Annotated in this window: 60 protein-coding genes (1 of these 60 running past the window's edge); 37 read left to right on the top strand and 23 right to left on the bottom strand. The window is 67.2% G+C overall.

Annotation, left to right across the window (positions count from 1 at the left end; translation table 11 throughout):
- Positions 1–2,788: the 3' portion of an RND family transporter gene (locus tag ACQI5H_RS18190; RefSeq protein WP_427080718.1), read on the top strand. The gene continues 137 nt to the left of window position 1, outside the view; only the last 2,788 of its 2,925 coding nucleotides appear in the window; its start codon lies beyond the left edge, outside the window; it ends in the stop codon at positions 2,786–2,788.
- Positions 2,789–2,790: 2 nt separating this feature from the next.
- Here the strand turns inward: ACQI5H_RS18190 and ACQI5H_RS18185 are convergent, their stop codons facing one another.
- Positions 2,791–3,630 carry a PaaX family transcriptional regulator C-terminal domain-containing protein gene (locus tag ACQI5H_RS18185; protein ID WP_427080717.1) on the bottom strand — a complete coding sequence of 280 codons (840 nt, stop codon included), beginning with the start codon at positions 3,628–3,630 and terminating at the stop codon, positions 2,791–2,793.
- Between the two features lie 19 nt (positions 3,631–3,649).
- Here ACQI5H_RS18185 and ACQI5H_RS18180 point away from each other — a divergent pair, with 19 nt between their 5' ends.
- Positions 3,650–4,828, top strand: a complete 1,179-nt coding sequence (locus tag ACQI5H_RS18180; RefSeq protein ID WP_427080716.1) for an aromatic ring-hydroxylating oxygenase subunit alpha — start codon at positions 3,650–3,652, stop codon at positions 4,826–4,828.
- A 9-nt stretch (positions 4,829–4,837) separates the two neighbouring features.
- On the opposite strand, the gene ACQI5H_RS18175 is transcribed toward ACQI5H_RS18180, so the two are convergent.
- From ACQI5H_RS18175 to ACQI5H_RS18160, 4 genes are all read right to left on the bottom strand, one after another.
- Positions 4,838–5,290, bottom strand: a complete 453-nt coding sequence (locus ACQI5H_RS18175) for a DUF5078 domain-containing protein (RefSeq protein WP_427080715.1) — start codon at positions 5,288–5,290, stop codon at positions 4,838–4,840.
- Between the two features lie 65 nt (positions 5,291–5,355).
- Positions 5,356–6,264, bottom strand: a complete 909-nt coding sequence (locus ACQI5H_RS18170) for a crotonase/enoyl-CoA hydratase family protein (RefSeq protein ID WP_427080714.1) — start codon at positions 6,262–6,264, stop codon at positions 5,356–5,358.
- Positions 6,265–6,267: 3 nt separating this feature from the next.
- A complete protein-coding gene (locus ACQI5H_RS18165; protein ID WP_427080713.1) occupies positions 6,268–6,594 on the bottom strand; it encodes a hypothetical protein in 327 nt (108 codons plus the stop codon).
- A complete protein-coding gene (locus ACQI5H_RS18160) occupies positions 6,591–8,702 on the bottom strand; it encodes a prolyl oligopeptidase family serine peptidase (RefSeq protein ID WP_427080712.1) in 2,112 nt (703 codons plus the stop codon). Before ACQI5H_RS18160 ends, ACQI5H_RS18165 begins: the two co-directional genes overlap by 4 nt.
- A 68-nt stretch (positions 8,703–8,770) precedes the next feature.
- Here ACQI5H_RS18160 and exaC point away from each other — a divergent pair, with 68 nt between their 5' ends.
- From exaC to ACQI5H_RS18140, 4 genes are read left to right on the top strand one after another with little or no spacing between them, the layout of a single operon-like run.
- A complete protein-coding gene (exaC, locus tag ACQI5H_RS18155; RefSeq protein WP_427080711.1) occupies positions 8,771–10,294 on the top strand; it encodes an acetaldehyde dehydrogenase ExaC in 1,524 nt (507 codons plus the stop codon).
- Positions 10,294–10,773: a DUF779 domain-containing protein gene (locus tag ACQI5H_RS18150; RefSeq protein WP_427080710.1), complete on the top strand. Its 480-nt coding sequence runs from the start codon at positions 10,294–10,296 to the stop codon at positions 10,771–10,773. The genes exaC and ACQI5H_RS18150 overlap by 1 nt, the downstream gene beginning before the upstream one ends.
- Positions 10,770–11,048 carry a putative holin gene (locus ACQI5H_RS18145; protein ID WP_427080709.1) on the top strand — a complete coding sequence of 93 codons (279 nt, stop codon included), beginning with the start codon at positions 10,770–10,772 and terminating at the stop codon, positions 11,046–11,048. Before ACQI5H_RS18150 ends, ACQI5H_RS18145 begins: the two co-directional genes overlap by 4 nt.
- A complete protein-coding gene (locus ACQI5H_RS18140) occupies positions 11,041–11,574 on the top strand; it encodes a hypothetical protein (protein ID WP_427080708.1) in 534 nt (177 codons plus the stop codon). Before ACQI5H_RS18145 ends, ACQI5H_RS18140 begins: the two co-directional genes overlap by 8 nt.
- Before the next feature lie 10 nt (positions 11,575–11,584).
- On the opposite strand, the gene ACQI5H_RS18135 is transcribed toward ACQI5H_RS18140, so the two are convergent.
- Complete coding sequence (locus tag ACQI5H_RS18135) at positions 11,585–12,010, bottom strand: nuclear transport factor 2 family protein (protein WP_427080707.1); 426 nt, start codon at positions 12,008–12,010, stop codon at positions 11,585–11,587.
- Positions 12,011–12,105: 95 nt separating this feature from the next.
- On the opposite strand from ACQI5H_RS18135, the gene ACQI5H_RS18130 reads away from it, so the two are divergent.
- Genes ACQI5H_RS18130 through ACQI5H_RS18120 form a run of 3 tightly spaced genes read left to right on the top strand, consistent with a single transcriptional unit; the run spans position 12,106 to position 14,521 of the window.
- Entirely contained in the window at positions 12,106–12,804 is a 699-nt protein-coding gene (locus ACQI5H_RS18130; RefSeq protein ID WP_427080706.1) for an ArsR/SmtB family transcription factor, read from the top strand.
- A gap of 30 nt (positions 12,805–12,834) precedes the next feature.
- Positions 12,835–14,232, top strand: coding sequence for a dihydrolipoyl dehydrogenase (lpdA, locus tag ACQI5H_RS18125; protein ID WP_427080705.1), 1,398 nt, complete (start codon positions 12,835–12,837; stop codon positions 14,230–14,232).
- Between the two features lie 7 nt (positions 14,233–14,239).
- A complete protein-coding gene (locus tag ACQI5H_RS18120; RefSeq protein ID WP_427080704.1) occupies positions 14,240–14,521 on the top strand; it encodes a hypothetical protein in 282 nt (93 codons plus the stop codon).
- Here ACQI5H_RS18120 and ACQI5H_RS18115 read toward each other — a convergent pair whose 3' ends face one another.
- A complete protein-coding gene (locus ACQI5H_RS18115; protein ID WP_427080703.1) occupies positions 14,522–15,085 on the bottom strand; it encodes a carboxymuconolactone decarboxylase family protein in 564 nt (187 codons plus the stop codon).
- Positions 15,082–16,497: an acetate metabolism transcriptional regulator RamB gene (ramB, locus tag ACQI5H_RS18110; RefSeq protein ID WP_427080702.1), complete on the bottom strand. Its 1,416-nt coding sequence runs from the start codon at positions 16,495–16,497 to the stop codon at positions 15,082–15,084. Before ramB ends, ACQI5H_RS18115 begins: the two co-directional genes overlap by 4 nt.
- 151 nt (positions 16,498–16,648) lie before the next feature.
- Here ramB and ACQI5H_RS18105 point away from each other — a divergent pair, with 151 nt between their 5' ends.
- The 4 genes from ACQI5H_RS18105 to ACQI5H_RS18090 all read left to right on the top strand — a co-directional run bounded on the left by ACQI5H_RS18105 (position 16,649) and on the right by ACQI5H_RS18090 (position 20,900).
- On the top strand, positions 16,649–17,443 hold the full coding sequence (locus tag ACQI5H_RS18105) for an acyl-[acyl-carrier-protein] thioesterase (protein WP_076062570.1): 795 nt from the start codon (positions 16,649–16,651) through the stop codon (positions 17,441–17,443).
- 275 nt (positions 17,444–17,718) lie between these two features.
- Positions 17,719–19,005: an isocitrate lyase gene (gene aceA / locus ACQI5H_RS18100; protein ID WP_427080701.1), complete on the top strand. Its 1,287-nt coding sequence runs from the start codon at positions 17,719–17,721 to the stop codon at positions 19,003–19,005.
- Positions 19,006–19,091: 86 nt separating this feature from the next.
- Positions 19,092–19,955: a 3-hydroxybutyryl-CoA dehydrogenase gene (locus ACQI5H_RS18095; RefSeq protein ID WP_427080700.1), complete on the top strand. Its 864-nt coding sequence runs from the start codon at positions 19,092–19,094 to the stop codon at positions 19,953–19,955.
- Positions 19,956–20,039: 84 nt separating this feature from the next.
- Complete coding sequence (locus ACQI5H_RS18090) at positions 20,040–20,900, top strand: cyclopropane mycolic acid synthase family methyltransferase (protein WP_427080699.1); 861 nt, start codon at positions 20,040–20,042, stop codon at positions 20,898–20,900.
- On the opposite strand, the gene ACQI5H_RS18085 is transcribed toward ACQI5H_RS18090, so the two are convergent.
- On the bottom strand, positions 20,893–21,906 hold the full coding sequence (locus ACQI5H_RS18085) for a prenyltransferase (RefSeq protein ID WP_427080698.1): 1,014 nt from the start codon (positions 21,904–21,906) through the stop codon (positions 20,893–20,895). The two genes, ACQI5H_RS18090 and ACQI5H_RS18085, sit on opposite strands and share 8 nt — an antisense overlap.
- A gap of 20 nt (positions 21,907–21,926) precedes the next feature.
- Positions 21,927–22,628, bottom strand: coding sequence for a TetR/AcrR family transcriptional regulator (locus ACQI5H_RS18080; protein ID WP_427080697.1), 702 nt, complete (start codon positions 22,626–22,628; stop codon positions 21,927–21,929).
- A gap of 133 nt (positions 22,629–22,761) precedes the next feature.
- Between ACQI5H_RS18080 and ACQI5H_RS18075 the strand changes: the two genes are divergently transcribed.
- The 6 genes from ACQI5H_RS18075 (at position 22,762) to deoC (ending at position 26,950) form a co-directional block, all read left to right on the top strand.
- Positions 22,762–24,132 carry a DUF445 domain-containing protein gene (locus ACQI5H_RS18075; protein ID WP_427080696.1) on the top strand — a complete coding sequence of 457 codons (1,371 nt, stop codon included), beginning with the start codon at positions 22,762–22,764 and terminating at the stop codon, positions 24,130–24,132.
- A gap of 85 nt (positions 24,133–24,217) precedes the next feature.
- A complete protein-coding gene (locus ACQI5H_RS18070) occupies positions 24,218–24,634 on the top strand; it encodes a helix-turn-helix domain-containing protein (RefSeq protein ID WP_427080695.1) in 417 nt (138 codons plus the stop codon).
- 215 nt (positions 24,635–24,849) lie between these two features.
- Complete coding sequence (hbhA, locus tag ACQI5H_RS18065) at positions 24,850–25,440, top strand: heparin-binding hemagglutinin HbhA (RefSeq protein WP_427080694.1); 591 nt, start codon at positions 24,850–24,852, stop codon at positions 25,438–25,440.
- Positions 25,441–25,558: 118 nt separating this feature from the next.
- Complete coding sequence (locus tag ACQI5H_RS18060) at positions 25,559–25,846, top strand: DUF2516 family protein (protein WP_040621261.1); 288 nt, start codon at positions 25,559–25,561, stop codon at positions 25,844–25,846.
- 4 nt (positions 25,847–25,850) lie between these two features.
- Positions 25,851–26,279 carry a DUF2599 domain-containing protein gene (locus ACQI5H_RS18055; RefSeq protein ID WP_427080693.1) on the top strand — a complete coding sequence of 143 codons (429 nt, stop codon included), beginning with the start codon at positions 25,851–25,853 and terminating at the stop codon, positions 26,277–26,279.
- Positions 26,279–26,950 (top strand): deoxyribose-phosphate aldolase, encoded by a 672-nt coding sequence (gene deoC, locus ACQI5H_RS18050; RefSeq protein WP_427080692.1) that lies wholly within the window; start codon positions 26,279–26,281, stop codon positions 26,948–26,950. The genes ACQI5H_RS18055 and deoC overlap by 1 nt, the downstream gene beginning before the upstream one ends.
- A 1-nt stretch (position 26,951) precedes the next feature.
- Here the strand turns inward: deoC and ACQI5H_RS18045 are convergent, their stop codons facing one another.
- Genes ACQI5H_RS18045 through ACQI5H_RS18035 form a run of 3 tightly spaced genes read right to left on the bottom strand, consistent with a single transcriptional unit; the run spans position 26,952 to position 29,425 of the window.
- Entirely contained in the window at positions 26,952–28,037 is a 1,086-nt protein-coding gene (locus ACQI5H_RS18045) for an LmeA family phospholipid-binding protein (RefSeq protein WP_427080691.1), read from the bottom strand.
- Entirely contained in the window at positions 28,034–28,876 is an 843-nt protein-coding gene (locus tag ACQI5H_RS18040; RefSeq protein ID WP_427080690.1) for a carbon-nitrogen hydrolase family protein, read from the bottom strand. Before ACQI5H_RS18040 ends, ACQI5H_RS18045 begins: the two co-directional genes overlap by 4 nt.
- Positions 28,877–28,900: 24 nt before the next feature.
- The gene (locus ACQI5H_RS18035) at positions 28,901–29,425 is read right to left on the bottom strand and encodes a DUF2505 domain-containing protein (RefSeq protein ID WP_427080689.1); all 525 of its coding nucleotides are present in this window, start codon (positions 29,423–29,425) and stop codon (positions 28,901–28,903) included.
- Between the two features lie 2 nt (positions 29,426–29,427).
- Here ACQI5H_RS18035 and ACQI5H_RS18030 point away from each other — a divergent pair, with 2 nt between their 5' ends.
- Positions 29,428–30,531, top strand: coding sequence for a UDP-N-acetylmuramate dehydrogenase (locus ACQI5H_RS18030; RefSeq protein WP_427080788.1), 1,104 nt, complete (start codon positions 29,428–29,430; stop codon positions 30,529–30,531).
- Positions 30,532–30,613: 82 nt separating this feature from the next.
- Positions 30,614–31,945 (top strand): L,D-transpeptidase, encoded by a 1,332-nt coding sequence (locus ACQI5H_RS18025; protein ID WP_427080688.1) that lies wholly within the window; start codon positions 30,614–30,616, stop codon positions 31,943–31,945.
- Here the strand turns inward: ACQI5H_RS18025 and ACQI5H_RS18020 are convergent.
- Entirely contained in the window at positions 31,929–32,672 is a 744-nt protein-coding gene (locus ACQI5H_RS18020) for an SDR family NAD(P)-dependent oxidoreductase (RefSeq protein ID WP_427080687.1), read from the bottom strand. The genes ACQI5H_RS18025 and ACQI5H_RS18020 overlap by 17 nt on opposite strands.
- A gap of 173 nt (positions 32,673–32,845) precedes the next feature.
- Between ACQI5H_RS18020 and ACQI5H_RS18015 the strand changes: the two genes are divergently transcribed.
- From ACQI5H_RS18015 to regX, 6 genes are all read left to right on the top strand, one after another.
- Complete coding sequence (locus tag ACQI5H_RS18015) at positions 32,846–34,153, top strand: ROK family protein (protein WP_427080686.1); 1,308 nt, start codon at positions 32,846–32,848, stop codon at positions 34,151–34,153.
- A 52-nt stretch (positions 34,154–34,205) separates the two neighbouring features.
- Positions 34,206–35,540 (top strand): D-inositol-3-phosphate glycosyltransferase, encoded by a 1,335-nt coding sequence (gene mshA, locus ACQI5H_RS18010; RefSeq protein WP_427080685.1) that lies wholly within the window; start codon positions 34,206–34,208, stop codon positions 35,538–35,540.
- Positions 35,537–36,052, top strand: coding sequence for a YbjN domain-containing protein (locus ACQI5H_RS18005; protein ID WP_427080684.1), 516 nt, complete (start codon positions 35,537–35,539; stop codon positions 36,050–36,052). The genes mshA and ACQI5H_RS18005 overlap by 4 nt, the downstream gene beginning before the upstream one ends.
- Positions 36,053–36,076: 24 nt before the next feature.
- On the top strand, positions 36,077–36,826 hold the full coding sequence (locus tag ACQI5H_RS18000) for a phosphoglyceromutase (protein WP_427080683.1): 750 nt from the start codon (positions 36,077–36,079) through the stop codon (positions 36,824–36,826).
- Positions 36,827–37,001: 175 nt separating this feature from the next.
- Positions 37,002–38,225 (top strand): sensor histidine kinase, encoded by a 1,224-nt coding sequence (locus ACQI5H_RS17995; RefSeq protein ID WP_427080682.1) that lies wholly within the window; start codon positions 37,002–37,004, stop codon positions 38,223–38,225.
- A gap of 49 nt (positions 38,226–38,274) precedes the next feature.
- Positions 38,275–38,958, top strand: coding sequence for a two-component sensory transduction protein RegX (gene regX, locus ACQI5H_RS17990; RefSeq protein WP_076123491.1), 684 nt, complete (start codon positions 38,275–38,277; stop codon positions 38,956–38,958).
- A 51-nt stretch (positions 38,959–39,009) separates the two neighbouring features.
- Here regX and ACQI5H_RS17985 read toward each other — a convergent pair whose 3' ends face one another.
- Genes ACQI5H_RS17985 through ACQI5H_RS17975 form a run of 3 tightly spaced genes read right to left on the bottom strand, consistent with a single transcriptional unit; the run spans position 39,010 to position 42,151 of the window.
- A complete protein-coding gene (locus ACQI5H_RS17985) occupies positions 39,010–40,872 on the bottom strand; it encodes a GMC family oxidoreductase N-terminal domain-containing protein (protein ID WP_427080681.1) in 1,863 nt (620 codons plus the stop codon).
- On the bottom strand, positions 40,869–41,198 hold the full coding sequence (locus ACQI5H_RS17980; protein ID WP_427080680.1) for a hypothetical protein: 330 nt from the start codon (positions 41,196–41,198) through the stop codon (positions 40,869–40,871). Before ACQI5H_RS17980 ends, ACQI5H_RS17985 begins: the two co-directional genes overlap by 4 nt.
- On the bottom strand, positions 41,195–42,151 hold the full coding sequence (locus ACQI5H_RS17975) for a hypothetical protein (RefSeq protein WP_427080679.1): 957 nt from the start codon (positions 42,149–42,151) through the stop codon (positions 41,195–41,197). The genes ACQI5H_RS17980 and ACQI5H_RS17975 overlap by 4 nt, the downstream gene beginning before the upstream one ends.
- Positions 42,152–42,189: 38 nt before the next feature.
- Here ACQI5H_RS17975 and ACQI5H_RS17970 point away from each other — a divergent pair, with 38 nt between their 5' ends.
- On the top strand, positions 42,190–42,912 hold the full coding sequence (locus ACQI5H_RS17970; RefSeq protein WP_427080678.1) for a FadR/GntR family transcriptional regulator: 723 nt from the start codon (positions 42,190–42,192) through the stop codon (positions 42,910–42,912).
- A gap of 3 nt (positions 42,913–42,915) precedes the next feature.
- On the opposite strand, the gene ACQI5H_RS17965 is transcribed toward ACQI5H_RS17970, so the two are convergent.
- Positions 42,916–43,701 carry a hypothetical protein gene (locus ACQI5H_RS17965; protein ID WP_076062527.1) on the bottom strand — a complete coding sequence of 262 codons (786 nt, stop codon included), beginning with the start codon at positions 43,699–43,701 and terminating at the stop codon, positions 42,916–42,918.
- Between the two features lie 119 nt (positions 43,702–43,820).
- On the opposite strand from ACQI5H_RS17965, the gene ACQI5H_RS17960 reads away from it, so the two are divergent.
- From ACQI5H_RS17960 to ACQI5H_RS17920, 9 genes are all read left to right on the top strand, one after another.
- On the top strand, positions 43,821–44,837 hold the full coding sequence (locus ACQI5H_RS17960) for a hypothetical protein (protein ID WP_427080677.1): 1,017 nt from the start codon (positions 43,821–43,823) through the stop codon (positions 44,835–44,837).
- Positions 44,834–45,802 carry a hypothetical protein gene (locus tag ACQI5H_RS17955; protein ID WP_427080676.1) on the top strand — a complete coding sequence of 323 codons (969 nt, stop codon included), beginning with the start codon at positions 44,834–44,836 and terminating at the stop codon, positions 45,800–45,802. The genes ACQI5H_RS17960 and ACQI5H_RS17955 overlap by 4 nt, the downstream gene beginning before the upstream one ends.
- 16 nt (positions 45,803–45,818) lie before the next feature.
- Positions 45,819–46,661 (top strand): sugar phosphate isomerase/epimerase family protein, encoded by an 843-nt coding sequence (locus tag ACQI5H_RS17950; RefSeq protein ID WP_427080675.1) that lies wholly within the window; start codon positions 45,819–45,821, stop codon positions 46,659–46,661.
- A gap of 23 nt (positions 46,662–46,684) precedes the next feature.
- Positions 46,685–47,521: a thioesterase family protein gene (locus ACQI5H_RS17945; RefSeq protein ID WP_427080787.1), complete on the top strand. Its 837-nt coding sequence runs from the start codon at positions 46,685–46,687 to the stop codon at positions 47,519–47,521.
- A gap of 24 nt (positions 47,522–47,545) precedes the next feature.
- Positions 47,546–48,421: a pyrroline-5-carboxylate reductase gene (gene proC, locus ACQI5H_RS17940; RefSeq protein ID WP_427080674.1), complete on the top strand. Its 876-nt coding sequence runs from the start codon at positions 47,546–47,548 to the stop codon at positions 48,419–48,421.
- Positions 48,422–48,561: 140 nt separating this feature from the next.
- On the top strand, positions 48,562–48,816 hold the full coding sequence (locus tag ACQI5H_RS17935; protein WP_427080673.1) for a cell division/environmental response transcriptional regulator: 255 nt from the start codon (positions 48,562–48,564) through the stop codon (positions 48,814–48,816).
- 172 nt (positions 48,817–48,988) lie between these two features.
- Positions 48,989–49,090 (top strand): 30S ribosomal protein bS22, encoded by a 102-nt coding sequence (locus ACQI5H_RS17930; RefSeq protein ID WP_003402602.1) that lies wholly within the window; start codon positions 48,989–48,991, stop codon positions 49,088–49,090.
- Between the two features lie 149 nt (positions 49,091–49,239).
- A complete protein-coding gene (locus ACQI5H_RS17925; RefSeq protein WP_427080786.1) occupies positions 49,240–50,313 on the top strand; it encodes an SDR family oxidoreductase in 1,074 nt (357 codons plus the stop codon).
- Positions 50,295–51,386: a lysophospholipid acyltransferase family protein gene (locus ACQI5H_RS17920; RefSeq protein WP_139333222.1), complete on the top strand. Its 1,092-nt coding sequence runs from the start codon at positions 50,295–50,297 to the stop codon at positions 51,384–51,386. Before ACQI5H_RS17925 ends, ACQI5H_RS17920 begins: the two co-directional genes overlap by 19 nt.
- 65 nt (positions 51,387–51,451) lie before the next feature.
- On the opposite strand, the gene cmaA2 is transcribed toward ACQI5H_RS17920, so the two are convergent.
- From cmaA2 to ACQI5H_RS17895, 5 genes are all read right to left on the bottom strand, one after another.
- Positions 51,452–52,360, bottom strand: a complete 909-nt coding sequence (gene cmaA2 / locus ACQI5H_RS17915) for a cyclopropane mycolic acid synthase CmaA2 (RefSeq protein WP_076123500.1) — start codon at positions 52,358–52,360, stop codon at positions 51,452–51,454.
- A gap of 10 nt (positions 52,361–52,370) precedes the next feature.
- Positions 52,371–52,883: an FAS1-like dehydratase domain-containing protein gene (locus ACQI5H_RS17910; RefSeq protein ID WP_427080672.1), complete on the bottom strand. Its 513-nt coding sequence runs from the start codon at positions 52,881–52,883 to the stop codon at positions 52,371–52,373.
- Between the two features lie 44 nt (positions 52,884–52,927).
- Positions 52,928–53,836 (bottom strand): HAD family hydrolase, encoded by a 909-nt coding sequence (locus tag ACQI5H_RS17905; protein WP_427080671.1) that lies wholly within the window; start codon positions 53,834–53,836, stop codon positions 52,928–52,930.
- Positions 53,837–54,230: 394 nt separating this feature from the next.
- Positions 54,231–54,698, bottom strand: coding sequence for a hypothetical protein (locus tag ACQI5H_RS17900; RefSeq protein ID WP_427080670.1), 468 nt, complete (start codon positions 54,696–54,698; stop codon positions 54,231–54,233).
- 328 nt (positions 54,699–55,026) lie between these two features.
- Positions 55,027–55,308 carry a hypothetical protein gene (locus ACQI5H_RS17895; protein ID WP_427080669.1) on the bottom strand — a complete coding sequence of 94 codons (282 nt, stop codon included), beginning with the start codon at positions 55,306–55,308 and terminating at the stop codon, positions 55,027–55,029.
- Positions 55,309–55,499: the final 191 nt, after the last annotated feature.

The raw sequence follows: 55,499 nt of genomic DNA, 5'->3' as shown, positions 1-55,499 counted from the left end.
CCCGCAGCTGGAGGTCGTCGCCAAAACCCACTCGGTGTCGATGAGTCCGACGGACGCGGCGTCCTTTCAGTCGATGATGAAGGTCGGATCGACGTTCAAGGAGTTCAACTCCGACAACTCGGCCATGATCTTGCTGGAGGGCGACAAGCCGCTCGGGGCCGAAGCGCACCGCTACTACGACGAGATCGTCAGGCGCGTCGCGCAAGACAAGAAGCACGTTCAGCACGTCCAGGATTTCTGGAGCGATCCGCTGACGGCGGCGGGTTCCCAGAGCCACGATCAAAAGGCCGCGTACGTCCAGGTCTACCTGGCCGGCAACATGGGAGGCGGGGAGGCGACCGAGTCTGCCTTGGCCGTCCGCAAGATCGTGGACTCGGTGCCCGCGCCGCCGGGCATCAAGGCCTACGTCACCGGGGCGGGTCCGCTGTTCGCCGATCAGTCCCACGCGGGTGAGAAGGGCGTCGCGAAGGTCACGCTCGTCACCTTCGCAGTGATTGTGGTGATGCTGCTGTTCGTCTACCGCTCGGTCGTCACCATGATGATCATGCTGGCGATGGTGTTCATCGAGCTGGCGGCGGCCCGCGGTGTCGTCGCGACGCTCGGTAACTACGGCGTCATGGGGCTGTCCACCTTCGCCAACAACATGCTGGTGCTGATGGCGATCGCCGCCGGGACGGATTACGCGATCTTCGTGGTCGGGCGCTATCACGAAGCGCGCGGTTTGGGCGAGTCGCGCGAAAAAGCGTTCTACACCATGTTCCACAGCACCGCGCACGTCGTGCTCGGGTCGGGATTGACCATCGCCGGCGCGATGTACTGCCTGAGCTTCTGCCGGCTGCCGTACTTCCAGTCGCTGGGGGTGCCGTGTGCGGTCGGCATGCTGGTCGCGGTGCTCGCGGCTTTGACGCTGGCTCCGGCGATACTGACGGTGGCGTCATTCTTCAAGCTCCTGGATCCGAAGCGAAAGCTGCAGACTCGGGGCTGGCGTCGTATCGGCACGGCGGTCGTCCGCTGGCCCGCACCGGTTCTCGCGGTGACCATCGGGATCGCATTGGTTGGTCTGCTCGCCCTGCCCGGCTACAAGACGGACTACGACAACCGCCACTTCCTGCCGGCGGACACCCCGGCCAATGTCGGTTATGCCGCCGCGGATCGGCACTTCGACCAGGCTCGGCTCAATCCTGAGCTGTTGATGATCGAGACCGATCACGACTTGCGTAACCCGGCCGACTTCATCGTCCTGGACAAGGTCGCCAAGGCGGTCTTCCACATCCCCGGTATCGGCCGGGTGCAGACCATCACCCGGCCGTTGGGCACGCCGCTCGACCACAGCACCCTCGGTTTTCAGATGGGCGCACAAGCCGCAGGGCGGCTCCAGACCCAGCACTATCAGGAACAGCAGGCGGCAAACCTGCTCAAGCAGGCGGACGAGCTGCGCAGGACGATGGCAACGCTGCGTGAGCAGATGCAGGTCACCCAGGATCTGAGCAACACCACACACGAAACCACCAGGCTCACCAAAGAAACGGTGAAGATCACCGAGGCGTTGCGCGACGACATCGCCAACTTCGACGACTTCTTCCGGCCGATCCGTAGCTTCTTCTACTGGGAGAAGCATTGCTACGACATCCCGGCCTGCTGGGCACTCCGGTCGGTCTTCAACGCGCTCGACGGCATCGACCAGGTGGCTGAGAACATCGTGGAGCTCAGCGCGAATCTGGACAAGCTGGATCAGATTCAGCCGAAGCTGGTGGCGCTGATCCCGCCGCAGATCGAGAGTCAGCAGCGCAACCTTGACACCGTCATGTCGAACTACGCGATCACAAACGGTCTCAACGACCAGGCGAAGGCGCAGGCCGACAACGCCACCGCGCAGGGCGATGCCTTCGACAAAGCGAAGAACGACGACACGTTCTACCTTCCGCCGGAGGCGTTCAACAGCCCGGATTTCGCGCGAGGTCTCAAACAGTTCATCTCGCCGGATGGGCGCGCCGTCCGGTTGATCATCTCCCATGAGGGCGACCCGGCGAGTCCCGAAGGCATCCGTCACATCGAACCGATCAAGCAGGCCGTGCACGAGGCGATCAAGGGCACGCCCTGGGAGGGCGCCAAGGTCTACCTCGGCGGTACCGCCGCGACGTACAAGGACATGCACGACGGCTCCAACATCGACCTGCTGATCGCCGGAATTGCCGCAGCCACACTGATTTTCATCATCATGCTGGTGATCACCCGAAGCGTCGTGGCGGCCTTTGTGATCGTCGGTACGGTGTTGCTGTCACTAGGCGCCTCATTCGGACTCTCCGTGCTGCTGTGGCAGTACATCCTGGGCATGAAGTTGCACTGGATGGTCCTGGCGATGGCGATCATCCTGCTGCTGGCGGTCGGCTCGGACTACAACCTGCTGCTGATATCGCGGTTCAAGGAGGAAATTCACGCCGGGCTGAAGACAGGGACGATCCGCGCGATGGCCGGTTCGGGCTCGGTGGTGACCTCCGCCGGTCTGGTGTTCGCCGCGACCATGGCCACGTTCATGTTCAGCCCGCTGCTGGTGATGGCCCAGGTGGGTACGACGATCGCGCTGGGTCTGTTGTTCGACACCTTGATCGTGCGGTCGTTCATGACACCGTCGCTGGCCACCCTGCTCGGGCGCTGGTTCTGGTGGCCGCAGCACGTGCGACCCCGGCCGGCCAGCACCATGCTGCGGCCATTCGGACCGCGTCCCGCCGTGCGCGAGCTGATCGACGTCCAGGAGCCCCCGGCGGGCGGGTTGGTACAAGCGCGCTGATCTTACGGTGTGCGCCGAAAGGCGTTGAGCATACGGTGTTTGAACGCCTCGTCGAAAACCCGGTAGGTATCGCGCAGCCGATTTCCCGGCCAGTCTTCCGGGATGAAGTGCGTCGGCAGTAGCGGGTCGAGTTGCAGGTGCCGGACGACGGCGATCGACAACGCGAACTGGAAGCGGAAGCTGGCGCTGGTGTCGTCATGGTGTAGCGCTGGGCCGTCGAGTTCGGCCCGCATGGCGCCGGCCAACCGTTTTGCCTCGCTGGCCCAATCATCAAGGGAAAACAGCGATCTCACGGTGTCGTCGGCGATCGTCGAGGCGGCCTTGTGGAAGTGGACGCATTGGCGGTCCAGGACGCTGCGCATCGACGGGAGTCGTTGCGGGTCAAGGTTATCCGGTCGGATCCACACGCCCTCGCGAAGTTCGGCCAGGTGCAGCGCGGTGGCCGCCTTGCGCAGCTCGAGCCGTTCGGACGGCGGCCGGCGCTCGGCCGAGACGACGGCCAGTTCCCACGTTCCATCCCAGCCGCGAGTCGCCACGTCGGGGATGCGCGAGGCGTCGTCCACGCGTTCGCGTCTTTCCAGCAAGTGTCCCGCCAGCGCGTAGGTACCGTCGTCGCTGGTGAGTTCCCCACTGGAGACCATGCGCCAGAGGCACGTGCGTGCGGCGCCCCCGCTGATCCCGAACAGTGAGGCCACCGCGACGAGCTCGGCGGCGCTGAGCCGAGGTTGGTCGGCCCCCAGTAACGCGGTCGCCAGTACCGATCGCGCGCTGAGCGCGCGGTCTCCGACCACCGCGGCGACCTCGGAACGGTTATCACGAAACGATTGACGCGTGACAGGCACAGTGTGATACTTCCAGAGTATGAGCACTCCGACAAGATCTCCGGTAGCCCCGGACGTGGAGATCGTCCGGCGGATCCTTTCCCACATCGACGGGGGAACCACCGACGAGGGCGAGGTGTGGCGCGAGCCGGTCCGCAACTACGTGGATCCGAGCCGTTTCGCCGAGGAGATGCGGGTGCTGCGCGCGTTCCCGAGTGTGTACCTGCCCTCGGTGGCCATCCCCAACGTCGGCGACCACGCCGAACGCACCACCTTTGGGGTGCCGCTGTTCGCCGTGCGCGGTCGCGACGGCCGGTCCCGGGTATTCCGCAACGCATGCCGGCACCGGGGGCTGGCCCTCGTCGAGGGTCCGGGCTGCTCGCACGCGCTGGTGTGTCGCTACCACGGTTGGACGTATCGGCTGGACGGCTCGCTGTCACACGTTCCGCACGACGAGGCGTTCCCCGATCTGGACGTGTCGGCCCGCGGCCTGGTCGAGGTGGAAAGCCGCGAGGTGGACGGCCTGATCGTCATCGACCCGCTCGATCCGCCGGCAACCGAGTCGGGGCGACAGCAGGTCGACGCCGCCATCGCGGGGCTCTCCGACGGCAGCCCCTGGCGCGACAAGCTTTTGCCGGCCGAGCGGCTGGTGTTGGTGAACGCCACTGCGCGGCAGATGAATTGGAAGGTCCTCGTCGAACAGTTCCTGGAGGGTTATCACATCCGCTCGACGCACAGGGACACGTTCTATCCGCTCCAGTACGACGATCTCACCGTCGTGGAATCCTTCGGCCCCAATACGCGAATCACGTTCCCGTACCGCAACATTGAGCGGCTGCGCGATCGTCCCGAATCGGCGTGGAACATCGATGCCCGGGTGACATATGTGTATCACCTGTTCCCCAACGTGATGATCGCGACGTTCCCCGACCAAACGATATTGATCGTGATCGAGCCCGTGGACGTCGCGAACTCCGTCGTCTCCCTCTACGCGATGGTCACGCCCGCGGTTGCACAGAAGCTGTCGAACTCGGGCGACGCCGAGCCGGGGGCGCGCAGCCTGCTCGATGCCGGTGCGTTAGAGGACAACGAGATGTCCGAAGGCGTGCAGCGCGGCCTGCACGCCGGGGCGAACACGTTCCTGGAGTTCGGGCGCCACGAAAGCGCCATCGGCCGCTTTCACGCGACCCTCGATGAGCGGCTAGCGCGCGTCAGCTAGCTCCGAGCGCTACGCCCAGTTCCACACCGACATGTCGCCGGGCGGGTACTGGTTGCAGATGTCGGTGGCCTTGGCGACGACACCCTTGTTGTTGAAGAAGATCTTCATGTGGTTGGGCCAGGCCACCCACAGCGGATCGGAGACTGGCGCGTAGAAGTTCTCGGAGTAATTCCTGCGGTCCTCCGGCGACAGCGAGTAGAACCAATGCGCCTTGTCGATCGTCGCCTGCTGGACGTTCGGGTGGTTGTTGAAGTCGATCATGTACCGCTGGTAGTACACCGGGCTGGTGTCCCTGGACGCCGCCAGGATCTGCTCGGCGTCGCAGGTGGTATTGATCATCCGGCGGGGGATCGGGAAGTCTTCGGTGGAATCGGCCGCGGCGGTCGTCGGGAACGTCGCAGCGGCGATGCCCAGGGCGAGGAACATGGCGCCTGCACGCAGGCTGGAGCTGAGCCGAGACATAGTGGCTACGGTAGCACTTTCCAGGTGGCGAAGGACAGCCGGTAGCGAATTCGTAACCTATCTTACTAAGTACCGCTATCAGGGACGATGACGTGCGAGGGGTCCGGGCGGAGCTCCGGCGGGGCCTGGCTGTAGTCGCCGAAAGGGCCATCGCGGCGCTCGACCGCGGCGCGCACACCCTGGGTTTCCGCGGTCCTGATGAAGTCGAGGGCGTCGGGGGTATTGCGCATCAGACCGTCGAGAATGCCGCCCAGCACCTGGGTCGACGCCAGGCCCATGTTTTCGTAGGCCTGGTTGACGATCAGCTTCTGCGCCCGCAATTGGGACAGCGGGATTCGCGCCAGCTCGGCGGCGATCTCGGCCACGCGAGCCTCGAGGCGCTCGAACGGCACCGCCTCGTTGATCAGCTCGACCTCGGCGGCCTGGACTCCGGTCAGCGGCCGGCCCGTCAACGAGTGCCATTTGACCTTGGCCAGGCTCAGCCGATACAGCCACATGCCGGTCAGGTAGGCCCCCCACATCCGGCTGTACGGGGTGCCGATCACCGCGTCCTCGCTGGCGATCACGATGTCGGCGCACAGCGCATAGTCACTGGCCCCGCCAACGCACCAGCCGTGCACTTGCGCGATGACCGGCTTGGACGCCCGCCAGATGGCCATGAATTTCTGCGTCGGCCCCGTCTCGCGGGCGCTCACCATCGCGAAATCCTTGCCCGGATCCCACTTGCCGTCGGTCGCCATGCCTTCGCCCCAGTGCTTGAATCCGCCACCGAAGTCGTAGCCGCCGGAGAATGCGCGGCCGGCGCCGCGCAGCACGATGACCTTGACGTCCGGGTCGCGCTCGGCCAGGCCCACCGCCGCTTCGATCTCGTCTGGCATGGGCGGCACGATCGTGTTGAGCTGCTCCGGGCGGTTGAGCGTGATGGTGGCGATCGGACCGGCCGCCTTGTAGATCAGCGTCTCGAAGTCGGGCATGGGCTAGCGCTCCTCATCGGGTGGGTCGGGCTGGCGGTTTTCCGGATTCCACGCGTAGATCCGGTCGCCGATCTTCAGATAAGGCGTTGTCAGGTAGGCCGATCCCACGACGATGGCGCTGAAAATCAACGTCGTCATGACGGCGTTCGGCCAGAGTTTGCCCGTCCCGAACGCAAAAAAGATGATGCCGAGAGCCGAGGTTCCCCAATAGAAGTACCGGGCCTTGCGGCGCTCGGCGATGAAGCGAAAACGAACCTGAGCCCAGCCGGCGGCGATCAGGACCAGCCCGGCAGCGACCAACCCGAGCTCGATGATGTCGAGGATCTTCATGCCTTGCCTCCCAGGGTCCGCCAGAGGAACGAGTAGCTCAGCGCCGACTTGAACGCGACCTGCTCGTTGTCGGCCGCGCCGGCGTGCCCGCCCTCGATGTTCTCGTAATACCAGGCCTTGTGTCCCGCGGCCTGCAACGCCGCCGTCATCTTGCGGGCGTGGCCCGGGTGCACCCGGTCGTCGCGGGTGGACGTGGTGAACAGCACCGGCGGATACTGCCGGGTCGAGATGTTCTGGTACGGCGAATATTTGGAGATGAACTCCCAGTCGTCGGGGTTGTCCGGATCGCCGTATTCTGCCACCCAGGACGCGCCCGCGAGCAACAGGTGATAGCGCCGCATGTCCAGCAGCGGCACGTCGCAGACCAGCGCGCCGAATTTTTCCGGGTATTGGGTGAGCATGATGCCCATCAGCAGACCGCCGTTGCTGCCGCCGCGAGCGCCGAGTTGCTCGACGGTGGTGATGCCGCGGCGCACCAGATCGGTTGCCACCGCCGCGAAATCCTCGGCCACCTTGTGCCGGCCCTCGCGCATCGCCTGGGTGTGCCATCCGGGTCCGTACTCGCCGCCGCCGCGGATGTTGGCCATCACGAAGGTCCCGCCGCGGGCCAGCCACAGCCGGCCCAGTACGCCGTCGTATCCGGGGGTCCTGGCGACTTCGAATCCGCCGTAACCGCTCAACAGAGTGGGGCCGGGGCCGTCCGTTGTGCCGGGCCGCACCACGTAGTAGGGGATCGACGTCCCGTCGTCGGACGTCGCGAAATGCTGTGCCACGGACAAGTTTTCGGCGTCGAAGAATACCGGTGCGGATTTGATCGGGTCGGGTTGCCCGTCGCCGGCGCCGCGCAAGAGCCGCGAGGGGGTGACGAATCCGCTGGAGTCGAGGAAGAACTCGTCGCCGGTGTCGTCGGCGGTGACGACGACCGTGTTGGTGGCGGCCGGGATGCCCGCCACCGGCTCGCGCCGCCACGTGCCCCGTGACGATCGCAAGCGCGGCGAAGCCGGGCGCTGGGGGCACCTCCCGCTTGCGGGGGACGGGTCGTCACGCGATGGCGGCGTGGCGATCTCCACGCGGCTGGCCACGTCGGCCAGCGTGACGATCAGCAGGCGGTCTTTCGTCCAGGCGTAGTGGTTGAGCGCGGTGTGCTCGTCGGGCTCGAACACCACCCGCAATTCCGCTGTGCCGGCGAGGAATTCGTCGTAGTTTGCCGCGAGCAGTGAACCCGCGGTGTATACCGCGTCGCGGAAGTACCAATCGGTGCGCAGCTCGATCAATATCCATTCGCGGTGGATCGACACGCTGGCGTCGGTGGGCGCGTCGATGCGAATCAGCTCCGCGCCCCGCAGTTCGTAGACCTCGTCGTTCCAGAAGTCGAGGGCGCGAAGCAACAGGGTGCGCACGAAGCCGGGTGTGCGGTCCGCCGAGGCGAACACGCGGACGTCGGAAGGGGTGCCCTCGAATAGGGTCTCCGCGTCGGCCAAGGGCGTGCCCCGCCGCCACCGCTTGATCACGCGGGGATAGCCCGATTCGGTCAGCGAACCGGCACCGAAATCGGTGCCCACCAGCACGGTGTCCGGGTCGGCCCAGGAGACCTGCGACTTGGCCTCGGGCAGCTCGAAGCCGCTGGCGACGAATTCCCGTGTCGCCATGTCGAATTCGCGCACAATGGACGCGTCCGAGCCGCCCCGTGACAGGGCGATCAGCGCGCGGGTGTGGTCGGGTTCGATGACGCCGGCGCCGGCCCACACCCATTTCTCGCCGTCCGCGCGTCCCAGCTCGTCGACGTCGATCAGCACGTCCCACTCGGGGGAGTCGGTGCGGTAACTGTCCAGGGTGGTGCGCCGCCACAGCCCGCGCGGATTGGCGGCGTCGCGCCAGAAGTTATAGAGGTGCTCGCCGCGGCGGACGACGTAGGGGATTCGGGTGTCGGTGTCGAGCACCTCGAGCGCCTCGATGCGCATCTCCTCGAACCGCGCATCGCGGAATTCGGCGAGCGTCGGCTCGTTGCGCGCCCGGACCCAATCCAGCGCCTCCTCGCCGGTGACGTCCTCCAGCCACAGGTACGGGTCCTCGGCCAAGTGGTGGTCAGCAGCAGCCTCTGAAGTCATGGAAGCCATTGTGGCCCCGGCGGTAGTGTGAGCTGTATCGCAGGAGGACAGAACGAGGAGCCGAGCAGATGACTGTTTTCGCACGTCCAGGTGCCGCCGGGGCATTGATGTCGTATGAATCCCGGTACGAGAACTTCATCGGGGGCCAATGGGTCGCGCCGGCGGGCGGCCGCTATTTCGAGAACCCGACGCCGGTGACAGGTCAGACGTTCTGCGAGGTGGCCAGGTCCGACGAGGCCGACGTGGAAAAGGCGCTCGACGCCGCCCACGCGGCCGCACCCGCCTGGGGCAAGACCGCGCCCGCCGAGCGTGCGGCGATCCTGAACAAGATCGCCGATCGCATCGAGGAAAACAAGGCCGCGCTGGCGGTGGCCGAGGTGTGGGACAACGGGAAACCGATCCGGGAGGCGCTGGCCGCCGACATTCCGCTGGCCGCCGATCACTTCCGGTATTTCGCGGCGGCGATCCGCGCGCAGGAGGGTTCGCTGTCCCAGATCGACGAGGACATCGTCGCCTACCACTTTCACGAGCCGCTGGGCGTGGTGGGCCAGATCATTCCGTGGAACTTCCCGATCCTGATGGCGAGCTGGAAGCTGGCGCCGGCACTGGCGGCCGGCAATGCCGCGGTGCTCAAGCCCGCCGAGCAGACGCCGGCGTCGGTGCTCTATCTCATGTCGCTGATCGGCGACCTGCTGCCGCCCGGGGTGGTCAACGTGGTCAACGGATTCGGCGCGGAGGCGGGCAAGCCGCTGGCGTCGAACAACCGCATCGCCAAGGTCGCCTTCACCGGGGAGACCACCACGGGGCGACTGATCATGCAGTACGCGTCGCAGAACCTGATCCCGGTCACGCTGGAACTCGGCGGCAAGAGCCCCAACATCTTCTTCTCCGACGTGATGGCCGCGCACGACGATTTCCAGGACAAGGCGCTGGAGGGCTTCACGATGTTCGCCCTCAACCAGGGCGAGGTGTGCACCTGCCCGTCGCGCAGCCTGATCCAGGCCGACATCTACGACGAGTTCCTGGAGCTGGCTGCCATCCGCACCAAGGCGGTCCGGCAGGGCGACCCGCTGGACTCCGAGACCATGCTGGGCTCGCAGGCCTCCAACGACCAACTGGAAAAGGTGTTGTCCTACATCGAGATCGGCAAGGACGAGGGCGCCAAGATCATCACCGGCGGAGAGCGCGCCGAGTTGGGTGGCGACCTGTCCGGCGGCTTCTACATGCAGCCGACGATCTTCGGCGGCAACAACAAGATGCGGGTCTTCCAGGAGGAGATCTTCGGGCCAGTGGTGGCGGTGACGTCGTTCAAGGACTACGACGACGCGATGGGTATCGCCAACGACACCCTCTACGGTCTGGGCGCGGGCGTGTGGAGCCGCGACGGCAACACCGCCTACCGGGCCGGTCGCGACATCCAGGCGGGCCGGGTGTGGGTCAACTGCTATCACGTGTACCCGGCGCATGCGGCGTTCGGTGGCTACAAGCAGTCCGGCATCGGCCGGGAGAACCACAAGATGATGCTCGACCACTACCAGCAGACCAAAAACCTGATGGTGTCCTATTCGCAGAAGGCGCAAGGATTCTTCTGATGGTCCCGCCAGCCGGGGTGGTGATCACCGCGGATGCCGCCAAGCTGCTCGGGCAGCTACAGGACCGGCACGGCCCGGTGATGTTCCATCAGTCCGGAGGCTGCTGCGACGGGTCGTCGCCGATGTGCTACCCGCGCGGAGACTTCATCGTCGGCGACCGCGACGTGTTGCTCGGCGTGCTCGATGTCGGGGACGGGGTGCCGGTGTGGATTTCCGGTCCGCAGTACCAGGCGTGGAAGCACACGCAGCTTGTCATCGACGTGGTGCCCGGCCGCGGCGGCGGGTTCAGCCTGGAAGCCCCCGAGGGGGTGCGGTTCTTATCCCGCGGCCGCGTCTTCACCGAGCAAGAGCAGGCGTCGTTGGCAACGGTCATCACCGGCGCCGACTACGAGCGCGGTGAACGCCCCGCGACACGGGGTCAGGTGGTGGCCGACGCGGCATTGGGGACATGCCCAACCGCAGTACAGTCGAGAAAGTGATACCGCTTCCTCGTCCGTGGCTGCTGGCCAGTGCCATGCTGATCGGTTGCGCGGTCGGGTTATTGGCGGGCGTGGCGTTCACCGTCGTGGACCACCCGAGGGTCCGCCCCGACATCGCGATCGCACTCGTGGTGGGGATTCCCAGTGTGATCGGGCTGCTGACGATCGTGCTGTCGGGACGGCGCTGGGTCACGATGGTCGGCGCGTTCATCCTCGCGGTGGCGCCGGGTTGGTTCGGCGCGCTCGTCGCTCTGCGGGTGGTGGCCGGTGCCTGACTTACCTGATGAGGACCGCGAATCCCACCCGCGGACCGAGGCGTTCGTGCCGGACTTCTCCGACGACACCGGCTCACAACCCGTTCCCGTCGTCGCCGAGCCGGAAACGCCCGCGCCGGAGACCGCCCCGGAGGAGGACACCGAGCGCGACGGCGTGACCGAAGCCGGCGGTGCGCCGGTGCAGCCCGTCGCCGTTCCCGGCCGCTACCACTACCTGAAGTGGTGGCAGTTGGTTCTCGTTCTCCTCGGCGTGTGGGCCGTGGCGGCCGTCGTCGGGCTGGGGTTGTTCTATTGGTGGTACCACACCATCGACAAGGCGCCCGCGGTGTTCGCGGTGCTGGTCTACGTCGTCGCCTGCGTGGTGGGTGGCGTGATGCTGGCGATGCACGGCCGGCCGCTGGTCTCGGCGCTGTCGATCGCGGTGATGTCCGGGCCGCTCGCCGCCGTCGCCGCCGCGGCGCCGCTCTACGGCTACTACTACTGCGAGCGGGTGGGCCACTGCCTGATCGGCGTCATCCCGTACTAGGCCGCGCCGGTCAGCTGGGGTGGTCGCCGGTCGTGATCATGCGGACGCTGTACCAGCCCCAGTACACGCGGTGGTGCCGAATCAGTCCGTCGTGGATTTCCATCACCTCGACGATGTCCATCTGATCTCCGTCACTGGCCTGCCGTGGATATTCCCACGTCAGTCTCGTGCCGTCGGAGAGATATCCGGTGCGGTAGCGGCGACGCTGCGGCGGTTGGTGCTCGAATACCCGCGTTACGAAACGGCGCAGCGCGTCACGGCCGCGCACGACGCCTTCCTCGGTGCCAAGCAGGTGGCACACCAGCGGGCTCTCCAGTGTCGCGTCCGGGTGATAAAGCGCCATCGAGGCGTCGATGTCCTTGGCGCCCAAGGCTTCATCCCAGGCGTGGAAGATGCGCTCGAGCGCCTCGGTGGACCCGGTGTGCGGGGTGGTCACACTTCCTCCTTCGGGGCCGACTTCTTCGGACGACTCCACGGTATAGCCGGAAAGCTTTGATGGCCGACAAACCATGCCTGTGACAGGCTGGCGATGTGAACGACATCTCGACCCCACCGGCCGACCGTGATCTTGCCGCGGTGGCGAGCCTGATCGGTGATCCGGCGCGTGCGACCATGCTGGCCGCCCTAGCCGCCGGGCAAGCGCTGCCGGCCGGGGAACTCGCTCGCAGGGCCGGGGTGCATCCGGCCACCGCCTCCGCGCACCTGCGTCGCCTGGCCGACGGCGGGTTGATTCGCGTGCGGCTGCAGGGCCGGCACCGCTACCACGAGCTCTCCGGTCCGGATGTGGCGGCGGCGCTGGAGTCCCTCGCCCGGATCGCCCCCCCGCTTGCGGTGCGTTCACTGCGTCAGCACCGTGCGGCAAGCGGGCTGGCCGAGGCACGAACGTGCTACGACCACCTGGCGGGACGCCGCGGCGTCGAACTGCGCGACCGCCTCCTGGCCGCCGAAGCGATCCGTCTGATCGACGACCGCGATCACGAGCTCACCAACCGCGGGGAGCAGTTGCTCACCAAGCTCGGCGTCGACCCGGCAGCGGTGCGCGCAACGCGGCGCATCTTCGCGCGGTGCTGCATCGACTGGACGGACCGCCGGCCACACCTGGCCGGGGCACTCCCGGCGGCAATCACCGCCGCGTTCCTCGATCGGAAATGGCTCACCCGCGGGCCCGGCCGCAGCTTGCGGGTCGCCGGCGGGTACGAGGACAAGGTCAACAAATGGCTGGCGGCGTGATCGAAGTCGAGCCCCACTAGGGTGGGGCTCGTGACTTCTCACTATGACGTCGTCGTCCTCGGGGCCGGTCCCGGCGGATATGTCGCAGCCATCCGCGCCGCACAGCTGGGCCTCAACACCGCGGTCGTGGAGCCGAAGTACTGGGGTGGCGTCTGCCTGAACGTCGGCTGCATCCCGTCCAAGGCGCTGCTGCGCAATGCCGAGCTCGCCCACATCTTCACGAAAGAGGCCAAGACCTTCGGCATCAGCGGCGAGGCGACCTTCGACTACGGGATCGCCTTCGACCGCAGCCGCAAAGTGGCCGAGGGCCGCGTCGCCGGCGTGCACTTCCTGATGAAGAAGAACAAGATCACCGAGATTCACGGGTACGGCAGATTCACCGACGCCAACACGCTGTCGGTTGAGCTCAATGACGGTGGCACCGAAACCGTCACGTTCGACAACGCCATCATCGCCACCGGCAGCAGCACCCGGTTGGTGCCCGGCACATCGCTGTCGGAAAACGTGGTCACCTACGAGGAACTGATCCTGTCCCGGGAGTTGCCGGAGTCGATCATCATCGCCGGCGCGGGCGCGATCGGCATGGAGTTCGGCTACGTGCTGAAGAACTACGGCGTCGACGTCACGATTGTGGAGTTCCTGCCGCGCGCACTACCCAACGAGGACGCCGAGGTGTCCAAGGAGATTGAGAAGCAGTTCAAGAAGTTAGGCGTCAAGGTGTTGACCGGAACCAAGGTCGAGGCCATCTCCGACGACGGTTCGGTGGTCAGGGTGACCGTCAGCAAGGACGGTCGCAGCGAGGAGCTCAAGGCCGAAAAGGTGTTGCAGGCCATCGGTTTTGCGCCCAATGTCGAGGGCTACGGCCTGGAGGTGGCCGGGGTCGCGCTCACCGACCGCAAGGCCATCGGCATCAGTGACTACATGCGCACCAATCTGCCGCACATCTACGCCATCGGCGACGTCACCGGGCTGCTGCAGCTCGCGCACGTCGCCGAGGCTCAAGGTGTGGTGGCGGCCGAAACCATCGGCGGCGCAGAGACTTTGGCGCTCGGCGACTATCGGATGCTGCCGCGCGCGACGTTCTGCCAACCCAACGTCGCCAGTTTCGGGCTCACCGAGCAGCAGGCCCGTGACGAGGGCTACGACGTCGTGGTCGCCAAGTTCCCGTTCACCGCGAACGCCAAGGCGCATGGCGTGGGCGACCCCAGCGGTTTCGTCAAGCTGGTCGCCGACGCGAAGTACGGCGAGCTGCTCGGCGGGCACCTGGTCGGCCACGACGTGTCCGAGCTGCTGCCCGAGCTCACCCTGGCGCAGAAGTGGGATCTGACGGCGACCGAGCTGGCCCGCAACGTGCACACCCATCCGACCATGTCCGAGGCGCTGCAGGAATGCTTCCACGGCCTGACCGGCCACATGATCAACTTCTGATCCGCGGATGAACACCAGCAAGACCAGCGAGCGGATCGTCGGCGCCATCGGCGGCGTGGCGATCGGCTATGTGCTGTGGCTGGTGGCCATTTCGACCGGGGACAATTCGACGGCGGGCCAGTGGGGTCCGCTGGTGTTGCTGATGTCGGTGGTGCTGGGGATCTGCGCCGGGGTGTGGGGCTGGTGGCTGCGCCGGCGCGGTAATCAGCTGTGGGCGGCGTTCGCCTTCGGCCTGCCGATACTTCCCGTGGTGCTGACGCTGGCCGTATTGGCCGACGTCTACCTCTAGCTACCGGGGATTGTCCAGCGGGATGTCGAGCGCGGACATCGTCGCCGCAAGGCCGTCGTATTGGCTTGCGAGCAAGCAGAATTCGATCAGCTGCCGCCGATCCAGGTGAGTCGCCAGCCGCTGCCAGGTCGCGTCGCTGATCGTCCGGTCTTTGACGAACTCATCCGTCGCCGTCAGCAGCGCCTGTTGCCGTTCGGTGAGCCCGGATCCGTTCCGCGAGTCCGGCCACGCGAAGATCGTGGCCTGCATGTCCGCGTCCAGACCCGCCCTGCGGGCCATCCGGCGATGATGCTGCAGCTCGTATTCGCATGAGCGGACGTGCGCGACCCGCAGGATCACCAGCTCGGTGTCGACCGGCCGCAGCCGCCCCCGCAACAACCGGCCGCCGTAAAAGGCCCACGCCCAGAACAGCAATCGGCGCTGGCCCAACGTGGTGAACAGGTGGAACTCGGGCGCTTTCACCGTGCGCGCACCCAGCTTCGCGATCACCCAGTTGATCGGTCCGAGTTCTCGGAACCCGCCCGACGGGATGCGGCCGACGGGACGTGCCGGGAGCCCGCTCACGCTTGCTTCACCAGATACGGGGACACCGTGCTGCGGTGTTCGTCGAGATCGAGCGCGCGCCCCAGCGCGGGGAACGCCCGCTGCGGACAGTTGTCGCGTTCGCAGACACGGCAACCCGCGCCGATGGGCGTGGCGATCTCCCCCGACAAGTCGAGTCCTTCCGAGTAGACGAGCCGGTGGGCGTGCCGAAGTTCGCAGCCCAGCCCGATCGCGAAGGTTTTACCCGGCTGACCATACCGCGCGGCGCGGCGCTCCACGGTGCGGGCCACCCACATGTAGTTGCGGCCGTCGGGCATCTGTGCGATCTGCACGAGGATCTTGCCCGGGTTGGCGAACGTTTCGTAGACGTTCCACAACGGGCAGGTCCCGCCGCTCGAGGAGAAGTGAAAACCCGTGGCGGACTGACGTTTTGACATGTTGCCGGCTCGGTCGACCCGGATGAACGAGAACGGCACCCCGCGCATCGACGGCCGCTGCAGCGTCGACAGCCGGTGCGCGATCGTCTCATAGCTCACCGAGTAGAACGCCGACAGCCGCTCGACGTCGTAGCGGAAGTTCTCTGCGACATCGTGGAATTGGCGATAGGGCAGCACCGCGGCCGCCGCGAAGTAATTGGCCAACCCCAGCCGCGCCAGCGTGTGCGACTCGTCGCTGGTGAACTTGCCCTCCTCGACCATGCTGTCGATCAGGTCACCGAACTCGAGGTAGGCCAATTCGGCGGCCATCTTGAATACCTGCTGACCCAGCGAGAGGTGATTGCTGATTTCCAGCGTCTTGGTCTCGGAGTCATAGCGGTGCAGCACGGTGTCGCCGAGATCGATGCGCCTGTTGATGTGCACGCCGTGCACCTCGGTGAGCCGCCGGGTCAGCTCGCGGGCCAGGTCGCCGTGATGCAGCCGCATCTGGGTGGTGAGGTCCTCGGCGGCGGTGTCCAGCTCGTGCAGGTAGTTCTGGCGTTGGTAGAAGTAGTCGCGCACCTCCTCGTGGGGCATGGTGATCGACCCGGTGCCACTGCCGTCGAAGAACCGCTCCTCGGTGGCGGCGGCCAGCTGCGCCGTGGTGATCCGGTACCGCCGGTGCAGGTTGACCACCGCGCGGGCCAGGGCGGGATGGGCACTGACCATCTCGGCGACCTCGGGCGGTTCGACGTCGATGCCCAGGTCGCGATCCATCGTCACCTCGCGCAGCTCGGCGACCAGCCGGGTGTCGTCGTGCGGGGCGAAGAAGGTCGCGTCCACACCGAAAACCTCGGTGATCCGCAGCAGCACGGCCACCGTCAGCGGCCGAACATCGTGCTCGATCTGGTTGAGGTAGCTGGGTGAGATCTCCAGCATCTGGGCCAGCGCGGCCTGACTGAATCCGCGCTCGCTGCGCAACTGGCGAACGCGCGAGCCGACGAATGTTTTGGACACCTAACCGAGCCTACCCGCCACTGTGAAGATACGGTTTGCAGAGTTGGCATCGCGCTAGGATTGGTTTTTCGGAGATGCCATTTGGCATGATTCCCGTCTGCCCCCCGGTTACCGTGGGGTCCAGACGAGGAGCGAGCGGGGGAGCGAAGCCGTGAGCCTGGACAAAATAATGATGCCGGTGCCCGACGGCCACCCCGACGTATTCGATCGCGAATGGCCGCTGCGCGTCGGCGACATCGACCGCACCGGCCGGCTCCGGCTGGATGCCGCCTGCCGCCACATCCAGGACATCGGCCAGGACCAGCTGCGCGAGATGGGGTTCGAGGAGACCCACCCGCTGTGGATCGTCCGCCGCACCATGCTCGACCTGATCCGCCCGATCGAGTTCCAGGACATGCTGCGGTGCCGGCGCTGGTGCTCGGGCACCTCGAACCGGTGGTGCGAGATGCGGGTCCGCGTCGACGGCCGCAAGGGCGGCCTGATCGAATCCGAGGCGTTCTGGATCAACATCAACCGGGAAACCCAGATGCCCGCGCGCATCGCCGACGACTTCCTGGCGGGCCTGCACAAGACCACATCCATCGATCGGCTGCGGTGGAAGGGCTACTTGAAGCCGGGCAGCCGCGACGACGCGACCGAGATCCACGAGTTCCCGGTCCGGGTGACCGATATCGACCTGTTCGACCACATGAACAACTCGGTGTACTGGAGCGTGATCGAGGACTACCTGGCCGCGCATCCCGAGCTGCTGCGGGGACCGCTGCGCACCACCATCGAGCACGAGGCGCCGGTCGCCCTGGGCGACAAGCTCGAGATCATTTCGCACGTCCACCCCGCCGGCTCCACCGATCAGTTCGGTCCCGGCTTGGTCGATCGCCCTGTTACAACGCTCACATATACCGTCGGCGACGAGACGAAAGCCGTCGCCGCGCTCTTCTCCCTGTAGCGAATTCGGGCCGCTAAGCGGCCCGCTCAAATTCCGGTGTTGACCTGCGGCTTTTGGGTTACTGGCCGGTAGCTTCTGAAACGGTTCAGTTCTGCGGCGCCTTCGCAAGATTTGCAAAATCGGGGAAACGCGTTGCGGAAATTGGCAAATGAAACGGGTGGACCGGCATAAACAGGCTGTGCCATGGTCGTATTAGCACGCCAGTGAAGTTGAGCCTCCAGCTACCGCCGGACGGCGGCGTCAACCGTCCACCAATTGCAAAGGAGTTAAGCCCAATGTCTGACGTTGGCACCCCGAAGAGCGCCGAACAGATCCAGCACGACTGGGACACCAACCCGCGCTGGAAGGACATCAACCGCACCTACACCGCCCAGGACGTCGTCGCCCTGCAGGGCAGCGTCGTCGAGGAGCACACCCTGGCCCGCCGCGGCGCGGAGGTGCTGTGGGAGCAGCTGCACGACCTGGAGTACATCAACGCCCTGGGCGCCCTGACCGGCAACATGGCCGTGCAGCAGGTTCGCGCCGGCCTGAAGGCCATCTACCTGTCGGGCTGGCAGGTCGCCGGTGACGCCAACCTGTCCGGCCACACCTACCCCGACCAGAGCCTGTACCCGGCCAACTCGGTGCCGCAGGTCATCCGTCGCATCAACAACGCGCTGCTACGCGCCGACGAGATCGCCAAGGTCGAGGGTGACCGGTCGGTGGAGAACTGGCTGGCGCCGATCGTCGCCGACGGCGAGGCCGGCTTCGGCGGCGCGCTCAACGTGTACGAGCTGCAGAAGGCGATGATCGCCGCGGGCGTCGCGGGGTCGCACTGGGAGGACCAACTCGCCTCGGAGAAGAAGTGCGGCCACCTCGGTGGCAAGGTGCTGATCCCGACTCAGCAGCACATCCGCACCCTGACCTCGGCGCGCCTCGCCGCCGACGTCGCCGGCGTGCCGACGGTGGTGATCGCACGCACCGACGCCGAGGCGGCCACCTTGATCACCTCGGACGTCGACGAGCGCGACCAGCCGTTCATCACCGGTGAGCGGACCAAAGAAGGCTTCTACCGCGTGCGCAACGGCCTCGAGCCGTGCATCGCGCGGGCCAAGGCCTATGCGCCGTACTCCGACCTGATCTGGATGGAGACCGGGACCCCGGACCTCGAGCTAGCTGCCAAGTTCGCCGAGGGCGTCAAGTCCGAGTTCCCCGACCAGATGCTGGCCTACAACTGCTCGCCTTCCTTCAACTGGAAGAAGCACCTGGACGACTCCACCATCGCGAAGTTCCAAAAAGAGCTTGGCGCAATGGGATTCAAGTTCCAGTTCATCACGCTGGCCGGCTTCCACGCGCTGAACTACTCGATGTTCGATCTGGCCTACGGCTACGCCCGCAACCAGATGAGCGCGTACGTCGAGCTGCAGGAGCGCGAGTTCGCCGCCGAGGAGCGCGGTTACACCGCGACCAAGCACCAGCGCGAGGTCGGTGCGGGTTACTTCGACCGCATCGCCACCACGGTGGACCCGAGCTCGTCGACCACCGCCCTGGCCGGTTCGACCGAAGAGGGTCAGTTCCACTGAGTTAGTCTGCCGAACAGACGCAGAGTCGCACTTCTGCAGCCCAGTCGATGCGACTCTGCGTCTGCTCGCGCGTTTAGGAGGAAATAGTGAGCGACCCAGCGATCCAGCGGGTGGGGGTTGTCGGTGCGGGGCAGATGGGGTCCGGCATCGCCGAGGTCTCGGTGCGCGCCGGAGTCGACGTGACGGTGTACGAGCCCAGCGAGGAGCTGATCACGGCGGGACGCAACCGCATCGTCCGGTCGCTGGAGCGCGGCGTCAGCGCGGGCAAAGTCACCGAGCGGGAGCGCGACCGCGCGCTCGACAAGCTGACGTTCACCACCGATCTGAAGGACCTGGCCGACCGCCAACTGGTGATCGAGGCCATCGTCGAGGACGAGGCCGTCAAGGCCGGGCTGTTCGCGGAACTGGACCGGGTCATCACCGACCCCGACGCGGTCCTGGCGTCGAACACCTCCAGCATCCCGATCATGAAGGTGGCCGCGGCCACCCGGAACCCTCAGCGCGTGCTGGGCCTGCACTTCTTCAACCCTGTCCCGGTGCTGCCGCTAGTCGAGCTGGTCAGCACGCTGGTCACCGACGAGGCCGCGGCCACCCGCACCGAGGAGTTCGCGAGTGCGGTTCTGGGCAAGCAGGTGGTGCGCTGTTCCGACCGGTCCGGCTTCGTCGTCAACGCGCTGCTGGTTCCGTATCTGCTGTCGGCGGTCCGGATGGTGGAGGCCGGTTTCGCCACCGTCGAAGACGTCGACAAGGCCGTGGTCGCCGGGCTGTCGCACCCGATGGGCCCGCTGCGGCTGTCCGATCTCGTCGGATTGGATACCCTCAAACTCATCGCGGACAAAATGTTCGAGGAATTCAAGGAGCCCCAATACGGCCCGCCGCCGCTGCTGCTGCGCATGGTGGAGGCCGGTCGGCTCGGCAAGAAATCCGGGCAAGGCTTCTATACGTACTGACGGGCACGTGATTGGGTCGGCGCGACGCCATTGTGTCGATCGGGTAGCATTCTCGCGACAACCGACGAGAGGCATCCGAATCGCATGGCTCAGTTGAAGCCGTATTACGAAGAGTCGCAATCCATCTATGACATCTCGGACGAATTCTTCTCGTTATTCCTAGACCCGACCATGGCGTACACCTGCGCCTACTTCGAGCGGGACGACATGACCCTCGAGGAAGCGCAGAACGCGAAGTTCGACCTGGCGCTGGGCAAGCTGAACCTCGAACCGGGGATGACGTTGCTCGACATCGGTTGCGGTTGGGGTGGAGCCCTGCAGCGAGCGATCGAGAAGTTCGATGTCAACGTCATCGGAATCACGCTCAGCCGCAACCAGTTCGAGTACAGCAAGGCCAGGCTTGCCGGGCTGCCGACCCGGCGCAACGTCGAGGTGCGGTTGCAGGGCTGGGAGGAGTTCGACGAGAAGGTCGACCGGATCGTCACCATCGGCGCCTTCGAGGCGTTCAAATCGGAACGGTGGGCCGCCTTTTTCGGCCACGCCCACGACGTCCTTCCGGCCGACGGCAGAATGCTGTTGCACACGATTTTGACGTACACCCAGAAACAGCAACATGAGCGCGGCGTCTCGCTGACGATGAGCGACGTGCGATTCATGCGATTCATCGGCACGGAAATCTTCCCGGGCGGGCAGTTGCCGGCACAGGAGGACATTTTCAAGTTTGCGCAGGCCGCCGGTTTTTCGGTCGAGAAGGTGCAATTGCTGCGGGAGCATTACGCGCGAACGCTCAACATGTGGGCGGCCAATCTTGAGGCCAATAAGGAAAAGGCCGTAGCGATCCAATCCGAAGAGGTCTACGACCGCTATATGCACTATCTGACCGGGTGCGAGAATTTCTTCCGCAAAGGCGTCACCAACGTGGGGCAGTTCACGCTCGTCAAGTAGCGCTGCGCAGCACGGCGCCGATCGCGAGCCCGACCACCAGCAGCGCGCCCGCCTGCCGCACGTGCACCCACGCCAGCGCGGCGTACCACAGCGGCCACACCGGAAACTTCGGTGGCGGTTCGGCGGGCCTTGGGCGGCGGAAGTAGGGCCACACCTTCGCCAGCCGGGGCAGCGCCACGGCGACCACCAGCGCGGCCCAGGGCATCGCGCCGGCCGCGACCGCGATCGCGACCAGCACGTAGAAGCCGACCATCATGCCCAGCGTCACGGCGCGGGCGCGCGCCTCGCCGAGCAGGACCGGCAGCGTCCGGATCCCGAGCGGCTCGTCGTAGGGGATCTTGTCGATGTGCTTGCCCATCAGCACCGTCGTGCACAGCAAGCCGTAGGGCAGCGAGGCCAGCACGACGTCCCAACCGACGGAGCCGACCGCCGAGTAGTACGTCCCGCACACCATCAGCGGACCCCACACGACGAAAACGTCGGGCTCGCCCAGCCCGCGTTTCTTCAGGCGCAGCGGCGGCGCGGTGTACGCGACGCTCAGCGCGAAACCGCTGAGCGCAAAGGCGATTACGGGCCAACCGCGGGCCCACGTCAGCGTCACCAGAATCGCCAGGTCGGCGACGTTCACCAGCAGGATCGCCAGCCCCAGCGTCCGGCGGCTGATCAGCCCGGACAGCACCGGGTGCGGGGCGTACAGCGCACGGGGATACGTGGCGCTGTCGGTGCCCACCTGCGTGTCGTAGAGGTCGTTCATCAGGTTATTGGCGGTGTGCGCCAACGTGATTCCCAACACGGCCAGCACCAGCCACCGCCAATCCAGGCCCGGCTTGCCCACCGCCAGCAGCGCCGCCACCAGACCGGACACCAGGGTCATCGGCAACACCGCCGCGCGGGTGACCACCAGCCACCGCGTGACGGTGTCGATCGGTCCATCGGGTGGCGGGTTGGTGGTGCGAAGTGCGTATGCCCACGACTTCAGCCGTGAGCCCACGCTCGCCTCAGGCATTCCTAAAGCCTAGACCGGCCTCAACGCGACCGCCGGGGAATGATCGGCGTCGGATGCGGTTGCGCGCGGAACTTCTCCAGTGATCCGCCGACCTCGACGATCCCGCATATCGCGTTCCAACTGAGCATGGTCAGGTAGTCGATCAGCTCGTCGCGACTCATCCGGGGTTCCGACATCCACGAGTGGGTGGCCAGCTGCACGCCGCCGACGATCAGGTAGGCCCACGGCTCCACCCCGCCGGTGTCCAACCCGGCCTGGTGCATGCGCCGGCGAATCAGGACCGCGAGCATGCGGGCGATGATTCGCTCGGAGTCGGCGATCACCTTGCTGTGGCTCGCCGAGCTGTTCGCCATCACGAACCGGTACGGTTCGGGCTCGTTTGCCACGGTGTCGACGTAGACCCGAATGACCTCGCGGGTCAGGTCGAAGCCGTCCAAGTTCGACGAGAGGGCCGCGGTCATGTTGGGAATCAGCGTCGTCTGTGTGAACCGCATCATCACCGCGGTCGTCAGGTCGTTCTTGTCGACGAAGTAGCGGTAGAGCACCGTCTTGGAGACCCCGATCTCGGCAGCGATGTCGTCCATGCTCAGAAAGCGGCCGAGCCGCCGAATCGCTTCGATGGTTCCGTCAACCAGCTCGTTGCGGCGGTCGACCTTGTGCTGATGCCAGCGCCGCTTGCGACCATCCATCTTGACGGTCACAGCCGGTATTTGCTCTGCCACAGTCGCCGATTTCCATTCCCTAGACGCCCTCGATAATACGGCCTGGGCCGTCCGGTTGGCGGATGGCGGGCGCGGAGAATAGGCCCCTGGACAGTGCAAGTCACACTAATCGCCCGCGGGGATACATGATGGTGTGGTGGCACACAGAGCCGATTCGCCGGGCTCGCCGGCGCGGGGGCTGGACGTGGTCGCGTCGCCGGGCCCGGCGCGCCGCCCCCACACGTCCCTAGCGGAGTCGTTCGCCGGGGCCGATCCGCAGGCCGACGCCGAACGCCGGGTGGCGCTGCGCCGGATGAAAATCGTGGCACTGGGATTCCTGATCGGTGCCAGTGGCATCTTCCTCGCGTGCCGCTGGGCGCAGGCCCACACCAGCGCGGGCGTCTGGGTCGGCTACGTCGGCGCGGCCGCGGAGGCCGGCATGGTCGGCGCCCTCGCGGACTGGTTCGCCGTCACCGCGTTGTTCAAGCACCCGCTGGGCATACCGATCCCGCACACGGCGATCATCAAGCGCAAGAAGGATCAGCTCGGGGAGGGCCTGGGCACCTTCGTGCGGGAGAACTTCCTGTCGCCGGCGGTGGTCGAGACCAAGCTGCGCGACGCGCAGGTGCCCGGCCGGCTCGGCAAGTGGCTGTCGGAGCCCTCGCACGCCGAGCGGGTGGCCAGCGAGACGGCGACCATCCTCCGGGTGTTGGTGGAGTTGCTGCGCGACGAGGACGTGCAGCAGGTCATCGACCGGATGATCGTGCGCCGCATCGCAGAACCGCAGTGGGGCCCGCCGGTGGGCAGGGTGCTGGCGACGCTGCTGGCCGAGAATCGGCAGGAAGCCCTGATCCAGTTGCTCGCCGACCGGGCTTTTCAGTGGTCACTGAATGCCGGCGAGGTCATCCAGCGGGTGGTCGAGCGCGACTCGCCGAGCTGGTCGCCCCGATTCATCGACCACCTCGTCGGCGACCGCATTCACCGCGAGTTGATGGACTTCACCGACAAGGTGCGGCGCAACCCCGACCACGAACTGCGCCGTTCGGCGACCCGCTTCCTGTTCGAATTCGCCGACGACCTGCAGCACGACCCGGACACCATCGCGCGCGCCGAAACCGTCAAAGAACAGCTGATGGCCCGCGACGAGATCGCCAACGCCGCCGCGAGCGCATGGAAGACGATGAAACGGCTGGTGCTCGAGGGCGTCGACGACCCGTCGAGCGCGCTGCGGACCCGCATCGCCGACACCGTGGTTCGCGTCGGGGAGTCGCTGCGCGACGACGCCGAGCTGCGCGACAAGGTCGACAACTGGATCGTCCGGGCGGCCCAGCACCTGGTGTCGCAGTACGGGGTTGAGATCACGGCGATCATCACCGAGACGATCGAGCGCTGGGACGCCGAAGAGGCCAGCCGGCGGATCGAACTGCACGTCGGTCGTGACCTGCAATTCATCCGGATCAACGGAACCGTGGTCGGCTCGCTCGCGGGGCTGGCGATCTACGCCGTCGCGCAGCTGCTTTTCTAGAGGTGCTAACAAGTGCTTGCAAAAGCAAGCACTTGCCCGTAATCTGAGGGCCGTTCAAGATCGACCATCGACCCAGGAGTACGCAATGGCACCCGAGGAGAAGCTCTCCGCCAAGGTGTCGACCGCGGCCTCCGAAGTGGCCTCCGACATCGGCAGCTTCATTCGTGACCTGCGGGAAAACGCGCAGGTGTCGGTGCGCCAACTCGCCGAGCGGTCCGGGGTCAGCAACCCCTACCTCAGCCAGGTCGAGCGCGGACTGCGCAAGCCGTCCGCCGACGTCCTGAACCAAATCGCGAAAGCGCTGCGGATCTCCGCTGAAGTGCTCTACGTGCGGGCCGGGATCCTCGAGCCCAGCGAGACCAGTCAGGTGCGCGACGCGATCATCACCGACACCGCGATCACCGAGCGGCAGAAGCAAATTCTGCTCGACATCTACGCGTCATTCGCCCAGCAAAATGAATCCACCCAAGAGGAGTGTTCGACCGAATCCAACGGCGACTGACCTCGGCGACGTATAGACGGCGGGCCGCGCGGTTACCCAGAAGGAAGGGACCCAACCGTTCCAGGCCAGTTGCTGGCTCTGCTGGCCCGATCTGGCGGCCTGGGCAGATGCCACTCGATCATCACTCGACCGACCAAGCAGGAGGTTCTCGCGCAACTTCCACCAGACAGCAGTCAGTAACACCGATAACGAAAGAAATGACGAAAGGAAAACCAATGGCTGAAAACCCGAACATCGAAGACCTGCGCGCCCCGTTGCTCGCCGCGCTGGGCGCGGCGGACCTGGCCCTGGCCACCGTCAACGACCTGATCACCAACCTGCGTGAGCGTGCCGAGGAGACCCGCACCGAGACCCGCAGCCGGGTCGAGGAGCGACGTGCCCGCCTAGCCAAGCTGCAGGAGGACCTGCCCGAGCAGTTCACCGAGCTGCGCGAGCGGTTCACCGCCGACGAGCTGCGCAGGGCCGCCGAGGGTTACCTGGAGGCCGCGACGAGCCGCTACAACGAGCTGGTCGAGCGCGGCGAGGTCGCCCTGGAGCGGCTGCGCAGCCAGTCCGGCTTCGACGACGCGTCGGCGCGGGCCCAGGCGTCCGTGGACCAGGCCGTCGAGCTGACCCAGGAGGCGCTGGGCACCGTGGCGTCGCAGACCCGCGCGGTCGGTGAGCGGGCGGCCAAGCTGGTCGGCATCGACCTGCCCAAGAAGGCTCCCGCGAAGAAGGCGCCGGCCAAGAAGGCCCCCGCCAAGAAGGCTCCGGCCAAGAAGGCTGCGGCCAAGAAGTCGGCGGCCAAGAAGGTCACCCAGAAGTAGTCAGATCCGGGGTTGCCCCCGCGGGGGCAACCCGGATCAAGCAGCACACTCGACTCCGAGTTGCCCCCTGGGCAACTCGGAGTCGACGTTTTGGACGCCGCCCGCATACCCTTAAGGCGTGAGCCACCTCGTGGGTACCGTCATGTTGGTCTTGCAGATCGCCGTCCTGGTGACGGCGGTGTACGCGTTCGTGCACGCGGCGCTGCAGCGACCCGACGCCTATACCGCCGCCGACAAGCTGACCAAGCCCGTGTGGCTGGTGATCCTGGGCCTGGCCGTCGCGCTGACATCGATCCTGAGCTTCGTCTTCGGCGTGCTCGGCATGGCGATCGCGGCGTGCGCGGCCGGCGTCTATCTGGTCGATGTTCGGCCCAAACTCCTCGAAATTCAGGGTAAGTCGCGCTGACGGGATGAAAGCCCTGCTGGCCTTGCCGGCGGCGGTGCTGGTCGCCCTCGCGGCGGCCGTCCCTGCCACGGCGGACCCGGGCACGGGCGCGGCTACCCCGTCGTACCCGCCGCCATACATCGATCACACCGAGTGGATGCAGTGGGGAGGCCTGGCCAGCTTGCGGGTTTTCCCGACGCCCGCCGGGCGCGCAGCCTCGAGGCAGCCCGGGACGTCGGCGGCCGCCGACGAGGCGTGGGCCGAGGTGCTCGCGTCGGCACCGGACGCCGGCACCGCCGGCATGCGCGCACAGTTCCTGTGCCACTGGCAGTTCGCCGAAACGGCGCAACCGGGCAAGACCAGCTGGAACCTCGAGCCCTGGCGGCCGGTCGTCGACGACACCGAAATCGTCGCCGCCGGTTGTAATCCCGGCGGCCCGGAAGGACCGTTCTAGTGGCGAACCAACCCACCCGCGCCCAGCTGGCCGCAGTGGTCGACCACACCCTGCTCAAGCCCGAGACCACGAAGGCCGAGGTGGCCGCGCTGGTCGCCGAAGCTGCGGAGTTGGGCGTCTACGCGGTGTGCGTCTCCCCGTCGATGGTGCCCGCCGCGATCCAAGCCGGCGGCGTGCGGGTTGCCACGGTGGCGGGTTTTCCGTCGGGCAAGCATCTCTCGGCGATCAAGGCGCAAGAAGCGGCGCATGCCGCGGCGTCCGGGGCAAGCGAGGTCGACATGGTCATCGACGTCGGTGCCGCGCTGGCCGGTGAGCTCGGCTTCGTGCGGTCCGACATCGAAGCGGTACGTGCCGCCACCGCCGGAGCCGTTCTGAAGGTGATCGTGGAATCCGCTGTGCTGCTTGGCCATAACGAGCGCACGCTCGCGGCGGTGTGCCGCGCCGCCGAAGACGCCGGCGCGGACTTCGTCAAGACGTCGACCGGATTTCATCCCGCGGGCGGGGCGTCGGTGCGTGCCGTCGCATTGATGAGCGAAACCGTCGGCGGGCGGCTGGGGGTCAAGGCCAGCGGCGGCATCCGCACCGCCGCCGACGCCGTCGCGATGCTCGACGCGGGCGCGACCAGGCTGGGCCTGTCAGGTACCCGCGCCGTCCTCGACGGGCTCGGCTGAATCAGAGGTTGGCGAAGCAGGGGTTCGTATTGCCGGTGGGGATCGTGGCGTTCTGCGTCGAAAAGTGGCTCGTCACACCGGAATTGGTGACCTGCACGCTGTCGGCGTGAATGCCCAGCGGGAAGTTCTTGGTTTGGTCGGCGGTGAACTTGTCCAGCGTCGACTGCACGCTTTCCTTCGGCATGGTGAAGCCGAGGGCGTTGAAGCTGACGATCTGCAACTCCAGCCCGGTGCCGGAGACCACCGGCTTGGCGGTGATGTTGTCCAGCATGCCCTTCAGCTCGACGGTGCCGTCGGCGGGATGGGTGGTCACGCTGTTGGTGACGAAGGGACCCAAAACCGGTATGGCGTTCTGCACCGATTCCTTGATGCCCTCGGTCGTCCAGGTGATGGTGGCATCGAGCGACCCGATGGTGCCCTTGGAACTGGCAGTCGACTGGAGCCGCACATCTCGGATGTTGATTTCGATCTTCATGCCCTTGGCGGACCGGATCTGGTTGCCGGCCGTGGACACCGAGATGTTGCTGTAGTGCTTGGTCAGTTGCTGCCACAGCATCAGCGGCGTCACGCTGAACGAAGCGGTGGCCTGATCCTTGGTCTCGCACGCCACCGCTTCGGCGACCTTGTTGTTGGCGACGTGGCGCACGTACAGCTCGGCGCCGATCAGCGCCGCGATGACGAGCGAAACCACGATGATGCAGACCAGCAGGATCGATAGCGGGTCGCGAAGGAAGCGTCGTTTTTTCTTCACCGGTGCCGGCTCTTCGTTCGGGGTTGCCAACCGTTCCGTCGGGCCCGCCGGCGGAACGGGCGGAGGCGGGTAGCCCGGTCCCTGCGTGTCCGGCCGGGTCGCACCCAGCTGCTCGGTCTGCGGCTCCGGGGCCCGCGGCGGCACCGGGCCCGGCGGACGCTGAGGTGGAGGTGGCGGCACCGGGCCGGGCCCGGGCTGCGGCGGCTGGGCGGGTCCGCGGGTCGGGAATCGCTCGGTCGGCCGCTCGGTCGGTGGTGGGCCCGAGGGGCCTTGGTTGCCGGGACGGCCCCAGGGGCCCTCGTTAGGTGGTCCTGGTGGTCCTGGCGGGTTCGTCACCCAACCGATTCTGCCCTATCGATTCGAGCAAAGCTTGACTGGTTTCGCAGGACCGCGATGCTCTCGCGGGCGTTGGCCACCCGGTCGACGTCGATGTCGGCGACCACGAGCTCCGGCCCGGCGCCCGCCGACGTGACCACTTCACCCAGCGGCGAGGCCACCAGGCTGCCGCCCACTCCGGTCGGCGCACCGGAGCCGGACCCCGGGCCGGTCAGGCTGTCGCCGGGGTCGGCCTGACCGGCCGCGACGACGTAGCTCATCGAGTCAAGCGCGCGGGCCCGGGCCAGCAGCGTCCACTGCTCGAGTTTGCCGGGACCCGAACCCCAGGACGCGCAAACCGCGATCAGCTGCGCGCCGCGTCGGGCCAGTTCGGTGTAGAGCTCCGGAAAACGGATGTCGTAGCAAACGGACAACCCCACCCCGACGCCGTCGACGGTGATCACCACCGGCTCCGCCCCGGGCGCGACGGTGCGCGACTCGGTGAAGCCGAATGCGTCGTAGAGGTGGATTTTGTCGTAGTGGGTGTCGGGTTCGTTGGGCGTGCCGGGCCCGGCCGCGATCAGCGTGTTCTTCACTCGCCCGTCGCCGGCCGGGGTGAACATGCCCGCGATCACGGTCAGGCCCGCGTCGGTGGCGATCGCCCGGACACTGTCGGCCCAGGGGCCGTCCACCGGCTCGGCGACCGGTCCCAGCGGGACGCCGAACCGGCACATGGTCGCCTCGGGGAACACCACCAGCCGCGCGCCGGCGTCCGTGGCACGGCCGGCGTACTCGCGGACCAATTGCAGATTCTTTGCCGGATCGGTGCCACTGAGGATCTGCGCCAACGCGATTCGCATGGCGCCAGCCTAAAGCGCGGCGGCTCAGGTGTTGTTTGCGATCCACTCCGTGGTGAACCGCTGTTCCGCGACCACCAGGTCGGCCAGTTGGGTGCCGATGAAATTCTCCAACTTGCCCCCGATGAGTGGGACGCGCACGTGGACGGTGATCCGGCACTCCAATCGCGCGCCGACCGACTTGCCCGTGGGAGACAGCTCGGCGGTACCGGACACGTTCGCCGGAGCATCCACGATCGATCCGGCGACCGTGGCCATCGCGACACCGCCGGCAACCGGACCCCACGTCTCCTCGCGCTTGATGCACAGATCGCCCCGGTGCAGTTGCGTGATCAGAGCCGGCAGCTTGTCACTGCGGATCACCTGCAGCGTGACTACGTCGATAGTGCCGTCGTCCCCGGACTCGCCCCCTAAGCGCAACGACTCCAGCTTCGTCTCGTCGACACCGGACGCCGCAAGCCTGGCCAGCCAGTAGGCCTCCTCGCGGTAAGCCTGGAGAACCGATTCGACGCTGCCTTCGTAGTCGGCGGATATGTCGAATGAACGCGGCATAGCTGGCCAGGCTACCGTTACGGCCCGTGGTCGGTTCGCTGTTTGCCGGTGCGCATGTCGCCGAGGCGGTGCCGCTGGCGCCGTTGACCACAATGCGAATCGGACCCGTGGCGCAGCGCCTGATCACGTGTACCAGCATCGAACAAATCGTCGCCGTGGTGCGGCGGCTGGACTCCGAAAACGCGGGTGGCCCGCCGCTGGTGTTCGCCGGCGGATCCAACCTGGTGATCGCCGATACCCTGACCGACCTGACCGCGGTGCGATTGGCCAACGACGGCATCACCATCGACGGCAACCTGCTGCGCGCGGAGGCGGGCGCGGTGTGGGACGACGTCGTCCTCGCGGCCATCGAGCACGGCCTGGGCGGGCTGGAATGCCTGTCCGGTATCCCCGGCTCGGCCGGCGCGACGCCGGTGCAGAATGTCGGGGCCTACGGCGCCGAAGTGTCCGACACCATCACCCGGGTCCGGCTGCTGGATCGGCGCAGCGGCACGGCGCAGTGGGTACCGGGCAGCGAGCTCGGCTTCGGCTATCGCACCAGCGCGCTCAAGCGGGCCGGCGGCCTCGAAATCCCTTCTGTGGTACTGGAAGTGGAGTTCGCGCTGGATGCGTCGGGCCGCAGCGCGCCGCTGCGCTACGGCGAGTTGGCGGACGCGCTCGACGTGACCAGCGGCGAGCGCGCCGACCCGCAGGCCGTCCGCGACGCGGTGCTGGCGCTGCGCGCCCGCAAGGGCATGGTCCTCGACGCCGCCGACCACGACACCTGGAGCGTGGGTTCGTTCTTCACCAACCCGGTGGTCGCACCCGAGGTGTACGAGCGGCTGGCGGTCGAGATCGACGGTCCGGTGCCGCACTACCCCGCACCGGACGGAGTCAAGCTGGCCGCCGGTTGGCTGGTGGAGCGGTCGGGGTTCGCCAAAGGCTATCCGGACGACGAGCACGCCCCATGCCGGTTGTCCACCAAGCATGCGCTTGCTCTGACGAACCGCGGTGCGGCCACGGCCGAGGACGTCGTCGCGTTGGCCCGCACGATCTGTGACGGAGTCCGCGACGTGTTTGGTATCACACTGGAACCCGAACCCGTCCTGCTCGGGTGCAGGCTGTAGCGGTTAAATTCGTTCAACAGCACCCCGGGCGGCGAGTTGTCGTGACCGGGCGAGAGTCGTTCTCCCGGTATCTTTATTTGTCGTGAGCACATCCAGCGCGCCTCAAAGTGGGGGGCCGATCAACCGGCGGCTGGCTTTGGCGGCCCTCGGGCTAGGTGTGTTCGCGCCCAATTTCTTGGCCGCCTGCGCGGGGACCGTGACCAAGCAAGCCCAGAAGAAAGAAGCCCCGGCGGCGCACCTGAAATTCGAGCCGGCCGACGCCGCCTCCGACGTGATTCCCATTGCGCCGGTAAGCGTTCAGATCGGTGACGGCTGGTTTCAGAAGGTGGCGCTGACGAACTCGTCGGGCAAGGTTGTCGCCGGAGCGTTCAACTCCGATCGCACCGTCTACACGATCACCGAGCCGCTGGGCTACGACGGCACCTACACCTGGAGCGGCTCGGCCGTCGGCCACGACGGCAAGGCGATCCCGGTCAGCGGCAAGTTCAGCACCGTGTCGCCCAGCAAGAAGATTGGCGGGGCATTCCAGCTTGCCGACGGCCAGACCGTCGGGGTGGCGGCGCCGATCATCGTCCAGTTCGACGCGCCGATCAGCGACAAGGCCTCCGTCGAGAAGGCGCTCACGGTCACCACCAACCCGCCCGTCGAGGGCAGCTGGGCCTGGCTGCCCGACGAGGCGCAGGGCGCCCGTGCGCACTGGCGCCCCCGCGAGTACTACCCGGCGGGCGCCACCGTCAACGTCGACGCCAAGCTCTACGGGCGGCCCTTCGGCGAGGGCGCATATGGCGCCGACGACATCTCACTGCGCATCCAGATCGGCCGAAAGCAGGTCGTCAAGGCCGAGGTCTCGTCGCACCGGATCCAGGTGGTCAGGGACGAGGGCGTCGTCATGGACTTCCCGTGCAGCTACGGCGAGGCCGACAAGGCGCGCAACGTCACCCGCAACGGCATCCACGTCGTCACCGAGAAGTACGCCGACTTCTACATGTCCAACCCGGCGGCCGGCTACAACCACATCCACGAACGCTGGGCGGTGCGGATCTCCAACAACGGCGAGTTCATCCACGCCAACCCCGCCAGCTCCGGGGCGCAGGGCAACACCAACGTCACCAACGGCTGCATCAACCTGTCCACCGCGGATGCCGAGCAGTACTACGGCAGCGCGATGTACGGCGATCCGGTCGAGGTGACCGGAAGCTCGATTCAGCTGTCCTACTCCGACGGCGACATTTGGGACTGGGCCGTCGACTGGGACACCTGGGTGGCGATGTCGGCGCTGCCGCCCCCGACGGCGCATCCGCCGTCGACACAGATCCCGGTCACCGCGCCGGTGACGCCGTCCGACGCTCCCACCCTGTCGGGCACCCCGACGACCACCACCACCACGTCGGCGCCGGCTAGGCCCGGCGGTTAAATCGCGAGGCGCTGGCCTGATCGCGGGGCCGGATGATGATCTGGTCCAGGTTGACGTGGGACGGCCGGGAGGCCACGAATCCGATCACCTCGGCCACGTCGGCGGCCGTTAGCGGTGTGATGCCGGAGTAGACGGCGTCCGCGCGCCGCTCGTCGCCGTCGAAGCGCACCAGTGAGAACTCGGTTTCGACCGCTCCCGGCGCGATCTCGGTGAGCCGGACCGGCTTGCCCAGCAACTCGCCGCGCAGCGTGCGGTGCAGCGCGCCCTGGGCGTGCTTGGCCGCGGTGTAGCCGGCGCCGCCGTCGTAGGTTTCCATCGCCGCGATCGAGGTGACGGTGACGATCAGCCCGTCGCCGGACTCGATCAGCTTGGGCAGCAGCGCGCGGGTGACCCGCAAGGTGCCCAACACGTTGGTCTCCCACATCCACCGCCAGTGCTCCAGGTCGGCGTCGGCGACCGGCTCCAGCCCGCGGGCGCCACCGGCGTTGTTGACGAGCACATCGACCCGGCTCAGGCCCTGCGCGAGCGCCGCGACGGCCGCGTCGTCTGTGACATCAGCCACAACGGCCCTACCGCCGATCTCGTCCGCAAGGGCGTTGATCCGGTCGGCCCGACGTGCCACCGCCACGACGTGAAACCCAAGTGCCGCAAGGGTTTTGGCGGTCGCCTCACCGATCCCGGAACTGGCACCGGTGACGACCGCGATCCGATCGCTCGCTGAACTCACCAGGACAACTCTAATAAACGTGCTAAATTTCCCCTGTGCAGTACAGCGTCCTGGTCAACACCACCACCGCGTGTCTTTGCGCGGCAGGTGCGTGTTGTTGCCGCGCACTTTGCCGCGCCTGACTCCCCGGCGTGGCCGAAGACCGGCCCTCAGTACTCAACCAAAGGACGCTCGTGCGCACGACCAGTCTCACTCACACCCATCATTCGCCCGGCCGCAAAGGCCATCTGCGGTTGCACCGCCAGATCTTGCCACCGGCCCTGCACATCTCCGACTCGGCGGCGGCGTCCGTCTTCCGGGCGGTGCGGTTGCGCGGGCCCGTCGGACGCGACGTCATCGCCGCGGTCACATCCCTGAGTATCGCGACGGTTAACCGTCAGGTCATCGCGCTGCTCGGGGCCGGCCTGCTGCGGGAGCGCGCCGACCTCGCGGTCTCGGGCGCGATCGGACGCCCGCGGGTGCCCGTCGAGATCAACCATGAGCCGTTCGTGACGCTGGGCATCCACATCGGCGCGCGAACCACCAGCATCGTCGCCACCGACCTGTTCGGCCGCACGCTGGACACAGTCGAGACCCCGACACCGCTCAGCCCGCCCGGGCCCGCGCTGGCCTCGCTGGCCGAAAGCGCGACCCGCTACATGAGGCGCTGGCACCGGCGCCGCCTGCTGTGGGTAGGCGTGGCGATCGGCGGCACCGTCGACGGCGCCAGCGGCCACGTCGACCACCCGCGGCTGGGCTGGCGGCAAGCGCCGGTCGGATCGGTGCTGGCCGACGCGCTGGGCCTGCCCGTTTCGGTGGCCTCCCACGTCGACGCGATGGCCGGCGCCGAGCTGCTGCTCGGCATGCGGCGGTTCGCGCCGAGCTCGCCGACCAGCCTGTACATCTACGCCCGCGAGACCGTGGGCTATGCGCTGGTGATCGGCGGGCGGGTGCACTGCCCGGCCAGCGGCCCGGGCACCATCGCCGGCCTGCCCGCGCACTCGGAGCTGCTCGGCGGCACCGGGCAGCTGGAATCGACGGTCAGCGACGAGGCCGTGCTGGCGGCCGCCCGCCGGCTTCGGATCCTGCCCGCCGCCCCCGTGAACCGTGCGAACGGCGCCGTCACCGCGATGACCGACCTGGTGCGGGTGGCGCGCGCCGGAAACGAGCACGCCAAAGAGCTGCTCGCGGAACGCGCCCGGGTGCTAGGCGAGGCCGTCGCGTTGCTGCGTGATGTGCTCAATCCCGACGAGCTAGTGGTCGGTGGCCAGGGGTTCACCGAGTATCCCGAGGCCATGGGCCAGGTGGAAGAGGCGTTCGCCGCGCGCTCGGTGCTGCCGCCGCGCGATATCCGGGTCACGGCGTTCGGCAACCGGGTCCAGGAGGCCGGGGCCGGGATCGTGTCGCTGGGCGGGCTGTACGCCGATCCGCTGGGCGCGATGCGCCGCGCCGGCGCGCTGGCCGCCCGGGCGGATGTCGAACCGGACGAGTCTTCCGCTTAGCGCGAACAGCGCCCTCGGGTGGGGCCGATGCCCGTCCTGTAAAGATGACAGTGTGCGGCACGATGACGTCTTCCGGCTGAACGACCCGCGCCGCATTGCGGTGTTGGCGGTCCACACCTCACCACTGGCCCAGCCGGGAACCGGCGACGCGGGCGGCATGAACGTCTACGTGCTGCAAACGGCGCTGCACCTGGCTCGTCGGGGCATCGAGGTGGAGATCTTCACCCGGGCCACCGCGTCCGCCGATCCGCCGGTCGAGCGGGTAGCGCCCGGTGTGCTGGTGCGCAACGTCGTGGCCGGGCCGTTCGAGGGCTTGGACAAATACGATCTGCCCACCCAGCTGTGCGCCTTCGCGGCCGGGGTGCTGCGCGCCGAGGCGTCCCACGACCCGGGCCACTACGACATCGTGCACTCGCACTACTGGCTGTCCGGTCAGGTCGGCTGGCTGGCCCGCGACCGCTGGGCGGTTCCGTTGGTGCATACCGCGCACACGCTGGCCGCGGTGAAGAACGCGGCACTGGCCGACGGTGATGCTCCCGAGCCGCCGCTGCGCACGGTGGGGGAGCAGCAGGTGGTCGACGAGGCGGACCGGCTGATCGTCAACACCGATGACGAAGCGAGACAATTGATTTCGATCCACCGCGCCGATCCCGCGAGCATCGACGTTGTCCATCCCGGTGTGGACCTGGACGTGTTCCATCCGGGTGATCGCAGGGCGGCCCGGGCCGCGCTGGGGCTCCCACTGGACGAGGACATCGTGGCCTTCGTCGGCCGGATCCAGCCGCTGAAGGCGCCCGACATCGTGTTGCGGGCCGCCGCGAAACTGCCCGGCGTGCGCATCGTGGTGGCCGGCGGGCCGTCGGGGACCGGGCTGGCGTCCCCGGACGGCCTGGTCCGCCTCGCAGACGAATTGGGCATCGCGGCGCGGGTGACGTTCTTGCCGCCGCAGTCCCGCGCGAAGCTGGCCACGCTGTTCCAGGCCGCCGATCTCGTTGCGGTGCCGAGCTATTCGGAGTCGTTCGGCTTGGTCGCGGTCGAGGCGCAGGCCTGCGGGACGCCGGTGGTCGCGGCCGCGGTCGGCGGATTGCCGGTGGCTGTGCGCGACGGGATCACCGGCACCCTGGTGTCCGGCCACGACGTCGACCGCTGGGCGGCGGCCATCGACGGCCTGCTGCGCCTGCGCGGCGAGCCGGCCGGGCGCGCGATGAGCCGCGCCGCCGCGGCCCACGCGGCGACATTCTCTTGGGAGAACACCACCGACGCGTTGCTGGACAGCTACCGGCGCGCGATCGGCGACTTCGCCGCGGGGCGCCAGCGCCGGGTGCGGGACCGGGTGGCGGCGCGCAAGCCGCGCCGCTGGACCTCGCGGCGCGGGGTGGGCGCGTGAACTCCACCGTGCAGGCGGTGATCGAGCACGCGCTAAAGGCCAGCGGATTGACGTACTCGGAATTCGCTGGGGCACATGGCGGATTGCCGGGGCTGGTGGTCGAGCTGCCCGGCGAGCGCAAGCTCAAGACCAACACCATCCTGAGCATCGGCGAACACTCGGTGCGCGTCGAGGCGTTCGTGTGCCGTAAGCCCGACGAGAACCACGAGGGCGTCTACCGGTTCTTGCTCAAGCGCAACCGGCGGCTCTACGGCGTCGCCTACACGCTGGACAACGTCGGCGACATCTACCTGGTGGGCCGGATGTCGCTGGCGTCGGTGGACGCCGACGAGATCGACCGGGTGCTCGGACAGGTGCTCGAAGCGGTGGATTCGGACTTTAATACGTTGTTGGAGTTGGGTTTTCGCTCGTCGATCCAAAAGGAGTGGGAGTGGCGAGTGTCGCGCGGTGAGTCGCTGAAGAACCTGCAGGCGTTCGCCCACCTGATCGACGACGAGGATCAAGACGACTGATCCAGGCGTGAGAGACTAACCGGCATGGGTGAAACTGCGACGCTGGTGTTGTTGCGCCACGGCGAGAGCGAATGGAACGCAAGCAACCAGTTCACCGGCTGGGTGGACGTTGACCTGACCGCCAAAGGCCGGGCCGAGGCAGTGCGCAGCGGCGAGCTGCTGACCCAACACAACCTGTTGCCCGACGTTCTCTACACTTCGCTGCTGCGGCGCGCGATCACCACCGCGCACGTCGCGCTGGACACCGCCGACCGGTTGTGGATTCCGGTGCGACGCAGCTGGCGGCTCAACGAGCGCCACTACGGGGCGCTCCAGGGCCTAAACAAGGCCGAGACCCAGGCCCGCTACGGCGAAGAGCAGTTCATGGCCTGGCGGCGGAGCTACGACACGCCGCCGCCGCCGATCGAGCGGGGCAGCGAGTTCAGCCAGGACGCCGACCCCCGCTACGCCGACATCGGCGGCGGCCCGCTGACCGAGTGCCTGGCCGACGTGGTGGCGCGGTTTTTGCCATATTTCACCGACGTGATCGTCCCGGATCTGCGGACCGGCAAGACGGTGTTGATCGTCGCGCATGGCAACTCGCTGCGCGCCCTGGTCAAACACCTCGACGGGATGTCCGACGAGGAGATCGTCGGGCTGAACATCCCGACCGGCATCCCGCTGCGCTACGACCTGGATGACGCGCTGCGCCCGGCGGTGCCCGGCGGTACCTACCTGGACCCCGAGGCGGCCGCCGCCGGCGCCGCCGCGGTAGCCAGCCAAGGCCGTCGCTAGTTTTTGCCCGTTTCTTCGTTGTGCGCGGTTGACGTGCCGATAGTGTGCTTTACGGCCCCGTTTGCCAAACAGGGCGTAAACGGGAGCCGAACACCTGTAGCTCAGGATGTGACTTGTCCGATTTTGGCCTCGCTCCGCTAGGGCGGCGTTAAGGAAGATTTGTAGGATTTTCTATGTGACTGTGTTCTCGGCGCTGTTGCTGGCCGGGGTCTTGTCCGTGCTGGCGCTGGCCGCAGGTGTTGCGGTCGGCACCCGGCTGTCGCCTCGGGTGGTGCAACGCCGCCAGCGCGTGGCCACCGAATGGACAGGAATCACCGTCGCGCAGATGCTGCAGCGGATCGTGACGCTGATGCCGCTGGGCGTGGCGGTGGTGGATTCCCATCGCGACGTCGTCTATCTCAACGAGCGCGCCACGGAATTGGGCCTGGTGCGGGATCGCCAGCTCGACGACCAGGCCTGGCAGGCGGCGCAGCAGGCGCTGAGCGGTCTCGACGTCGAGTTCGACATGCAGCCCGCCAAACGCCAGAACAATGGCCGCTCCGGGCTCGCGGTGCACGGGCAGGCCCGGCTGCTCAGCGACGAGGACCGCCGATTCGCCGTCGTCTTCGTCCACGACCAGTCCGACTACGCCCGCATGGAGGCGACGCGGCGCGACTTCGTCGCCAACGTCAGCCACGAGCTCAAGACTCCGGTCGGCGCCATGGCCGTGCTGGCCGAGGCCCTGCTGGCGTCGTCGGATGACTCCGACACCGTTCGACGATTCGCCGAAAAGGTGCTCATCGAGGCCAACCGGCTGGGCGACATGGTCGCCGAGCTGATCGAGCTGTCCCGGCTGCAGGGCGCCGAACGGCTGCCCAACGTCACCGAAGTTGACGTCGATACCGTTGTCTCCGAAGCGATTTCACGCCACAAGGTGGCCGCCGACAATGCGCAGATCCAGGTCCGCACCGACGCGCCCAGCGGGTTGCGCGTGCTGGGCGACGAAACGCTGCTGGTGACCGCGCTGGCCAACCTGGTCTCCAACGCGATCGCGTATTCCGCGCCGGGCTCGCCGGTGTCGATCAGCCGCCGCCGCCGCGGCGACAACATCGAGATCGCCGTCACCGACCGTGGCATCGGAATCGCGCTGGAAGACCAGGAACGGGTCTTCGAGCGCTTCTTCCGGGGCGACAAGGCGCGTTCGCGGGCCACCGGCGGCAGCGGGCTGGGGCTGGCCATCGTCAAACACGTCGCGGCCAATCACAACGGCAGCATCGGCGTGTGGAGCAAGCCGGGCACCGGATCGACGTTCACCCTGTCCATCCCGGCCTATCGGGACGACGACGAACCATCAGAGCAACCGCGGGGCCGTGACGTGCGGCCCCATCGGTCCCAACGAGAGGAAGAGCTAAGTAGATGACCCGCGCTTACGACGATGCAGAGCGTAGCGATGAGAAGGAGTGGCGCTCATGACCAGTGTGCTGATCGTCGAAGACGAGGAGTCACTTGCCGATCCGCTGGCATTTCTCCTGCGTAAGGAGGGCTTCGAGGCCACGGTAGTGACCGACGGGCAGGCGGCGCTCGCCGAGTTCGAGCGGGCCGGCGCCGACATCGTGCTGCTCGACTTGATGCTGCCGGGGATATCCGGCACCGATGTGTGCAAGCAGCTGCGCGCCCGTTCCAGCGTGCCCGTGATCATGGTGACCGCCCGCGACAGCGAGATCGACAAGGTCGTCGGCCTGGAACTGGGCGCCGACGATTACGTGACCAAGCCGTATTCGGCCCGCGAGTTGATCGCCCGGATCCGGGCGGTGCTGCGCCGCGGGGGTGACGACGACTCCGAAATCAGCGACGGCGTGCTGGAATCCGGGCCGGTGCGCATGGATGTCGAGCGGCACGTCGTATCCGTCAACGGTGACACAATCACGTTGCCGCTCAAGGAATTCGACTTGCTCGAATACCTGATGCGCAACAGCGGCCGGGTGCTGACCCGCGGGCAGCTCATCGATCGCGTGTGGGGCGCAGACTACGTCGGCGACACCAAGACGCTCGACGTCCACGTCAAACGGCTGCGGTCGAAGATCGAGGCCGACCCGGCCAACCCGGTGCACCTGGTGACGGTGCGTGGGCTGGGCTACAAGCTCGAGGGCTAGCCGCTCGCGTCGCGCGTGCGTTGAGGTCGCCCCGGACGCACGCGCAAAGCCCTAGGCGCACACTCGATCACCGATGACCTCGTCGGCGACGGCTAGCGCCAGCGCCATGATCGACACCTGCGGGTTCACCTCCGGGCAGCTGGGCAGGATCGACGCGTCGGCGACCCAGACGCCGTCGACGCCGCGCAGCCGTCCGGTCTCGTCGACCGGACACCGCTGCGAGTCGGCGCCCGCGGCCGCGGTGCCCGTCGGATGGAACGCCGCCAGGTGCAGGCTTCGAGGGTTGCTGCGCCGCAACGCGTCCTGCAGCGCGGGCAGCGACGTCACCGTCGTCGCGCCGGGCAAACCGGTGAGCACCTCGACGGCGCCGGCCGCGAACAGCAGCCGCCCCATGGCCTCGACCGCGACCACCACTTTGGCGATGCCGGCCCGGGTGATGTTGTAGCGCACCAGCGTTTCGCCGCGCGCCGAATGTACCGAGCCGACACCGCGATCGGCGATCATCGCGCCGAACGTGGCGACCTGGGGCGCCCGGTCGAGCCAGCCGAGCAGCTCGGCGCCGTAGCCGGGGAAGACCATCGAGCCCATGCCCGGCGGCGTGGACGTCGCTTCGATCAGCACACCGTCCGACTCGTGGAACTCGTGGACGGCGGCGCTCTGTAACACGCCGTGCCACGCGACGACGTCGTCGTCGAAGCGTCCGGCGAGCATCGTCGCCGGATGCAGCGCAAGGTTACGGCCGAGGCGCGGGTGTATGCCAAGACCGCTGCGCCGCAACAGCATTGGCGTCTCGGTGGCCCCGGCGGCGACGATGACCGTGTCCGCAAGGATGTCAACCGCGGTGCCGTCAGGACGGCGGGCGCGCACCCCGCGGGCGCGTCCGCCCTCATGCAGCACGCGCTCAGCGCGAGCGTGCGAGATGATCCGCGCGCCCGCCGCGCAGGCCTGCGGTAAGGCGTTGAGGTGCACACCAAACTTGGCGTTGCGCGGGCAGCCGATCGCACACTGGCAGCAGCCCTCGCATCCCGGCGCGTTGCGCGGAATGGGCGCCGCCCGCCAGCCCAGCGACGAAGCGGCATCCAGCAGCAGGCGCCCATTGCGGCCCATGATCCGCAGCGGCACCGGCGCGACCCGCAGCGTGTGCTCGACGTCGTCGAGATGGGCGCCCAGCCGGTCGGGGTCGGCCAGGCCCAGCCCGAACTCGTCGCGCCAGCGCCGTTGCACGGTCAACGGCGGCCGGTAGCAGGTGCCGGAATTCACGACGGTGGTGCCGCCGACCGCCCGGCCGATCGGCAGCACTAAGGATGGGCGTCCCAGCGCGACGGTGGCACCGGCGCCGCGGTACAGCCCGGCATAGCGATCGATCGGGTGGGTGGATCGGAACTCCTCGACCGTCCAGCGGCGTCCCTCTTCGAGCACCACGGTGTCGATGCCGGCCTGGGCCAGCGTGCGGGCCGCCATCGCGCCGCCGGCGCCGGACCCGATGACCACGGCGTCGGTGGTGACGACGGAGGGGCTCTCGGTCGACGGGATGACCGTCAACGGCGCATCGGGACGCGCCACGTCGTGCCTCTGGGCGCGGGAGAGCAATTCCGGCGCATAGGCGTCGGCGCCGTTGGCGAGCAACACAATTGCCTTCATGGCCTCGACGGCCACGGTCGCATCGGGGTTGAGGGCCGCGACCCGGCGCAGCACCCGATCCCGTTGGTCGGGACCAAGCCGGGCCAGTGAGCGGCCGGTCGTCAGGTAGCTCGCCGCCCCCACGGATGCCAGCCCGGCGCGCAGTGCCAGCCGTGACGTCGCCGGCAGCCGCGCGAGGTAGCGGTCGACGCGATCGGCCAGCTGAGCCGGTGGCGGCCCGCCGTGCTCTTCGGGGAGCAACGCGGTGCCGAACGACGCGGCGAGACGGTTCATATCAGACGGCCGAGCCGTCGGCCGAGCTTGATGAAGAACGGGTACGTCGCGAATATCGCTCCGGCCGCCGCGTGCAGCGGCCAGCGTGCCTCGGCGGTATTCACGCCGAAAACGCCGCTGTTCCACATGAAGTCGCGGCCATTGCGTGCGCGGAACGGCCGCCACAGGATGCCGAGCCCGGGCACGTTGTTGTAGAGCCCGAACGAGCCGCCGAAGAAGACGCCGAGCACGGCGGCCTCGGCGACGTCGCGGCGATCGCTGGGCACGTTGCGTTCGATCAGCATTCCCGAGGCGACCAGCAGCGGCGGGTCAAGCACGAAACTCATTGGGGTGTCCTTTCGTTGACGACGGGCGCCTCGGCGCCGCGCAGGCCGACTTCGGCATGTCCGGTTCCCAGCACCGACCAGTGCCGGTCGTCGATCTCGACGTGAACATCGGCCTGCTCGGTGTTGGTGCACACCGCGGTGCCGCCGTCGGGGTCGGTGTAGTGCAGGCTCACGCACTTCTCCGGGGGCTGGTCGACGCGAATCAGCACCTTGCGGCCGCCGATGCGTCCCTCCAGCTGCCAGTGCCGCAAGCCGAGCGTGGTCCGCATCCGCAGCGACGGCAAAGGGACTGCGGGCCAATCCTTTCCGTCAATGCGGAAGCGAATGAAGGCCATCGGTGCGAGCCTGCGCAATCCCGGCTTGTGCGAGACCGCGGTGACCGCCTCGAGGACGTCACCGCCCCCGAGATCGGCGTGGATCCATCCCCAGCGTTTGGCGTTGCCGTGCCCGTAGATGTGGGCGACCCCGCCGCGCCAGCCGTCGACGCGATGGACAGCATCGCCGACACTCAGCGAGCCGGTGAAGTCGGCAGTGGGGGCGAGGACCACCTGTGCGCCCGGCAGCAGCTCGCGCTCCCACGCCGCGCGGGGAAACGTCCACAGCGGCGCGCCGTTGTCGCGCCAGCGCAGGTCCCATCCGAGCGATCCGGCGTGCCCGGTCAGCTCGTCGGGCCCCACGCGCGCGCCGGCCGCGGTGAACCAGGCCGTGTCGGTTCCGGGCTGGGCGGGCTCGGGGCCGAACCGCTGGGTGCGCGGGGGGCCGTCGGGCGGGAACCAGGTCGCCCAGCCGTGCGCGTAGGGCGTCCGCGGGCCCGGCAGGGGCGCCACCGTCTCGCAGTGGATCCACAGGCCCGCGCGCGTGAGCGGGTCCGACAGGGTGGCGTACCAGACTTCCAGGCGCCCGGCCCTGCCCCGCCAGCGCGGGAAGGCGGCGGATCGCCAGTCGTCGCTCACCGCTCCACCTCCCCATCGGCTGTATATTGGTTGAGCCAATGAACCAGTCTAGTGTGCTGCAGCCCCCGGACCGCCAGCGGGTGGACGAACAGATCGCGGCGTCGATCGCCGACGCCATCCTCGACGGCGTCTTCCCGCCCGGTTCGACGCTGCCGCCGGAGCGGGAGCTCGCCGAGCAGCTTGACGTCAACCGCACCTCGCTGCGCCAGGGTCTGGCCCGGCTGCAACAGATGGGGCTGATCGAGGCCCGGCACGGCAGCGGCAACGTGGTGCGCGACCCCGAGGGGCTGACCCATCCCGCCGTGGTCGAGGCGCTGGTGCGGAAACTGGGCCCGGAGTTCTTGGTCGAGCTGCTGGAGATCCGCGCGGCGCTGGGCCCGTTGATCGGACGCTTAGCGGCGCAACGGCGCGCTCCCGAGGACGCCGACGCGTTGCGTGCCGCACTGGCCGCGGTGGCCGAGGCCGATAGCGCCGCGGCGCGCCAGGCCGCGGACCTCGCCTACTTCCGGGTGCTGATCCATTCCACCGGCAACCGCGCGCTGGGGTTGTTGTACCGCTGGGTCGAGCACGCCTTCGGCGGCCGCGAGCACGAGCTCACCGGGGCCTACGACGACGCCGGCCCGGTGGTGGCCGACCTGCGGGCGATCACCGAGGCGGTGCTGGCGCGCGATGCTACGGCAGGTGCCGCGGCCGTCGAGGGCTACCTGCAGGCCAGCGCGATGCGAATGGTGTTGTCTTACAACAAGAAACGAGCGACCTGACCGCTATTCGGCGAGCCGGGTCGCCGGGTGTACCGCGATAAGGCCTAACTTGCTGCGGCGCTTGCACATCGCCGCCAGTTCCGCGTAGGCCTTGGCGCCGAGCAGTTCGGTGAGCTCGTCGGCGAGGCTTTCCCAGACCTGTTTGGCGCCGATGTGGGTGGCCGGGTCGCCGGTGCAGTACCAATGCAGGTCGGCGCCACCGGATCCCCAGCCGCGGCGATCGAATTCGGTGACGGTGGTCTTGAGGATCTCGCTGCCGTCGGGCCGGGTCACCCATTCCTGGCTGCGCCGGATCGGCAGCTGCCAGCACACGTCGGGCTTCATCGTCAGCGGCGGCACGCCCAGCTTGAGGGCCTTGCTGTGCAGCGCGCAGCCGGGGCCGCCGGCGAAGCCGGGCCGGTTCAGGAAAATGCACGCGTCCTTGTGTTTGCGGGTGCGGTATTGCGGTTGGCCCTCATGCTCGTCGAGTTCCAGGTAGCCCTTGCGGCCCAATCCCTTTTCGCGGAATTGCCAGTCGTCGGCGGTGAGCTTTTTCACCGCGTCGTCCAACCGGGCGCGGTCGTCGTCGTCGCATAGGAACGCGCCGTGCGAGCAGCAGCCGTCGTCGGGACGGCCTTCCACCGTGCCGCGGCAGGCCGGCGTTCCGAACACACACGTCCATCGGGACAGCAGCCATGTGAGATCGGCCGCAATGAGGTGCTCGGGGTTATCCGGGTCATAGAACTCCACCCATTCGCGGGCGAAATCCAATTCGACTTCTTGCCCCGGCTCGAGATGCGAATTCGCCACGCATTCAACGTTAGACCACGATTCGTGTTCGCTGACCCGCTGACACTCGGGTGGCCCGCGGCCGCGTACACAGCGGGGCGCGAGAGGCCCCGCGCCGCCGCAACGATTAGGTTGTTGATGTGCGATTGGGCGTGCTCGACGTGGGTAGCAACACGGTCCATCTGCTGGTGGTCGATGCCCACCGCGGTGGACATCCCACGCCCATGAGTTCAACCAAGGCCACCCTGCGGCTTTCGGAATCCCTCGACAGCTCCGGCAAGATCACCAAACGCGGCGCCGAAAAACTGATTTCGACGATCGATGAATTCGCCAAGATCGCGGACAGCTCGGGCTGCGAGGAGCTGATGGCCTTTGCCACCTCCGCGGTGCGCGACGCCGAGAATTCCGACGACGTGCTCGCACGGGTGCGCAAGGAGACCGGAGTCGAGCTCAAGGTGCTGCGCGGCGTCGACGAGTCGCGGCTGACCTTCCTGGCGGTGCGCCGGTGGTACGGGTGGAGCGCGGGGCGGATCGTCAACCTCGACATCGGCGGCGGCTCGCTGGAACTGTCCAGCGGCGTCGACGAGGAGCCCGAGATCGCGTTGTCGCTGCCGCTGGGCGCCGGACGGCTGACCCGCGAGTGGCTATCCGAGGACCCGCCCGGCCGGCGCCGGGTCGCGATGCTGCGCGATTGGCTGGATGCCGAGCTGGCCGACGCCAGTGCCACCGTTCTGGACACCGGCAGCCCGGACCTGGCCGTCGCAACCTCGAAGACGTTTCGCTCGCTGGCGCGGCTGACCGGCGCGGCGCCGTCGGCGGCCGGACCGCGGGTGAAGCGGACGCTGACGTCCAACGGCCTCAGGCAACTCATATCTTTCATCTCTAGGATGACCACCGCTGACCGAGCTGAACTGGAAGGAGTCAGCGCCGAGCGGGCGCCGCAGATCGTGGCGGGCGCCCTGGTGGCGGAGGCGAGCATGCGAGCGCTGTCGATAGAAACCGTGGATATCTGCCCGTGGGCATTACGGGAAGGTCTCATCTTGCGCAAACTCGACAGCGAAGCCGACGGAACGGCCCTCGTCGAGACCTCAGTGCGCGATGCTGGAGGCCAGAAGGTTGATCGGAATGCGAACCGATCGAGAGGCGACAAATCATGACCGGACCACACCCCGAGACCGAGAGCCCTGGCACTCGGCCCATCTCGGTGGCCGAATTGCTGGCCAGGAACGGGACCATTGGCGCCCCGGAGATCACCCGGCGGCGGCGCCGTCGGCGCGGCGATAGCGACGCCGTCACCGTTGCCGAGCTGACCGGCGAGATCCCCGTCATCCAAGACGACGACGAGGCTGACCACGGAACCAACGGGACGGCCCAGGTCGCCGAACCGGCCGAACCGGTGGCGGACGTAGCACCCGAGGTCACCGACGAGCGGCCCCCAACCGCCTACTGGTCCGAACCCGAGCCGCGCTGGCCCAAGTCCCCGCCGCAGCCGCAACGCGCGCCGGGGCCGGAGCGCAGCGAATATCCACGGCCGCTGCGCCAAGTCGACGCGGGCGAGGCCGAGCAGTCCGGCGCCGAGGACATGAGCCCGGATCCGCTGGACCAATATGCCGACATCCCTGTCGACGTGATGGATTCCGAAGTGCGCGAAGCCGAGCTCGCGACCGAGGACTCCGCCTACGTGCGGTCCTACCTGCAGGCTTCGGACTCGACGCTGTTCGGCGGGCAGACCCTCGCCGACGAGCTGGCGCGTCGGCGCAGCGGCGAGCGGGCGTCGGCGGACTCGCTGGCGGACGAAGAGGAGCACCTCGACATCGACCATGCCGACGAGGCCGCTCACCCCCCGCACCAGAAGCTCGAGAACCTGTGGCGCGGGGGCCTGATCGTTTTGCAGTGCATCTTCGCCGTGGCGTTCGGCGGCCTGCTGTTCATCGCCTTCGACCAATTGTGGCGGTGGAACAGCCTGGTCGCGCTGGTGCTGTCGGTGCTGGTCATCCTGGGCCTGGTGGCCGGGGTGCGGGTGGTGCGCAAAACCGAGGACATCGGCAGCACGCTGATCGCGGTCGCGGTGGGGGCGCTGATCACCCTGGGACCATTGGCACTTTCCCTGCAATCGGGCTAGGCGCCATCCACAGATAGTGCGCCCAGCAATCAAAGTCGGCCTGTCCACGGCCTCGGTCTACCCGTTGAGGGCCGAGGCCGCGTTCGAGTATGCGGCCAGGCTCGGCTACGACGGGGTCGAGCTGATGGTGTGGAGCGAATCGGTCAGCCAGGACATCGATGCCGTCAAGAAGCTTTCCAAGCGGTATCGCGTGCCGGTGCTGTCGGTGCACGCTCCCTGCTTGCTGATCTCACAGCGGGTGTGGGGCTCCAACCCGATTTACAAGCTGGAACGCAGCGTGAAGGCCGCCGAGCAGTTGGGCGCACAGACCGTCGTCGTGCATCCGCCGTTTCGCTGGCAACGGCGCTACGCCGAGGGGTTCAGCGACCAGGTCGCGGAGCTGGAGGCGGCCAGCGACGTGATGGTCGCCGTGGAAAACATGTTCCCGTTCCGGGCGGACCGCTTCTTCGGGGCCGATCAGTCGCGCGAGCGGATGCGCAGGCGCGGAGGTGGCCCCGGCCCGGCGATTTCGGCGTTCGCGCCGTCCTACGACCCGCTGGACGGCGACCACGCGCACTACACGCTGGACCTGTCGCATACCTCGACCGCCGGCACCGACTCGCTGGAGATGGCGCGGCGCATGGGTGCGGGGCTGGTGCACCTGCACCTGTGCGACGGCAGCGGGCTGCCCGCCGACGAACACCTGGTGCCGGGGCGTGGCACGCAACCCACCGCCGAGGTGTGCCAGACGCTGGCCGGCGGCCGCTTCGCGGGCCATGTCATCCTCGAGGTGTCCACCTCCGCGGCGCGTTCAGCCTATGAGCGCGAGGCCATGCTGGCGGAATCGTTGCAGTTCGCGCGCACGCATTTGATGCGGTGACCGACAAGAACCCTCAGGAGACCATGAACGCGCTGTTCACCGACGCCATGACGCTGCGGGAGATCGACCCGGGTGTCTACGAAGGCGAGCTCAACAAGCACTGGACTATCGGGCCCAAGGTGCACGGCGGCGCCATGCTCGCGCTGTGCGCCAACGCCGCCCGCACCGTCTGCGGCGGCCAACCGGATGGACCGGTCTTGCAACCGGTCGCCGTGGCGGCGAGCTTCCTGTCGGCCCCCGATCCCGGCGTGATGCAGCTGGTGACGTCGATCCGCAAGCGTGGGCGCCGAATCAGCGTGGTTGACGTGGAGCTGGTTCAGGGCAGCCGGACCGCGGTGCACGCGGTGGTCAACCTGGGGGAGCCGGAGCATTTCCCGCCCGGCGGCCAGGCTGCGCCGCTGCTGTCGGCGAATCCGGTGGTGGATCTGATGGCGCCGGAGCCGCCCGACGACGTCGCGCCGATCGGGCCCGGCCACCCCCTGGCCGGCCTGGTCCATCTCGGCGAGGGCTGCGACGTGCGGCCGGTGCTGTCGACGCTGGTGCCCAGCACCGACGGCCGCCCACCGGTGATTCAGATGTGGGCGCGCCCCCGTGGTGTGGCCCCCGACGCGCTGTTTGCGCTCATGTGCGGCGATCTGTCGGCGCCGGTGACCTTCGCGGTGGAGCGCACCGGCTGGGCCCCTACGGTTCAGCTCACCGCGTTCCTGCGGAGCCTGCCCGCCGACGGCTGGCTGCGAATCATCGCGACGTGCACGGAGATCGGGCACGACTGGTTCGACGAGGACCACACCGTCGTCGACAGCTTGGGCCGCATCGTTGTGCAAGCGCGCCAACTCGCGATGGTGCCCGCCGCTGGGTAGCCGGTGTCTGCGATGCTTTCCGGCATGGCAAGAATCGCGATCATCGGTGGCGGCAGTATCGGCGAGGCCTTGCTGTCGGGTCTGCTGCGCGCGGGGCGCCGGGTCAAAGACCTGGTGGTCGCCGAGCGAGTGCCCGAACGCGCCAAGTACCTTGCGGACACCTATTCGGTGCTGGTGACCTCGCCGACCGAGGCGGTGGAGAACGCGACGTTCGTCGTCGTCGCGGTGAAGCCCGCCGACGTCGAGTCGGTGATGGGGGAGCTGGGCCGGGCGGCCGCCGCCGCCGAGAACGACAGCGCCGAGCAGGTGTTCGTCACCGTCGCGGCGGGTATCACGATCGGCTACTTCGAGTCGAAGCTGCCGGCCGGAACGCCGGTGGTCCGGGCGATGCCGAACGCGGCCGCCCTGGTGGGCGCGGGCGTGACCGCGCTGGCCAGCGGTCGTTTCGTAACCCCGCCGCAGCTCGAGGAGGTTTCGGCCCTGTTCGACGCGGTCGGCGGTGTGCTGACCGTTCCCGAGTCGCAGATGGACGCGGTCACCGCGCTGTCCGGATCGGGCCCGGCCTACTTCTTCTTGATGGTCGAGGCACTGGTCGACGCCGGGGTCGCGGCGGGCCTGAGCCGCCAGGTGGCCACCGACCTGACCGCGCAGACCATGGCGGGGTCGGCGGCGATGCTGCTGGAGCGGATGGATCAAGACCGCCGGCCCGGCGAAGGCGAGGCCCTCGGAGCCGGGTCGGACGCCACCGCGGCGCAACTGCGGGCGACCATCACCTCGCCCGGCGGAACAACCGCCGCTGCGCTGCGCGAACTCGAGCGAGGCGGATTGCGGGCGGCCGTCGACGCGGCCGTCCAGGCCGCCAAAAAGCGCTCTGAGCAGCTAAGAATTACATCAGAATAATTCAAGAATTTTGAACTGATTGTCCCCCACCAGTACCAGTAACCCCACTAGTCCCGCTATTCTCCTTTTTGTATGCACGTGTGGGTGCCAGCGGAGGGGAAGCCGCTGGCATTGCGCGGGCCTGACACGATTGGGTTGCGATGACGTCTACGAACGGGCCATCGGCGCGAGATTCCGCTGGCAAGCGGGACACCGGTTCAGTCGATGGCCAGCAGGCCAGGACACAATTTCTGACCGTCGCCGAGGTGGCGGCCCTGATGCGGGTCTCCAAAATGACGGTTTACCGGCTGGTGCACAACGGCGAGCTGCCAGCGGTTCGGGTTGGGCGGTCCTTCCGGGTCCACGCGAAGGCCGTCCACGACATGCTGGAGACGTCGTACTTCGACGCGGGCTGAGCTGAAACCCGCCGCAAGACCGAGGTTTTCGCTGCGCGGTCGGATCCGCACCATGGCGAGGGGCGTGATTTGGCGTGCGGTCACGCGGTCGCCGGTTTGGTGTTCCATGCCGGCGGCCGGGTAAAGTGGCCGGGTCCTTTCCAAGCCGGTCACGGGTCAGATAGCGGAGTTCATGGGTTCAGTAATCAAGAAGCGGCGCAAGCGCATGTCGAAGAAAAAGCACCGCAAGCTGCTGCGCCGCACCCGGGTGCAGCGCAGAAAACTTGGCAAGTAAGCCCCGTCCGGTTCAACCCCGCCCCGCGCCGACCGTCATGCGGCCGTAACGCCGCTGTCTCTCTTGGCCGTTAGGCTGTTCGGGTGGATTCGCCGAGCGGGGATGGTGGCACGACGGGCGGCACCCGTGCCGAAACCGGGGCCGACACCATGCATTACCCCAAGGTTGTGCTGGTTACCGGTGCATGCCGGTTCCTGGGCGGCTACCTGACCGCTCGCCTGGCGCAGAACCCGCTGATCAAAGGGGTGATCGCGGTGGACGCGATCGCGCCGAGCAAGGACATGCTGCGCAGGATGGGCCGTGCCGAGTTCGTCCGCGCAGACATTCGTAATCCGTTTATCGCCAAGGTGATTCGAAACGGCGACGTCGATACGGTGGTGCACGCCGCGGCCGCGTCGTACGCGCCGCGCTCCGGCGGCAGCGCGGCGCTCAAGGAACTCAACGTGATGGGCGCGATGCAACTTTTCGCGGCCTGCCAGAAAGCTCCCTCGGTGCGTCGCGTCGTGCTGAAGTCGACGTCGGAGGTGTACGGGTCGAGCCCGCACGATCCGGTGATGTTCACCGAAGACAGCAGCAGCCGTCGACCCATCCGCGGCGGTTTCGCCAAGGACAGCCTCGACATCGAGGGCTACGCGCGCGGCTTGGGCCGCCGCCGCCCCGATATCGCGGTGACCATCCTGCGGCTGGCCAACATGATCGGCCCCGCGATGGACACCACGCTGTCACGCTATCTAGCAGGGCCTTTGGTGCCGACGATGTTCGGCCGCGACGCACGATTGCAGCTGCTGCACGAGCAGGACGCCCTGGGCGCGCTGGAGCGCGCGGCGATGGCCGGCAAGGCCGGCACGTTCAACGTCGGCGCCGACGGCATCCTCATGCTGTCGCAGGCGATCCGGCGAGCCGGCCGAGTTCCGTTCCCCGTACCCGGCTTCGGTGTCTGGGCGCTGGATTCGCTGAGACGGGCTAACCGCTACACGGAGATCAATCGTGAGCAATTCAATTACTTGAGCTACGGCCGCGTCATGGACACCACCAGGATGCGCACGGAACTCGGCTACCAGCCCAAATGGTCGACGGCCGAGGCGTTCGACGACTACGTTCGCGGCCGCGGCCTCACTCCCATAATCGATCCAGATCGGGTACGCTCCTTGGAGGGTCGCGCCATTTCCTTAGCGCAGCGCTGGGGCAGCCGAAATCCAATTCCATGGGGTGGGGTCAGGTAGATATCGTGGCGGGTGAAACCAGAGCGAATGTCATTCCACTGCACACCAATCGGGGTCGGGTAGCCGCGCGGCGGAGAGCCGATCAGCGGGCGGAGTCGTCTCGACAGCATCCCTCATTGCTTACCGATCCGCGGGGTCGGGCGTCGGCCGAGCAGATCGCCGCCGTCGTCCGCGAAATCGATGAGCACCGCCGTGTCGCCGGCGCGCCATCGGCAGCCGAGGCCCCGCTCAATGAGCTCGCGCAGCGCGTCGCCGCCGTCGCCGGATTCCTCCGGCAACGGTTGACGGGTGACTATACGGTCGACGAATTCGGCTTCGATCCCCACTTCAACAGCGCGGTCGTCCGGCCTTTGCTGAGGTTCTTCTTCAGGTCCTGGTTCCGGGTCGAAGTCAGCGGCATCGAGAACCTGCCCAGCGAGGGCGCGGCGCTGGTGGTGGCCAATCACGCCGGGGTGCTGCCATTCGACGGGCTGATGCTGTCGGTGGCCGTTCACGACGAGCACCCGGCGGAGCGGGACCTGCGGCTGCTGGCCGCCGACATGGTCTTCGATCTGCCGGTGATCGGCGAAACCGCCCGTAAGGCGGGCCACACGATGGCCTGCGCGAGCGATGCCCACCGGTTGCTCGCCGCGGGTGAGCTCACCGCCGTGTTCCCGGAGGGCTACAAGGGCCTGGGCAAGCGATTCGAGGACCGTTACCGGCTGCAGCGGTTCGGGCGCGGCGGATTCGTGACGGCCGCGTTGCGCACCAAGGCGCCGATCATTCCCTGCTCGATCATCGGTTCCGAAGAGATCTACCCGATGCTGACCGACGTGAAGCTGCTGGCGCGGCTGTTCGGCCTGCCCTACTTCCCGATCACTCCGCTATTCCCGTTGGCTGGGCCTGCGGGTCTGGTGCCACTGCCGTCGAAGTGGCGCATCGCGTTCGGCGAGCCGATCTACACCAACGACTACGCCGCTTCCGACGCCGAGGACCCGATGGTCACCTTCGAGCTGACCGACCAGGTGCGTGAGACGATCCAGCAGACGCTCTACCGGCTGCTCGCCGGCCGTCGCAACATCTTCTTGGGCTGAGATTCGGCCCCCTTACGCGAAAACGCCCCGGCGCCAATGGCACCGGGGCGCTTTGCTCTCGACGGCTACTTGACCAGAGTGAACTGGCAGACGTCGGTGTAGTGGTCACGGAAGAGGTCCGAGCACCCACGCAGGTAGTGCATGTAGATGTCGTAGGTCTCCTGCCCCTTCAGCTCGATCGCCTTGTCCTTGTTCGCTTCGAGCGCGTCGGCCCAGGCGTTCAGGGTCGGCACGTAGTTGTGGCCGATCCGGTGGTAGCGCTCGACCTTCCAGCCGGCGTTGGACGAGTAGTGGTCGACCTGCGAGATCCGGGGCAGCCTGCCGCCCGGGAAGATCTCGGTCAGGATGAATTTGATGAAGCGCAGCAGGCTCATCGGCGTTTCCAGGCCGCGCTCCTCGGCTTCGTCTTTGTCCGGAATGATGATCGAGTGCAACAGCATTCGGCCGTCGTCGGGCGTCAGACTGTAGAACTTCTTGAAGAAGGCGTCGTAGCGCTCGAAGCCGGCGTCGCCGGCGCCGTCGGCGAAATGCTCGAAGGCACCGAGTGACACGATCCGGTCGATCGGCTCGTCGAACTCTTCCCAGCCCTGGATCCGCACCTCTTTGCGGCGGGGGGTGTCGATCTCGTCGAACTTCGCCTTGTCGTGGGCGTACTGGTTCTCGCTCAGCGTCAAGCCGATCACGTTGACGTCGTACTCCTGCAACGCGTGCCGCATGGTGGAGCCCCAGCCGCACCCGATGTCGAGAAGCGTCATCCCGGGCTCGAGGTTGAGTTTGTCCAGCGAGAGTTTGCGCTTGGCGTACTGAGCCTCTTCCAACGTCATGTTCGGGCGCTCATCGAAGTAGGCGCAGCTATAAGTCATCGACGGGTCGAGCCAAAGCTTGAAGAACTCGTTCGATTTGTCGTAATGGGATCGGACATCTTCGACCGGGGGCTTCAGCTGGGTGCCACCCGTTTCACCCTGTGACGTCATTGAATTGACCCTACTTTCCAGCAGATATGGATGCAATTGCCGCGGCGGTTGTCGCGGCGTCGGCATCTTGGTGTGCGGCTTCTCCCAACATTGTGACAACGCTGGTGACGACCGGTTTGCCCTCGGCGTCTGTGACTTCGCTGCGGATTTCGCTGATCACCGCGCCGTGGGACTCGATCACCGAGTCTAGATAGGTGTCGAAGTACAGCTTGTCGTGGGCCAGGATCGGCCGGTGGAACACGAACTTCTGGTCGCGGTGGAGGACCCGGGCAATGTTGATCGGGATGCTGAACTTGGTGAAGATCTCCAGCTGCACCCGCCGCCCCGCGATCGCCAGGAACGTCAGGGGCGCGACCAACTCGGGATAGCCGGCGTCGGCGGCGTCGGACTCGTTGAAGTGCAGGGGGTGGTCGTCTTTCACCGCGAGGGCGAACTCGCGGATCTTCTCGCGTCCGACCTGGAAGTAGTCCGGTGCCCGGTAGTGGCTGCCGATGATGCCTTCGGCCTCTTTGGGGACTGTCATGCGATTTGCTCTCTGTTCGAATAGCTGCTCAGCGGCGCAGCTTATCAGCGTGATTGGCGTCGCGACGCCAACGCGGCCAGCGCACCGCCCGCCGCCCCCAGCGCCAGGGCCGACGGCACCCCGATCCGGGCCGCCTTGCGGGCGGTGCGGAAGTCCCGAACCTCCCACCCCCGCTCGCGTGCCAGCGCACGTAGCCGGGCATCGGGGTTGATGGCCACCGCGGTGCCCACCAACGACAGCATGGGGACGTCGTTGTAGCTGTCGGAATAGGCGGTGCAGCGTTTGAGGTTGAGCCCTTCCCGGATCGCCAGCGACCGCACCGCGTGCGCCTTGCCGGTTCCGTGCAGGATCTCGCCGACCAGCCGGCCGGTGAACACCCCGTCGATCGATTCGGCGACGGTCCCCAGGGCGCCGGTCAAACCGAGCCGTCGCGCGATGGTCGCGGCAAGTTCGTAGGGCGTCGCGGTGATCAGCCAGACCTGCTGGCCGGCATCGAGATGCATTTGGGTGAGCTCGCGAGTGCCCGCCCAGATCTTGTCGGCGATGATTTCGTCGTAGATCTCCTCGCCGAGACGCACCAGCTCCGAAACCGACCGGCCCTCGATGAAGGCGAGCGCCTTCCGGCGTCCCGCGGCGACGTCGTCGCTGTTCTCCTTGCCGAGCAACTGAAACTTGGCCTGGGCGTAGATGAATCCGAGGACATCGCGGTAAGTGAAGTAGTCGCGAGCGGCCAGCCCGCGACCGAAGTGCACTGCCGAGGAGCCCTGTACCAAGGTGTTGTCGACGTCGAAGAATGCGGCGGCGGTCAGGTCGATGGGCGGCTGCGGCTGCCCCTCCTCGGCTGCCTCCTCCTCCAGGCCCTCGAGCGCACGCGCGGCGCTCGCGTTGGCCGCCAGCGTCTGCAAGTCGACGGGCGCGGTTGGTTCCGCGCCGCCCGACTCAGGGGAAGTCATCGCCAAGCCTCCTAATTCGCTGGCAGATCTCAACCCTATCCGCCAGATGTGTGGATGGCTTTGCGCGTCGGGTCGCCGATTGGCGTGGTTTGCGTTGCCGAACGTGACGCCAGCGTCACGTTCGGACTCGAGCGTGACGCCAGCGTCACGTTCGGACTCGAGCGTGACGCCAGCGTCACGCTCGCCGCTGTTCGGCAGCCGTGTTCGGCCGTGGGGTGATGGCATCGTAAGTGGTTTGAACAGCGGTTTGTGCACGGCACCGACAATTAGCTCTGCATGATGGCTGATTCTCAGCTTATTCGCAGCCAAGTTCCATTGCGTCATCCCTATCGAATGGCCGGTGAAACCTTCATCATGTACGGATGCCGATGATCTCTGCTTCCAAAAATGGAAGCTAAGAAAGGCCCTGCTCCTCGCGCCAGCGTGTCCAGTACCTATCGGCATTGGAGCGGCGCAGTGATCTAAGCGTCTCGCAAAGGGCTTCGACGTTGGAGGCGTCTGAAAATAGTGCCTCGACGCGTCCAGCTTTTTCGTGGAACCACGCGATCTCGTCGGCTGCGGACGAATACTCGATCTCATCCTGCCCATTTAAGTACTGTCTGATAAGCGATACGGTGAACCAGTTATCTGGCGTTGCCAGCGCTGTAGGTGCTACAGCAAGTAGGAACTGTCCTCTGTCGTTGGTTAGTTGCCAACTTAGGAGGGGGCCCGTGAGGGTCAGCGATGCATTGTTTGTTGCCACACCGCTCGTAACCGAATCTGTAATACGATAGCGGGGATCGAGATATAGCACATCAAAATATTTCAGAAAGTACTCTAAGAGGGTTTTCATTTTCCAACCTTCCCGCCAGGTGGAACCCATGTGGTGTCATTTATTTGGCGATACCCGTGCAACTCTAAGTACCTAATCTCAGCGCCAGTAAACGAGTTTGGATTCACCATATCGAACGGTACTGACAGGGTGATCTTGTCACCGTTCGCGATGGCCACGTCAAGTACATGCTGGTTCGCAGCGAGCCGTTCCGTGGGGGTTGCCGCATACCATGCGTCACCGATATCGAAGTAGCTGGCTCGATGTAGTTTTGCGAAGTCGGTATAGGACAGACCGCCCCCAGGGGGCGTAAATGGTCCGAGAACGGTTTCGCCGCTTCCCGTCAGGTGTTGTTCGGATAGCGCTCGGAGCTGATCGCTCATGTGGTCGAGCGGGTTCTCCAAATTGAATTCAGGCCGGTCTGGGTCCACGTCACCAGGGTTGGGGCCGTCATCTCCCGCTGGCGGGTGATCATCGCCAGGCGGGCCGTCGCCATCGCCAGGCTGATGCGGCCCGCCGTCGCCGGGCGGATGTTGTCCATCGCCATTGCCCGGTTTCCCGCCCGGTTCCCCGCCGCCCGGCGTCCCGCCGCCCGGATCGCCGCCGCCCGGATCGCCGCCGCCCGGCTTCGCGCTCGGTTCTCCGCCGTGGGGTGGCCCACCGACGGGCGGCGGTCCTTCGCCGGCGGCGCCGGCCGTGCCGGCAGGCGACGGCGACGACAGATGCGGCCCGGGCACCGAAGGCACAGAAGCCGTGGGCGCGGATGCCGACGCGGCGCTCGGAACCGATTCGGCCGGAGCTCCGGCTGCGGGGGCCGACACGGCGGCGGGGACGCGGTCATGGGGTTGTGGG

Source organism: Mycobacterium heidelbergense (assembly GCF_050205645.1).
Taxonomy (GTDB): domain Bacteria; phylum Actinomycetota; class Actinomycetes; order Mycobacteriales; family Mycobacteriaceae; genus Mycobacterium; species Mycobacterium heidelbergense_A.
The sequence above is the reverse complement of the archived record's forward strand: the minus strand, read 5'-3'. Positions and strand labels throughout refer to the sequence as shown.

Bases quoted from the DNA above. Each gene is read 5' to 3' on its own strand.
- ACQI5H_RS18180 (WP_427080716.1), top strand. From the start codon at position 3,650: ATGAGCACTCCGACAAGATCTCCGGTAGCCCCGGACGTGGAGATCGTC.
- ACQI5H_RS18175 (WP_427080715.1), bottom strand. From the start codon at position 5,290: ATGTCTCGGCTCAGCTCCAGCCTGCGTGCAGGCGCCATGTTCCTCGCC.
- ACQI5H_RS18170 (WP_427080714.1), bottom strand. From the start codon at position 6,264: ATGCCCGACTTCGAGACGCTGATCTACAAGGCGGCCGGTCCGATCGCC.
- ACQI5H_RS18165 (WP_427080713.1), bottom strand. From the start codon at position 6,594: ATGAAGATCCTCGACATCATCGAGCTCGGGTTGGTCGCTGCCGGGCTG.
- ACQI5H_RS18160 (WP_427080712.1), bottom strand. From the start codon at position 8,702: ATGACTTCAGAGGCTGCTGCTGACCACCACTTGGCCGAGGACCCGTAC.
- exaC (WP_427080711.1), top strand. From the start codon at position 8,771: ATGACTGTTTTCGCACGTCCAGGTGCCGCCGGGGCATTGATGTCGTAT.
- ACQI5H_RS18150 (WP_427080710.1), top strand. From the start codon at position 10,294: ATGGTCCCGCCAGCCGGGGTGGTGATCACCGCGGATGCCGCCAAGCTG.
- ACQI5H_RS18120 (WP_427080704.1), top strand. From the start codon at position 14,240: ATGAACACCAGCAAGACCAGCGAGCGGATCGTCGGCGCCATCGGCGGC.
- aceA (WP_427080701.1), top strand. From the start codon at position 17,719: ATGTCTGACGTTGGCACCCCGAAGAGCGCCGAACAGATCCAGCACGAC.
- ACQI5H_RS18090 (WP_427080699.1), top strand. From the start codon at position 20,040: ATGGCTCAGTTGAAGCCGTATTACGAAGAGTCGCAATCCATCTATGAC.
- ACQI5H_RS18085 (WP_427080698.1), bottom strand. From the start codon at position 21,906: ATGCCTGAGGCGAGCGTGGGCTCACGGCTGAAGTCGTGGGCATACGCA.
- ACQI5H_RS18070 (WP_427080695.1), top strand. From the start codon at position 24,218: ATGGCACCCGAGGAGAAGCTCTCCGCCAAGGTGTCGACCGCGGCCTCC.
- hbhA (WP_427080694.1), top strand. From the start codon at position 24,850: ATGGCTGAAAACCCGAACATCGAAGACCTGCGCGCCCCGTTGCTCGCC.
- ACQI5H_RS18055 (WP_427080693.1), top strand. From the start codon at position 25,851: ATGAAAGCCCTGCTGGCCTTGCCGGCGGCGGTGCTGGTCGCCCTCGCG.
- ACQI5H_RS18040 (WP_427080690.1), bottom strand. From the start codon at position 28,876: ATGCGAATCGCGTTGGCGCAGATCCTCAGTGGCACCGATCCGGCAAAG.
- ACQI5H_RS18035 (WP_427080689.1), bottom strand. From the start codon at position 29,425: ATGCCGCGTTCATTCGACATATCCGCCGACTACGAAGGCAGCGTCGAA.
- ACQI5H_RS18000 (WP_427080683.1), top strand. From the start codon at position 36,077: ATGGGTGAAACTGCGACGCTGGTGTTGTTGCGCCACGGCGAGAGCGAA.
- regX (WP_076123491.1), top strand. From the start codon at position 38,275: ATGACCAGTGTGCTGATCGTCGAAGACGAGGAGTCACTTGCCGATCCG.
- ACQI5H_RS17985 (WP_427080681.1), bottom strand. From the start codon at position 40,872: ATGAACCGTCTCGCCGCGTCGTTCGGCACCGCGTTGCTCCCCGAAGAG.
- ACQI5H_RS17980 (WP_427080680.1), bottom strand. From the start codon at position 41,198: ATGAGTTTCGTGCTTGACCCGCCGCTGCTGGTCGCCTCGGGAATGCTG.
- ACQI5H_RS17970 (WP_427080678.1), top strand. From the start codon at position 42,190: ATGAACCAGTCTAGTGTGCTGCAGCCCCCGGACCGCCAGCGGGTGGAC.
- ACQI5H_RS17955 (WP_427080676.1), top strand. From the start codon at position 44,834: ATGACCGGACCACACCCCGAGACCGAGAGCCCTGGCACTCGGCCCATC.
- ACQI5H_RS17945 (WP_427080787.1), top strand. From the start codon at position 46,685: ATGAACGCGCTGTTCACCGACGCCATGACGCTGCGGGAGATCGACCCG.
- proC (WP_427080674.1), top strand. From the start codon at position 47,546: ATGGCAAGAATCGCGATCATCGGTGGCGGCAGTATCGGCGAGGCCTTG.
- ACQI5H_RS17935 (WP_427080673.1), top strand. From the start codon at position 48,562: ATGACGTCTACGAACGGGCCATCGGCGCGAGATTCCGCTGGCAAGCGG.
- ACQI5H_RS17930 (WP_003402602.1), top strand. From the start codon at position 48,989: ATGGGTTCAGTAATCAAGAAGCGGCGCAAGCGCATGTCGAAGAAAAAG.
- ACQI5H_RS17925 (WP_427080786.1), top strand. From the start codon at position 49,240: ATGCATTACCCCAAGGTTGTGCTGGTTACCGGTGCATGCCGGTTCCTG.
- ACQI5H_RS17920 (WP_139333222.1), top strand. From the start codon at position 50,295: ATGGGGTGGGGTCAGGTAGATATCGTGGCGGGTGAAACCAGAGCGAAT.
- cmaA2 (WP_076123500.1), bottom strand. From the start codon at position 52,360: ATGACGTCACAGGGTGAAACGGGTGGCACCCAGCTGAAGCCCCCGGTC.
- ACQI5H_RS17910 (WP_427080672.1), bottom strand. From the start codon at position 52,883: ATGACAGTCCCCAAAGAGGCCGAAGGCATCATCGGCAGCCACTACCGG.
- ACQI5H_RS17905 (WP_427080671.1), bottom strand. From the start codon at position 53,836: ATGACTTCCCCTGAGTCGGGCGGCGCGGAACCAACCGCGCCCGTCGAC.
- ACQI5H_RS17900 (WP_427080670.1), bottom strand. From the start codon at position 54,698: ATGGGTTCCACCTGGCGGGAAGGTTGGAAAATGAAAACCCTCTTAGAG.